Source organism: Streptomyces hiroshimensis, assembly GCF_014650335.1.
In the GTDB taxonomy this organism is placed as follows: domain Bacteria; phylum Actinomycetota; class Actinomycetes; order Streptomycetales; family Streptomycetaceae; genus Streptomyces; species Streptomyces hiroshimensis.
Genome location: NZ_BMUT01000008.1, coordinates 89,688 through 146,298 on the forward strand (window position 1 = coordinate 89,688; position 56,611 = coordinate 146,298).

Here is a 56,611-nt window from a genome sequence, read left to right on the forward strand (position 1 = left end):
GTCGTCCGGGGCCCACTCGTATGCGATGTGCGGATCAGGCGTTGTCCGCCAGGACCTGCTCGGCGTCCAGGGTGGCGCCGACGGCCTGCAGGACCGCCGCGATCTTGAACGCTTCCTGGATCGTCTCGCGCGAGACGCCCGCCTTGCGGAGGACCTGCTCGTGCGAGTCGAGGCACAGGCCGCAGCCGTTGATGGCCGAGACGGCCAGCGACCACAGCTCGAAGTCGACCTTCTCCACGCCCGGGTTGCCGATGACGTTCATCCGCAGACCCGCGCGCAGGTTGCCGTACTCCGGGTCCGACAGCAGGTGCCGGGTGCGGTAGTAGACGTTGTTCATCGCCATGATGGCGGCGGCCGACTTGGCGGCCGTGTACGCCTCGGGCGACAGGTTGGCCTTGGCCACCGGCTCCAGCTCGCGGAGCACGATCGGCGAGCGGGTCGCGATCGCGCAGGAGAGGACGGTGCCCCACAGCTGCTGCTGCGGCAGGTCGGAGTTGCCGATGACCGAGCCGAGGTTCAGCTTCAGGTCCTTGGCGTAGTCCGGTACTGCGGACTTCAGCTCATCGAGCGCCATGAGAGATCAGCTCACTCGCCGGAGAGGAGCTTGACGGCGTCGAGCGTCTCCTCGCCCTTGGTCCAGTTGCAGGGGCACAGCTCGTCCGTCTGCAGGGCGTCGAGGACCCGCAGGACCTCCTTGGGGTTACGGCCGACGGAGCCGGCGGTCACCATGACGAACTGGATCTCGTTGTTCGGGTCCACGATGAAGACGGCGCGCTGGGCGTAGCCGTCCTCGCCCTCGACGCCGCAGGCCTGCATCAGCTCGTGCTTGGCGTCGGCCAGCATCGGGAAGGGCAGGTCGCGCAGGTCCTTGTGGTCCTTGCGCCAGGCGTGGTGGACGAACTCGGAGTCGCCGGAGACGCCGAGGATCTGGGCGTCACGGTCGGCGAACTCGTCGTTCAGCTGGCCGAACGCGGCGATCTCGGTCGGGCAGACGAAGGTGAAGTCCTTGGGCCAGAAGAAGACGACCTTCCACTTGCCCTCGTGGGTCTTGTTGTCGATCTGCGCGAAAGCCTTGTCCGCGTCGAGGTCCACACAAGCGGTCAGGTCGAACTCGGGGAACTTGTCACCAACAGTGAGCACGCGCTCTCCTTGCAGCGAGCAGGAAGCTCCGTGACAGGAGTTTCCTTCGGGGTTGGACATGAGCAACCCTGCCACAGGAGTCATTGATAACGGAAATAGCTAGACTGGGTGATGTTGATCGGAGGTGCCTATCAAATGTCATCCGCACCGGCAGTAGCCACCAGCCCGGGGGGCAGCCGTCCCCGCCAGCCCAGCCTCGCCCAGCTGCGGGCCTTCGTCGCCGTCGCGGAGCACCTGCACTTCCGTGACGCCGCCACCGCTCTCGGGATGAGCCAGCCCGCGCTCTCGGGCGCCGTCTCCGCGCTGGAGGACATCCTCGACGTCCAGCTCCTCGAGCGTACGACGAGAAAGGTGCTGCTCAGTCCCGCGGGGGAGCGGCTGGCCGCCCGGGCCCGCACGGTCCTCGACGCCGTCGCCGCCCTGATGGAGGAGGCCGACGCCGCCCGCGCGCCCTTCACCGGCGTCCTGCGCCTCGGGGTGATCCCGACCGTCGCGCCCTACCTCCTGCCCACGGTCCTGCGCCTGGTCCACGACTGCTACCCCGACCTCGATCTGCAGGTCCACGAGGAGCAGACGTCCTCGCTGCTCGACGGGCTCACCCAGGGCCGGCTGGACCTGCTGCTGCTCGCCGTGCCGCTCGGCGCGCCCGGCGTCACCGAAATCCCCCTCTTCGACGAGGACTTCGTCCTGGTCACCCCGCGGGACCACTGGCTGGCCGAGCGTGGCGACATCCCGCGCGAGGCCCTGCGCGAGCTGGAGCTGCTCCTCCTCGACGAGGGCCACTGCCTGCGCGACCAGGCGCTGGACATCTGCCGCGAGGCCGGCCGGACGACCGGCGCGGCGGTGACCACCAGCGCGGCGGGCCTGTCCACGCTCGTCCAGCTGGTCGGCGGCGGCATGGGCGTCACCCTGCTGCCGCGCACGGCCCTGCGTGTCGAGACCGAGCGCAACGAACAGCTCGCCACCGGGCACTTCGCCGACCCGGTGCCCTCGCGCAGGATCGCCCTGGCGATGCGCACCGGGGCGGCGCGGCAGGGGGAGTTCGAGCAGTTCGCGGCGGCGCTGCGGACCGCGATGCGGAAGCTGCCCGTCCGGATCGTGAGCGGGTGACCGCCCGAACGGGCCTCGGCGGATGACCGGGGGCGGCCGGCCCGTACGTCGCGGTCGCCCGCCCCCGGTCGCCCGCGCCCGTCACTCCGTCCGCATGCTCTCCGGCCGTGTCAGGCGCCACAGGGTGGGCAGCGCCAGCAGCGTCACCGCGACGATCACGGCCGCACCGGCGCCGACCAGCGGGACGAAGGCGGACCAGTCCCGTACCGGCTCGCCGACCAGCGCCAGCATCAGCCGGCCCAGCCCGAGGCCGCCCGCCGTCGCCAGGGCGAGCCCCAGGACGACGGGGATCGCCGTCTGCCACAGCACCGACCAGGCGAGCGTCGACCGGTTCGTCCCGCAGGCGACCAGCACGGACAGCGCCCGCCTCCGCCCGCGCAGCTGCTCCACCGTGGCGACGAGGAGGCTCAGCCCGACGAGGACGAGGACACCGACCCCACCGGTCGTCAGCCCCTCCTCGACGGCCGCGAAGTGGTCCTCCTTCACGACGCCGCCCCTGCGCCACACCCGCATGCCGGGGTCGATGGCTGCGGCGGTGTTGCGGAACCGCTCGATGGCGTCGTCGCGGTCGGCGGGGTCGACCCGCGCCAGCACGGTGGTGCGCGCGTCCGGGATCGCCCGGGCGTCGATGGCCGACGGCGTGGCCAGGATGCCGTACGTGTCCTCCCCGGCGGGGGCGGTGCGGGTCTCCACGACGCGCGCGGTGCGCGGCACCGTCCACCGGTAGGCGGGCACGCCCTGGGCCTTCGCCTCCTCGAAGCCGTCCATCACCAGCTCGGTGCCGGGCGGGAACCACTTGGCCGTGTTCACGTCGCCGCCCTTCTCCTGCGCCACGAACACGTCGCCGTCGCGGCAGGAGTCCAGCTTCGCCAGGCGGCTCAGGGTCGCGCAGCCGGCGACGTGCACCGTGGTGACCTTGCGCCCCGGGCCCTTGCCGCTTTCGGCGTACTGCTCGACGAAGGCCACGGCGTCGCGGACGCCCGGCGTGGCCCGGAATGCCTCGGTGTGCGCACGGAGTTCGTCCGGTGTGCCCGGGCGGTACTGGGCCTGCAGCTGGGAATGGCTCGCGACCGTCCCCGGCGGCCCCTCGTAGCCGCCCCGCATGCCGGAGACCATCATCTGCACGGCGACGGCCCCGGCCACCGCCACGGTGATGCCGGCGACCGCCCGCGCGGCCGGGCCGCTGTTCGCCTGCAGCCGCCGCGTGGCCAGCTGCCAGGCCGGAGGCCCGCCCCGCAGCCGGGCCACGCACACCTGGACCAGCCACGGCAGGAGCGTGGCGATGCCGGTGAGCAGCAGCGCGGCACCGGCGGCCGCCAGGACCGTCTGCCCGGAGCCGGCGAAGGCGGGGCCGAAGACCAGGGCGCCGCGCGTCTGCAGCACGCCGGGCGCCAGCAGGGCCAGGCCCGCGGCCGGGATCAGCAGCCGCCACCACAGTCGCCGGCGCCGTACCGGGGCCTCGCGGACGGCCCCCAGCGGTTCGGCCGCGACGCCGCGCAGCGCGAACAGCGTCACGGCGACGGCCAGGGCGGGCACGGCGACGGCGATCAGCGCGGCCAGGACGGGGGCCGGGGTGACGTCCGCGGGGAAGACGCCGACGTCGCGGATCACGACGTGCGGGGCGAAGCCGCGGACGAAGAGGAAGATCCCCGCCCCGGCCAGCAGGCCGAGCAGGGCGCCGCACAGCGCCTCGCCGGCCGCGATCCGCCGCGTGGACGCGATGCCGGCGCCGACGAGCCGCAGCGCCGCGAGCCGGCGCTCGCGCCCCTCGCCGCCGAAGCGGACGGCCGTGCCGATGAGGACCGCGACCGGCAGCAGCAGCACGACGCACACCATGGCCGCCAGGACGACGATGCGCGGATCCACGGGCCCGTCCTGGCTGCTGCCGAAGCCGTCGATGCGGACGACGCCGCCGCCCTGCGTGATCCGGTCGCTGCCCAGGTAGAAGAAGAGCTCGTCGGGGCCTATGAGCCCCGCGTCGCCGATGGTGCCCACGGTCCGGTGACGGAACCGCTCGCTCAGCAGCTTGCCCTCGTCGGAGGCGAGGAGCCGGCCGAGGGCGGGGGAGACGACCATCTCGCCGGGGCCGGGGAGCGCGGCCACGCCGGGCGGCACCGGCGCCCCGGGACCCTCGGGGCGCAGGATCGCGCCGTCGACCAGCCGGTCGCGGAAGTCCGTGGCGGCGTGCTGGTAGAGGAGCGTTCCCGCGCCCTTGCGCGGCTGGTCGTCCGGCGGGATGTCCGCCCCCGCCGGGAACACGCTGCGGGACGTGGTGCGCTGGTCGCGCGCGTCCAGCAGCTGCGGCACGGACGCGGCGATCGCCAGGACGGCCACGCCCAGGCCTACGGCCAGTGCGGTGAGGGCGGCGCGCACCAGGCCCTCGCGGCCGCCGGTCGCGGTGAAGCGCGCGCCCATGAGCAGGTCGCGGAGCCAGGCGGCGGGGCCGGACGGCCCGGCGGGCCGGTCCGCCGGGCCGTGGCCGGGGCGCGGGGCCCTGCCCTCGCGCCCGCTGCCGTCGCTACGCGTGCCGTCGTTGCCTGCGCCGTTGTTGCCTGTGCTGTCGTTGCCTGTGCCGTCGTTGTGTGCGGTCACTACAGCCTCGCCCCCGCCATGTCGCGCGCCCGTCCGTCGCGTACGACGACCTCGCGGTCGGAGTACGCGGCGACGCGCGCCTCGTGGGTGACCAGGACGACGGCGGCGCGGGTGTCGCGGGCGGCCTCGGTCAGCAGTTCCATGACGCGCTCGCCGTTGAGGGAGTCCAGCGCGCCCGTCGGTTCGTCCGCGAAGATCACGCGCGGGGTCGTGACCAGGGCGCGCGCGACCGCGACGCGCTGACCCTGGCCGCCGGAGACCTCCCCGGGCCGCTTGCCGCGCACGCCGGCGACCTCCAGCCGCTCCAGCCACCGCATGGCCTGCTGCTCGGCCTCCTTGCGCCGCACGCCGCCCAGCCGCAGCGGCAGCGCCACGTTCTCCACGCACGTCAGCTCCGGGACGAGCTGCCCGAACTGGAACACGAAGCCGAACTCGCCGCGCCGCAGGGCGCTGCGCTCGGCGTCGGAGAGCTCCGAGAGCTTCCGCGCGCCGTAGCGGACGCTGCCGGCGTCCGGGCGAATGATTCCGGCCAGGCAGTGCAGCAGGGTCGACTTGCCGGAACCCGAGGGGCCCATGACGGCGACGATCTCGCCCGGGTGGACGGAGAAGTCCGCGCCGTCCAGTGCGGTCGTCGGCCCGTAGGCCTTGCGCAGGCCGGTCGCGGCGAGCAGGGAGCCCGACGGCGCCGGCGTCATGAGCGCACCGCCGTGGCGAGCTGGTCGAGCCGGGCGGCGGTCATTTCCAGCCAGCGCAGGTCGGCTTCCAGGTGGAAGAGGGCATGGTCGCAGATCAGCTGGTCGGCGAGATCGCCGCCGGTCTTGCGCCGGGTGAGCTCACGCATCAGCCGCAGGTGCTCGGCGCGCTGGGCGTCCAGCAGGCCGTCGGCGTCCCGGCCGGTCAGCAGGGCGACGACGACCTTGGTGTAGAGGACGGACTGGAGGTAGGGCTCGGGCTTCTCGGGCTGGGCGAGCCAGTGCGCCACGTCCGTGACGCCCGCGTCGGTGATCGCGTAGCGCTTGCGCTCGGGGCCGTCGCCCTGCTCGACCCCGTCCACCTCCACCAGGCCGTTCTTCAGCAGCCGCGACATGGTCGCGTAGACCTGCCCGTAGTGGAGCGGGCGGTCGTGGCCGAAGCGGGCGTCGAAGGCGCGCTTGAGGTCGTAGCCGTGGCGCGGTCCGGACTCCAGGAGCGCGAGCAGGGTGTGTCCGATTGACATGCGAGGGACTGTACATCGCGTGTATACACATGATGTATAGGTGGCTGAAAATCGCCCATGAATGACCGGTGAATGGCCGGTGGGCGGCCCCTGCGCTCGACGCCCGCCGGCCCCGACAACCCGCCCCGCGCCCGCCGTTCAGGCCGCCGTTCGGGCCGCCGTCAGGGCTGCCGGATCGGATCCGGAATCGGAGCCCTGTACGGTTTCCCGCACTGCGCCGCGCCCGGTTCCCGCCAGCCGGGGTGCTGTATGTCACGTGCCCCAAAGCCTTGATCAATGGGCGTTTGGTGACAGTTGCGGTGTTAGCTTCATGAGCTGGGTTGGGGGCGGAAAGACTGGAGCTACGGGAGAGATGGGCCGAGCGGAAGCGCGACGGGCGCAGAAAAGCACCCGCACAGCAAAGGGCAAGAAGAAGCCCAAGAAGTCCGGCATACGCCGCTTCTTCACCTGGAAGAAGCTGCTCGCCTACTTCGTGGTGCTCATCGCTCTCGGGGCGGGGGCCTGCGTGGCGCTCTACCTCTATGTGGACATCCCCAAGGGCAACAGTCAGGCCAAGCTGCAGAGCAACGTCTTCAAGGACGCCGACGGCAAGATCATCGCCCGCAGCGGTGACGTCAACCGTCAAGAGGTCGATCTCAACAAGATCCCGATCGACGTGCAGCACGCCGTCGTCGCCGCCGAGAACAAGAACTTCTACACGGACCCCGGCGTCGACATCGCGGGCACCGCGCGCGGCATCCTCAACACCGTGATGGGTCGCGGCAAGCAGGGCGGCTCCACCATCACCCAGCAGTACGTCAAGAACTACTACCTGGACCAGCGCCAGACCGTCACCCGCAAGGTGAAGGAACTGGTCATCTCCCTCAAGGTGCAGAAGGAGACGTCCAAGGACGAGATCCTCGCGGGCTACCTGAACACCAGCTTCTACGGCCGCGGCGCCTACGGCATCCAGGCCGCCTCCCGCGCGTACTACAACAAGGACGTCGACAAGCTCAGCCTTGAGGAAGGCGCCTACCTCGCCGCGCTGCTGCAGGCCCCCAGCCAGTACGACTGGACGGTGGCCACCCCCGCGGGCAAGGAGAACGCCAAGGCTCGCTGGAACTACGTCCTGGACAAGATGGTCGAGCAGAAGTGGCTCGACAAGGACAAGCGCGCCACCATGCAGTTCAAGGAGCCCGGCAAGCCGCCGGCCGCCAAGGGCCTCACCGGCCAGAACGGCTATCTGATCGAGGCCGCCAAGGCCGAGATGCGCAAGAAGCTGGTCAAGGACGGCCGTCCCGAGAGCGACCTCGACGCCGGTGGCTGGACGATCACCCTCAGCGTCGACAACAAGAAGCAGAAGGCCCTGGAGAAGGCCGTCAAGGACAAGCTCCTCGACGACCTCGACCCCAAGGCCCGCGCGGTCGACAAGAACGTCCAGGTCGGCGCCGCCTCCGTCGATCCCAAGACCGGCAAGGTCGTCGCCCTCTACGGCGGCACCGACGCCCTCCAGCACTGGACGAACAACGCCACCCGCGAGGACTACCAGGTCGCCTCGACCTTCAAGCCGCTGATCTTCGCCTCGGCGCTGGAGAACAAGTCCACCACCCAGGACAAGGTGCGCATCAACGCCGGCACGCTGTACGACTCGACCTCCGAGCGTCCCGTCACCGGCACGAGCGAGCACTTCGCCCCGGAGAACGAGGACGGCTACTCGCACGGCCTGATCCCCGTGCAGAAGGCCATGAACGACTCGGTCAACTCCGTCTTCGCGCAGATGGCCATCGACGTCGGCCTGGAGGACGTCAAGAAGACCGCCGTCGACATGGGCATGAACGGCAAGGTCCGCGACTTCGTGGAGAAGCCCGCCATGTCGCTGGGCTCCATGGGCAACAGCCCGCTGCACATGGCCGGCGTCTACGCGACCCTCGCCCACCACGGCAAGAAGGTCACGCCCTCGATCATCAAGTCGGCCTCCCAGAACGGCAAGGAGCTCTCGCTCGACAACCCGATCGGCGGCGACGCCATCTCGCGGAACACCGCCGACGGCGTCACCACCGTCCTCAAGGGCGTGGTCGACGACGGTACGGCCTCCGTCGTGCAGAGCGTCGGCCGCCAGGTCGCGGGCAAGACCGGCACCTCCGACGACAACAAGTCCGCCTGGTTCACCGGCTACACCCCCGACCTGGTCACCGCGATCGGCCTGTTCGGCGAGGGCGAGGGCGGCAAGCAGGTCACCCTCAAGGGCACCGGCGGCAACGGCCGCGTCAACGGTGGTACGTACCCGGCCAGGATCTGGGCGGCCTACACAGCCAACGCGCTCCAGGGTTCGGACGCCGAGGAGTTCGACCTCGAGACGAACATGAGCACGACGGTCCCGGCGATTCCCGGCCCGCCCGCCTCGGCCACCCCCTCGGCGCCCGCCTCGCACAGCCCGTCGCCGTCGCCCTCGCGGCCCTCGCAGTCGCCGTCGCCTTCGGCCTCGCGGCCCCCGTCCCGCGAGCCGTCGTCGCCGCCCCCGTCCTCGCGGCCGCCGGTCCCGCCGGTCACCCCGAGCAGCAAGCCGCCGAGCCTCCCGCCGTCCACCGGCGGCGGCGGGCTCCAGCCCAACGGCAGCCGCGCACCGATCCGCGACTGAGGAACCGTCAGCCCCGCGCCCCGGCCGCTCACCCTCTGTGTAGGGTGAGCGGCCGGGGTTTCTGGTACCTCGGTACCTGAGTTGTCCGGGGGGACTCGAAGCATGGCCGTGCTGGAACCGCTGCGGGAGACGACGCCGCCGCGGATCGGACCCTACGAGCTCCTCGCCCGGCTCGGCTCCGGCGGCATGGGCGAGGTCCACCTCGCCCGCGGCCCCGAGGGCACCGTCGCCCTCAAGACCGTCCGCGCCGCCCTCGCCGGCGAACCCGGCTTCCGCGCCCGGTTCCGGCGCGAGATCGCCGTCGCCCGCTCCGTCGACAGCCCCCACGTCGCCCGGCTGACCGGCGGCGACGCCGACGCCGACCCGCCGTGGCTCGCCACCGAGTACGTGCCCGGCCCCACGCTCGCCGAAGCCGTACGCCTCGCCGGGCCCCTCCCCGCCGCGACTGTCCAGGCCCTGGGCGCCCACCTCGTACGGGCCCTCCACGCCGTCCACGCCGCGCCCGCGCTCCACCGCGACCTCAAGCCCGGCAACGTCCTGCTGGCCGCCGACGGCCCCCGCCTCATCGACTTCGGCGTCGCCCGCGCCCCCGACGCCACGACGCTGACCGGCACCGGGCTGATGGTCGGCACGCCCGGCTTCATGTCCCCGGAGCACCTGGCCGGCGGCCGGCACGTCGTCGCCGCCTCCGACGTCTTCTGCCTCGCCTCCGTGCTGTGTTACGCCGCGACCGGCGAGAACCCCTTCGGCGACGGGCCGCTCGCCGCGGTCCTCCACCGCGTCTCGCAGGCGAAGACGGACCTGTCGTCCGTACCCGAGCCCCTGCGGGACGTCCTTGCGGACTGCCTGCACGTGGATCCGGCGGCCCGCCCGGGGACGCAGGCCCTGATGGAACGCTTCGGCGCCCCGCACACGGGCGATTTCGACTGGCCGGCCCCGGTACGGGAACGGATCGCCCGGGGCCGCTCGGAAGCGGAGTCCGCTGCGCGGAGCGCCGCGACGTCGGCGAGGCCGTCCGGGCCGGGGGCTTCGGCGCCGGCTTCTTTCGGCCGCGACGGCGCTCAGCTCGCTGCGAGCGGTTCGGCGGTGCCGGGCGGGCCTGAGGGCGGTGCGGCACCGCCGGTTGGCGCCGTTGGGGTTGAGCGCCGCGGCGACGGGAGTGGGGTGGCGGGACCTGCGGGTCCGGCGGGCGCGGCGGAGTGGCCGGGGGCTCCGGCGGACCCGTCGGCTGTGCCGGCAACCGGCTTCCGCCGCGACGGCGCTCAGCTCGCTGCGAGCGGTTCGGCGGTGCCGGGCGGGTCTGAGGGCGGTGCGGCACCGCCGGTTGGCGCCGTTGGGGTTGAGCGCCGCGGCGGCGGGGGTGAGGTGGCGGGCTCTGCTGGGTTGGAGGCTTCGGCGACCTCCATCCGCCGCGACGGTGATCAGCCCGCTGCGAGCGGTTCGGCGGTGCCGGGCGGGCCTGAGGGGCGTACGCCGCCGCCGGTCGCCGCTGTGGCGGCGTACGTGCATGACCTGCCGACCATGGGCGCGCCGCAGCCCGCGCAGGGCGCCGCCGCGCACCCCGCGCCGGGCCGGACGGCCGCCCCGCCGCGGGGTCGTTCCCCCCTCACGCTCGGGCTCGCCGCGCTCGCGGCGTTCGTCGTCGGGGCTGCAGGCGTGTTCGGCGTCTACCAGTTCACCCGTTCCGGCGGCGACGACGACCGTGCCGGGGCGGAGGCCGCCGCGAACGGCAAGCCCGGAGGCGCGGGCCGTCAGGAGGGGACCGACGGTGTCGACGAAGACGGTGGCCCCGACCGTGCGGGCGTCGTTCCCGGACAGGCCACCGCCCGCCCCGCCGGCTGGCACGCGTGGTCCGGCCGCCTGTCCAAGGGCCCCCTCGGCTGCGCGGCCGACAGCACGGCCGTCGTCTGCCAGCTCGTGGACGGCTCCTACGAGGCCGTCGGCGCCAAGGACGGCAAGCAGCTGTGGCGCTACGACCCGGTGGCGGGCTGGGAGACCGGTACCTCCGCCTCGGTCAGCCCGACCGGCCTGTTCATCGTCCCCGGCGGCGGCCTGCCTCCCGCGCTGCACGCCGGAACGGCCGTCCTCGCGGCCGCGGACCGGATCCAGGCCCGGGACGTCGCGAGCGGCAAGGTCCGCTGGGAGAAACGATTCGGCGCCGCGCCCGGCACGATGAGCTTCAAGGGCAAGCCCCTCGTCGTGGACGGCCGCGCCTTCGTGGGCGTCTCCACCACCGGCCAGGGCTACGACCTGCTCGCCTACGACCTCTCCGACGGCCGTGAACTGTGGCGCAAGCGCCTCGCCAGCGCCCAGCTCGCCCGCGCCTTCCGGCAGGACTTCGCGCCGGTCGCCGCCAAGGACGGCGTCGTCTACGCCCGCTCCGAGCGCGGCGTGAGCGCCTACGACGCCGCCACCGGCGCCGAACGCGGCGAGACCGAGCCCTTCGGGCGCGGCTGCGGGGAGATCCTCGTCCAGGGCGGCTCGGTGCTGTGCGGCGAGCACACCGGCAACCGCGACGGCAGTCGCCTGACGCTGCACAGGCTCGACGCCCGGAGCCTCGCCGCAGGCGAGGACGTGCCGATGGCGGACGGCACCGCCCGTCGCGACCTGCACATCACGGCCGCGAACGACAAGGTCGTCGTGGGCCTGGACGACAGCGCCTCGCGCGTGGTCGTCGTCGACCGCACCGGCCGCACGCCCGAGCTGGTCCGCACGGTCCCGAAGTCCGACGCCCCGTTCCCCCGGACCCTGGCGTCGGCGCCGCTGATCGTCGGCGACCGGCTGCTGTGGGCCACCAACACCGCCCTCGTCCAGGCGCCGCTGGACGCCGGGCAGGGACGGGCGATCCCCGTGGAGGGCGCTCCCGGCGACCGCCCGGAGCCCGAGTACGACAAGAAGAACGGCATCGACATCGCCAAGTCCGTACGGCCCCCCATCGCCCTCCCGGTCGGCGGCGTCGTGCACATCGTCTACGACCAGGGCGCCGTCCGCTCGGTCGAGCTGCCGCACTAGGGGAACACGTGCCGGAACCACTCACCGGGCCGCCGCGCACCGCCGGCCCGTACCGTCTGCTGGGTACGCTCGGTTCGGGCGGCATGGGCGAGGTCTACCTCGCGCGCCGCACAGGCACAGGCCCGGCGGACGCCGGACTCGTCGCGGTCAAGACGGTCCGTCAGGACCTCGACCTGACGCCCGAGTTCCGGACCCGCTTCCGCCGGGAGATCGACTCCGCGCGGGCCGTCCGCAGCCCCTACGCGGCCGCTCTCGTGGACGGCGACGCCGAGGCCGCCCTGCCCTGGCTCGCCACCGAGTACGTGGCGGGCCCCTCGCTGGCGGAGGCGGTCGCCCGTACGGGGCCGCTGCCCGCCGAGGCGGTGCGCGCCCTGGGCGCCGGTCTCGCGCAGGCCCTGGCGGACGTGCACGCCGCCCGCGTCCTGCACCGCGACCTCAAGCCCGGTAACGTCCTCCTCTCGGCCGACGGGCCCCGGCTCATCGACTTCGGCATCGCCCAGGCCTTCGACGCCACCGCCCTGACCACGACGGGCCTCGTCGTCGGCACGCCGGGCTTCATGGCGCCCGAGCACCTGGAGGGCAGCGGCGCGGTGGTCGCCGCGACCGACGTCTTCTGCCTCGGCGCCGTGCTCTGCTTCGCCGCGACGGGCCGCGGCCCGTTCGACGACGACGAGCTCGCCGCCGTCGTCTACCGCATCTCGCGCGCCGACGCCGACCCGGCCACGCTCGCGGCCCTCCCGGACGGTCTGCGCGAGACCGTCACCGACTGCCTCGCCCTGGACCCGGCCGACCGCCCCACCCCGCAGGACCTGATGGCGCGGCTGGCCGGCCCGCCGTGTGCCTGGCCGGACGGGGTGCGGGCCCTGCTCGCCGAGCACGAGGAGGCCGCCCGCCGGTGCGAGGCCGCCGCGGGCGCGCCCGTACCCGCCGCACCCCGGCGGCCCGCCCACCCGCCGGTCGTCCCGCACGTCCCCACCCAGCTGGGCCACGCATCCGGCATGCCCGTGCCCCTGCCCCTGCCGTCCGCCCCGCGCCGCTCGCGCCGTAAGGCCGTGCTCGCGGGCGCCGGGGCCTTCCTGGCGGCCGCGGCGATCGGCGCGGCCGTGGCCGTCCCGCAGTTCACCGGGGGGACGGACGGCAAGGACTCCGGCGACTCCGGCGCGAAGGCCGTCTCCGCCGCCTCCCCGGGGGCCGAGAGCGCACGCGTGGTCCTGCCGTACGGCAACAGCGATCACAGCGGCGAGTTCGGCCGGGCCGCGCGGGACCGGTCCACCCGGCCTGCCGGGTGGTCGCCGTGGAACGCCAAGCTGCCCGGGGGTGCGGGCGCCTGTGTCCTCGCCGGGGAGACCCTGGTGTGCGGCGGGCGGCAAGGCGGCGCGACGGCACTGAACGCCGCTACGGGCAAGCAGCTGTGGACCGTACCCGCTCACGAAGGCACGACACAGTCCGCGCTGCCCGCTCCCGCCGTCGACGACGGCACCGTCTACCTTCCCCAGCCCGACGGCATCGCCGCCGTCGACCTCGGCAGCGGACGCGAGAAGTGGTCCGTGAAGGCGCCGTCGGACCACTTCCTCAACGCCATGGAGCTCTCCGGGGGCGTCCTCTACGCCGTCTGGTTCCGCCAGGGCGAGGAGATCGGCTCCCTCATCACGGCCCACCGAGCCGACGCCGGCCACCGGCAGCTGTGGCAGACGACGGCGGGGGACCTCGGCGGCACCCTGCTCGTGCACGACGGCAGGCTCTACCTTTCGTCGACCACCACCACGTACGCCTTCGACATCCGCGACGGCCATGAGGCGGCCCGCCGGCCCGGCGTCATGTGCGGCTTCGCGCTCGCCTACAAGGACGCGCTGCTGTGCGCCCTGAACGGTGACCACGGCGTGAAGGTCCTGGACGCGCGCACCCTGGAGCCGCGGCGTGTCATCGCCCCGGAGGTCACGGTGTCCGCCCCGCCTGCCGTCGGCGAGCGCGGCGTCCTGCTCGTCCAGGGAGACCGGTCGCTCTCGGCTCACGACCCGGCCTCCGGCGAGGCGCTGTGGGACGAGGCGTACGACAGGGGCAGCAGGCCGCTGCTCACCGGAGACAAGGCGCTGATCGTCACGGATGACGGGGTCTACGCCCGCGGGCTCGCCCGCGGCTCGGAGCAGGGAGTCCGGAAGCGGTACCTCGGTCAGCCCTCGTACTCCGAGCGCGCGGGCGTGCCTCACACGCTGGTCGTGGGCGGCACGGTCTTCCTGTCCTACGGGGAGGGCACCGTCCTCTCCGGCTACGCCCCGTAGGGGAGACCGCTCAGCCGCCGTTGACCTTGGTCGCGATGCGGTCGCCGACCTCCTTGTCGACATTGCGCCAGTACTGCAGGGCGCGGTCCAGGACGGGCCTGCTGACGCCGTTGCTCAGGTGGCCGGCCACGTTGGAGACGAGGCGGTCGCGGGCGGCGTCGTCGAGGACCGTGCGGACCATCGTGCCCGCCTGGCCGAAGTCGTCGTCCTCGCGGTGCAGCTTGTACGCCTCGCGGACCATCTCGCCCGCCGCCTGCCAGCCCGCGATGTCCCCGAAGCGCCCGGTGTCGGCGGCGGGGCCGCCGTACGAATTGGGCGCGTAGGGGCGGGCCACGCGGTTGGGCTCGAAGCGCATGGGGCCGTCCTTGGCGTAGGAGCGGACGTCCGAGCGGGGGCGGTTGGGCGGCAGCTGGGCGTAGTTCGGGCCGATGCGGTACCGGTGGGTGTCCGGGTAGGAGAAGAGCCGGCCCAGCAGCATCTTGTCGGGCGACGGGCCGACGCCCGGCACGAGGTTCGACGGCTCGAAGGCGGCCTGCTCGATGTGGACGAAGAAGTCGTCGGGGTTGCGGTCGAGCGTCATCCGGCCGACCTCGATCAGCGGGTAGTCGCCGTGCGGCCACACCTTGGTGAGGTCGAAGGGGTTGAAGCGGTAGTCCGGGGCGTCGTCGAACGGCATCACCTGGACGTACATCGTCCACGACGGGGCGTTGCCGCCCTTGATCGCGTCGAAGAGGTCGCGCCGGTGGAAGTCGGTGTCCTCGCTCGCCATCCGGTCGGCTTCCGCCTGCGTGAAGAACTCGATGCCCTGGTCGGTCTTGATGTGGTACTTGATCCAGAATTTCTCGCCGCCCCGGTTGACCCACATGTAGGTGTGCGAGCCGTAGCCGTTCATGTGCCGCCAGGTGCGCGGGACGCCGCGGTCGCCCATCAGCCACGTGACCATGTGGGCGGACTCGGGCGACAGGGTCCAGAAGTCCCACTGCATGTCGTTGTCGCGCAGGCCGTTGTCGGCGCGGCGCTTCTGGGAGCGGATGAAGTCCTGGAACTTGATCGGGTCACGGACGAAGAAGACCGGGGTGTTGTTGCCGACCAGGTCGTAGTTGCCGTGGTCCGTGTAGAACTTCAGGGCGAAGCCGCGCGGGTCGCGCCAGGTGTCGGGGCTCCCCTGCTCGCCCGCGACCGTCGAGAAGCGGGCCAGCATCTGCGTGTTGCGACCGGGCTGGAAGAGATCCGCCTTCGTGAACCGGCTGACGTCGTTGGTCACGCGGAAGGTGCCGTACGCGCCGCCGCCCTTGGCGTGGACCACGCGCTCGGGGACCCGTTCCCGGTTGAACTGGGCCATCTTCTCGATCAGGTAGTGGTCCTGGAGCAGGATGGGCCCGGAATCGCCGATGGTGAGCGAGTGCTCGTCGCTCTCGACGGGGATTCCGGCGTTGTTCGTGGTGTACGGGTTCTGCTGCGCCGAGCCGGTCATGGGACGCCTCCCGGTACGGGGTGGTGAGGGCGCGCGGGCAGTGCCGCCCTCCACCTCGCCAGTGAACTCCGCCGACGCCGTGTCGGCAACGGGAGTCTGGACTCTGTCCAGAACTTCACTGCGTACGGGTGAATCCGTGTTCGACGGGGCCCGGCGCGGCTCTCACGGCTCTCCCGGCTCTCCCGGCTCTCACCGGGCGTGGGACGGCAGCGCCAGCTCGAACCACACCACCTTCCCCGTGCTCAGCCGGGTCGCCCCCCACCGCCTGGCCAGCCGGTTGACCAGGTACAGGCCGCGGCCGCCCTCGTCCGAGGGCCGGGCCTGGCGCAGCCGCGGCAGCTGCGGCACGTCGTCGCCCACCTCGCAGCGCAGCACGTCCGTACGCAGCAGGCGCAGCGTGATCGGCCGCTCGGCGTACCGCACGGCGTTGGTGATCACCTCGCTGACCAGCAGCTCCACGGAGTCCGTGAGCTCCTCCAGGCCCCAGCGGGTCAGGGCGCGACGGGCCAGCCGGCGCGCCTGACGGGCCGTCTGCGGGCGCGGGTCGAGGAACCAGTAGGCCACGTCGCTGGGCGCGATGCCCTCGAAGCGGGCGGCGAGCAGGGCGATGCCGTCGTCCCGGTCGCCCGGGCCGAGCATGCCGAGCACCTCGTCGCACAGGGGCTCCAGCGGCGGCGGGTTCGGGCCGGTCAGCCGGGCGGTCTCGATCAGCCGCTCGCGCAGCTGCTCTATGCCCGTCCAGACGTCCCTGATCCGCGACTCCACCAGGCCGTCGGTGTACAGCAGCAGCGTCGCCCCGGCGGGCGCGTCCAGCTCCACCGCCTCGAAGTCGACCCCGCCCACGCCGATCGGCGCGCCCGGCGGGACGCGCAGGACCTCCGCGCGGCCGCCGCGGTGCAGCAGTATGGGCGGCGGGTGGCCCGCGTTGGCGATCACGATGCGGTGCGCGACCGGGTCGTACACCGCGTACATGCACGTGGCCATGCGGTCCGAGCCGAGGCGCTGGGCCTGCTCGTCCAGGTGGTGCAGCACCTCGGCCGGGGGCAGGTCCAGGCCCGCCAGGGTCTGCGCGGTCGTGCGCAGCTGGCCCATGATCGCGGCGGAGGTCATGGAGTGGCCCATGACGTCGCCCACGACGAGGGCGACGCGGTTGCCCGGCAGCGGGATCGCGTCGTACCAGTCGCCGCCGACGCGGGCGGTCTCGGCGGCCGGCAGGTAGCGGCTGGCGAGGCGGACGCCGGTCGGCTGGGGGAGGGAGTCGGGCAGCATCGTGCGCTGCAGCTCGTCCGCGATGTACACCTCGCGGCCGTAGAGCACGGCCTTGTCCACGCCCAGGGCGGTGTGCGTCGCCAGCTGCGCGGCCACCAGGAGGTCGTCGTTCTCGAACGCGGCCCGGTCCGGGCGGCGGACGAACACCGCGGCGCCGATCACCCGGCGCCGCCCCCGCAGCGGCGCCAGGATCGTGCGGTGCCGGTCCGGGACCGGCCGCTCGTCGCCCAGCAGCTCGGGAAGGGCCGCCCGCGCGGCGGAGGAGTCCCCGAAGACCGGTCTGACACCCCGCAGCACCTCCGCGAGCGGCCCCCCTATGCGCACCTCGCAGCGCTCGGCGGCGCAGCCGGCGAGATCCGGGACGGGCTCGGGGCGCTCGGCCGGCGGGTCCGCGGCGTCGCCCTCGCCCAGCCCGCGTACGTGCTCGGGCAGCTGGTCGGTGCGGCGCAGCCGCAGCACGACGGGGCCCACGGGCCGCTCGTCGCCGACCGGCAGCGGGTCGCGCAGGTAGACGAGGATGGCGTCGGCGAACGTCGGGACGGTGGCCCGGCACAGGCCGAGCACGATCTCGTCGAGGTCGATGCCGCGGGCGATCCGGCGCGTGGCGGCGCCCACGAAGCGCAGACGCTCGCCGCCGGCGGGGAGCCCGCCGGCCGGGCCGGCGCCCTCCGGCACGGCCGGGGCCGGGTGGTTGCCGGGCTCGGCGGGCGGGTGGCCGGTGGTGCCGGCGGCGGTCGCGGCGGCGCTCTCCGGCCGCGGAGACGGGCTGTCCGCGGCGCCCGCCGGAGCGCCTGCGCCTGCGGGGCGCCCGGCGCCGGGGGCTGCGGACTCCCGGGCATCGTTGTCAGAGGTGGCGGCGGCCGGAGCGCGCTCGGCCGTCCCGGCAGCCAGCGCGGCGGAGGCCGCACCGGCGGCACGGGCCTTGGCGGCCCGTGATCCGGTGGCCCGGGTGCCCGCGGCGCGCGGCCCGTCGGCGCCGGGGCCGTCGGCGGGGGCTGCGGTGGTTCCGGGGGCGTCGGCCCGGGACCCGGAGGTCCGGGAGCCGGTGACCCCGAGACCGTCGGTCGGGGCTCCGGTGGTCCGGGACCGGGTGGTCCGGGACGCGCCTGCCCCGGAGGCTGTCGCCCCCGAGCCGGTCGTCCCGGATTCGTCGGTCCGGGGGCCGCCGGTCCGGGACCCGGAGGCCGGGGAGCCGGTGCCCCCGAGGCCGTCGGTCTGGGGCCCGCTGGTCCGGGGGCCGGTGGTCCCGGGGCCGTCGGCCGGGGCTCCGGTGGCCCGGGACGCGCCTGCCCCGGAGCCGGTCGCCCCGGAGCCGGTCGTCCCGGGCTCGTCGGCCCGGGTCCCCCCGGTTCGGGACGTGGAGGTCCGGGAGCCGGTGGTCCGGGAACCCCGGGAGCCGCCGCCCCGGCTGCCGGCGGGACGGGAGCCCGTCGTGGCCGGTGCGGGCGTCCCCGGCGTCGTGGTCGCGGGGGATTCCGGCGCACCGGTCGCGGGGAGATCGCCCGGTTCCGGGTGGGAGCTCGTGCGCGTCCGGGCGCGGGAAGGGTCGGCCCCGGCCGGGCGCGTGCCCGCGTGCGAGTCGTCGCGGCGCTGGGACGGCACGCCCTGTGCGCCCGGCCCGTCCGCGGCGCCGGGCAGGGCCGTGCCCGGATTCGGCCGGCCCGCCTCCTCCGGCTCGGGGGCCGGCCGTGGACGACCCGGTTCCGGATCCGGGGCAGAGGCAGCGGCGGGCGCGGCGGCCTGCCGCACCGCGGCGATCCGCTGGCTTCCGTGGGAGTCGGTGTGCTCCGTCACGCGTGGGGTTCCATCCGTCGGGGCCGTGCGCCCGCTCGCGCGGGTGCACCGTGGGTCAGGCGCGTCGCAGATTGAGGAAGAGCTGGATCTCGGGTGGTACGTCCGTACTCGCCGGGGCGTACGCCAGCGAGTTCTCCCCGGCGACTTCGAAACCCGCTTCGCGCACGACCTGGCGCAGTTCGTCCCGCAGGTATCCGGATACCCGGATCGTGTTGCCCAGGAACGGGATCGCGTAGTCGTCCACGTCGGCCTCGACCATCGACAGGGCGAGCAACCCGCCGGGTCTCAGCAGCCCGTGGAGCATCCGCAGGGCGTGCGGGATCTCCGTGCGGGGCAGCATCAGCAGCGAGAAGAACGCGGTGACGCCGTCGAAGACGCCCAGCCGGCCGTCCCGCAGGTCCGCCAGGTCCGCCAGGTGGAAGCCGGCCCCGGGGACGTTCTCCCGGGCCAGCTCCAGCATGCCGGCGGAGAGGTCGACGCCCACGACGCGATGCCCCGCGTCGGCCAGTTGCAGGGCGGTGGGCAGGCCGGTGCCGCAGCCGACGTCGAGGACGCGGGAGCCGGGCGGCAGGGCGGCCGCGAGCCAGGCGGCCGCGCCGAGCTGGCCCTCCTTGTGCGGGAAGGCCTCGTCGTAGCGGCGGCCTATCGCGTCGAACGCCTCGGCCTGACCGCTGCGGTCCAGCCCCGAACGGGCGTAGCCGTCGTAGTCCCGCTGGTTCTCGTCACCGCTCACGGCGCCCGCCCTCTCTGTGACCTATTTCCGTGAACAAGCGTCACATGCCGTGCTCTGCTCGTGCCGTGCTGCTGTGCAGTATCGCGGAGGCCGATCCTACGGTTGCCCGGCGGGCCGACGCCAAGCGGTTGGCCGGCTTCTGTCAGGCCTCATGCCCGGATCCGGGCCGGGAAACGGTCCCAGTCGTCCGGAAGGGCCGGTACGGGCCACGCCGGATCCGGCCGCCAGGCCTCCCAGCCGGAGGCGAACGGCGCGCCCCAGGACTCGATCCGCTCGACCGCGGCCCGCCCTGCGGCCCGCACCCGCTCGGCCTGCCCCGCGGACATCAGGCCCGCCTGCTGCGCCTGCGCGAACTCGTCCTCGTCCTTCCACTGCCAGCTGCGGTCCGGATAGACGGCGATGTCGAGGAAGTGGTCCTCGGAGTCCACGCCGCCCGCCCAGCGGGTCAGCGGCTCCTCAAGGTTCACGTACCAGTTCTTGAACCGCCAGTCGCGGTCCCAGAACAGCCAGACCGACCACGGCTCGCCGGACCGGGCGAGCTTCAGCACGCCGGTGCCGGACCACGGGGAGACGCCCGTGGTGCGGGGCTTGGTGTAGCGGGTGGCGAGCGGCTCCTGGTGGACGGGGGTGCCGTCGGCGAGCAGCGGGCGCACACAGGCCGTGCCCGGTGCGACCCAGACCGCGAGCAGGTCGGCGGTGTCCTGCACGACGGTGACGGGGCGGCAGATGTGGACGCGGTCGCTGGCATTGCCCCGGTAGCGCCAGAGGATCCGGTCCCCCGGCGCCCAGGAGGGCGTGCCGGCCGTGTTCGTGGAGTCCGCCTTGCCCGTGTCCTTGCCCGTGTCCGTGTCCGTGCCCGCGTCCGCTGTCATGCGGAGATCCTAGGCGCGGGGGGCGGATGTGCGCCGTGATGTGTGACGCACGGAGCCGGTTACCGGCGGGCGGAGGAACAGAAGGGGGGCCGCACGCCCCCGCCCACCGGATCGGAGCGGACCGGAGCGGACCGGAGCGGATCGAGCCGGATCGGCCCGGCCCGGCACCGGCCCCTAAGGGCGCGTCATGCGCAGCACGTCGAGCGCCTCGTCCAGCTGCTCCAGCGTCAGCAGCCCCCGCTCGACATAGCCCGATGCGAGGACGACCTCGCGGATCGTCTTCCGCTCCGCGAGCGACTTCTTGGCCACCTTCGCCGCCTCCTCGTACCCGATGTAGCGGTTGAGGGGCGTGACGACCGACGGGGAGGACTCGGCGTACTCGCGGGCCCGTTCCACGTTGGCCGTGATGCCGTCGACCGTGCGGTCGGCCAGCAGCCGGGAGGCGTTGGCGAGCAGCCGCACCGACTCCAGGACGTTCTTCGCCATCACCGGGAGCATCACGTTGAGCTCGAAGTTCCCGGCGGCGCCCGCGGCCGCGACCGTCGCGTCGTTCCCGGTGACCTGGGCGGCCACCATCAGGACGGCCTCGCAGATGACCGGGTTGACCTTGCCCGGCATGATCGAGGAGCCCGGCTGCAGGTCCGGCAGACTGATCTCGGCCAGACCGGCCCGCGGGCCCGAGCCCATCCAGCGCAGGTCGTTCGCGATCTTGGTGAGGCCGACGGCGACGGTGCGCAGCTGGCCGCTGGTCTCCACCAGGCCGTCGCGCGCGCCCTGCGCCTCGAAGTGGTCGCGGGCCTCCGTCAGCGGCAGCCCCGTGGCGCGGGCGACCTCGGCGATGACGGCGGCGGAGAACCCGGGCGGGGTGTTGATGCCCGTGCCCACGGCCGTGCCGCCCAGGGGGAGTTCGGCCAGGCGCGGCAGCGAGGACCGCAGCCGCTCGACGCCGTAGCGGATCTGCGCCGCGTACCCGCCGAACTCCTGGCCGAGCGTCACCGGGGTGGCGTCCATCAGGTGCGTACGCCCGGACTTGACGACCTCGGCGAACTCCTCGGCCTTGCGCTCCAGGGACTCCGCGAGGTGCCCGAGCGCGGGGACCAGGTCGCGGGTGACGGCGGCCGTCGCCGCGATGTGGATGCTGGACGGGAAGACGTCGTTGGAGCTCTGCGACGCGTTCACATGGTCGTTGGGGTGCACGGGGCGGCCCAGCCGCTCGCTCGCCAGGGTGGCGATGACCTCGTTCGCGTTCATGTTGGAGGACGTGCCGGAGCCCGTCTGGAAGACGTCCACGGGGAAGTGGCCGTCCCAGCGGCCCTCGGCGACCTCGGCGGCCGCGGCCTCGATCGCCTCCGCGACGTCCTTGTCCACCACGCCCAGCTCGGCGTTGACCTTGGCCGCGGCGGCCTTGATCCGGGCCAGCGCCTCGATGTGCGACCGCTCCAGCCGCTGCCCGCTGATGGGGAAGTTCTCCACCGCGCGCTGGGTCTGCGCCCGCCACTTGGCCTCCGCCGGGACCCGGACCTCGCCCATCGAGTCGTGCTCGATCCGGTACTGCTCACCATCGGTCATCGTCACTACCTCCTGACACACCAAGCGTTTGTCCGGTTCACGGTGTTCCCAAAAAGCACTACCGCCTAGTAAATACCGCGGGTAACAACTGAAATCGGGGAGGCACCATGACACGCAGACCCACCCTGCGCTGTTCACTCGCCGCCGTCGCCGCGTTCACCGCGGCGCTCGGCGGCCTCGCTGTCACCGGACCCACCGCCCACGCGGCCCCCGCGCCGCACACACCCGCCGCCGCCACGGCCCCGGCCCCGGCGCGCGCCGCCGCCACGACGCCCCTGTCGCCCGAACTGGAGAAGATCCGCGCCGCGGAAGCGGTCAGGCTCTACGGGGACGCCGCCGAGCGCCCCCTGGAGCAGCGCAAGACCTCGCTCCTCTCGCTCGGCGACAGCGAGATCTCCGGCGAGGGCGTCGGCACCTACGAACCGGGCACCAACGGGCCCTCCAACTGGTGCCACCGCTCGCCCGACGCCGCCATCCACCGCACCACGATCCCCGCCGACGTGACGTACAACGTCGCCTGCTCCGGCGCCTCCACCGCCAACATCCGCATCGGCGGCAGCAAGCAGTACGCCGACGAGCTCGTCCAGAGCGACAGCCTCGCGGTCAAGGCCCGCAACACCCGCGTGAAGATGGTCCTGCTGGTCGCCGGCGCCAACGACGACCTGCAGTTCGGCCCCGTCATGACCGACTGCGTCACCCGCTACCTGACCCTCCAGGGCACCTGCGAGCCCAAGTACGCCCCCGGCTGGCAGGCCCGCGTCGACGGCCTCGTGCCCAAGGTCGAGCAGACCGTACGGGACCTGCGCACCGTGATGAAGGACGCCGGCTACGCCGACGGCGACTACAAGCTCGTCCTCATGGGCTACCCGAGCCCCATAGGCCCCGACATCGAGGACAACCCGTCCTTCCCCGGCAAGCTCCCCGGCGGCTGCGTCGGCCACACCTCCGACGCCGCCTGGGGCCGCAACGCCGCCGTACCGGCCTTCGAGCGCGGCATGCGGAAGGCCGCGCGCGACACGGGCGCGGTCTACCTCGACAACTCGCGCCTCTTCCACGGGCACGAGGTGTGCATGGAGGACACCTGGGCGCGCGGCCTCTACGTCGACCTGAGCAACCCCTTCCCGCCCAACGAGAACTCCGTACGGCAGTCCTTCCACCCCAACACCCGGGGTCACGGCGCCTTCGCGTCCTGCCTGAGTCAGATCTACCAGGCCGGCTACCGCGAGGCGGGCTGCGCCGACCCGGCGAGCACGGGGAAGCCGGTGCTGCGGGAGGGCGCCTGGGACGACGTCTTCCGGCCGCTGAAGAACGAGGCCACGGGGACGTGCGTCGACGCCTACGGGGCGAGCAGCCGGAACGGGACGGCGGTCGGGGGATGGGACTGCACGGGGAACCGTAACCAGGAGTGGGGCTACGACGCCGGCACCAAGGCGGTGCGGACGGCTCTTTCGCACGACCGGTGCGTGGACGTTCCCGGGGGGAAGTACGCGGCGGGGACGGCCGTGGTGCTGTGGAACTGCCACGGGGGTGGCAACCAGCAGTTCAGCCGCTCCGGTGAGGGGCTCAGCCCGGTGGCCGCGCCCGGGCTGTGCCTGACGCTGGCGGGCGGTAAGGATGCGGTGCGCCTGCAGAAGTGCGACGGCTCGCCGAACCAGCGGTTCGCATAACGCTCTGCGCAGTTCCCCGCGCCCCTGAAGGGGCGCGGGGAACTGCGCGACCAGCCACAGACGGCCTGCAGCCGGGAACCGGTGTCAGGAGCTGCGGACCGGGATGGACGTGAACGTCGGCGCCGGGGACGGGTCCACGAAGAAGTCGTTGCCCTTGTCGTCGACGACGATGAACGCCGGGAAGTCCTCGACCTCGATCTTCCAGACCGCCTCCATGCCGAGCTCCTCGTACTCCAGGACCTCGACCTTCTTGATGCAGTCCTGGGCCAGGCGCGCCGCCGGGCCGCCGATCGAACCGAGGTAGAAGCCGCCGTGGCTGCCGCACGCGTCGGTGACCTGCTTGCTGCGGTTGCCCTTGGCGAGCATCACCTTGGAGCCGCCGGCGGCCTGGAACTGCTCGACGTAGGAGTCCATGCGGCCGGCCGTCGTCGGGCCGAAGGAGCCGGAGGCGTAGCCCTCGGGGGTCTTGGCCGGGCCGGCGTAGTAGACCGGGTGGTCCTTGAGGTACTGGGGCATCTCCTCGCCCGCGTCCAGCCGCTCCTTGATCTTCGCATGTGCGATGTCGCGGGCCACGACGAGCGGTCCGGTCAGCGAGAGGCGGGTCTTGACGGGGTACTTGGTCAGCTCGGCGAGGATCTCGTCCATGGGCCGGTTGAGGTCGATCTTGACGACCTCGTTGTCGTCCAGGTGCTCGTCCGTCGTCTCCGGCAGGAAGCGCGCCGGGTCGGTCTCCAGCTGCTCCAGGAAGACGCCCTCGGGCGTGATCTTCGCGAGCGCCTGGCGGTCGGCGGAGCAGGAGACGGCGATGGCCACCGGGCAGGACGCGCCGTGGCGCGGGAGGCGGACGACGCGCACGTCGTGGCAGAAGTACTTGCCGCCGAACTGGGCGCCGATGCCGATCTTCTGCGTCAGCTCGAAGACCTTGTCCTCCAGCTCCTTGTCGCGGAAGCCGTGGCCGAGCGCGGAGCCCTCCTCCGGCAGCTCGTCGAGGTAGTGCGCGGAGGCGTACTTCGCGGTCTTCAGCGCGTACTCGGCCGACGTGCCGCCGACGACGATCGCCAGGTGGTACGGCGGGCAGGCGGCCGTGCCGAGCGAGCGGATCTTCTCCTCCAGGAACTTCATCATGCTCGCCTCGTTGAGCACGGCCTTCGTCTCCTGGAAGAGGAAGGACTTGTTGGCCGAGCCGCCGCCCTTGGCCATGAAGAGGAACTTGTAGGCGCCGCCGTCGGTCGCGTACAGCTCGATCTGCGCGGGCAGGTTGGAGCCGGTGTTCTTCTCGTCCCACATGGTCAGCGGGGCCATCTGCGAGTAGCGCAGGTTGAGCTTCGTGTAGGCGTCGAAGATGCCGTGCGAGAGGGCCTTCTCGTCGCCGCCCTCGGTCAGCACGTTCTGGCCGCGCTTGCCCATGACGATCGCCGTGCCGGTGTCCTGGCACATCGGGAGCACGCCGGCGGCCGCGATGTTGGCGTTCTTCAGCAGGTCCAGGGCGACGAAGCGGTCGTTCGCGGAGGCCTCGGGGTCGTCGAGGATCTTCCTCAGCTGCGCGAGGTGGGCCGGGCGCAGGTAGTGCGAGATGTCGTGCATCGCCTCGGCGGCCAGCTTGCGCAGCGCCTCCGGCTCGACCTTGAGGAAGGTGCGGCCGTCGGCCTCGAAGGTCGACACGCCCTCGGAGGTGACCAGGCGGTACGGAGTGTTGTCCTCGCCCAGGGGCAGGAGGTCCGTATAGGCGAACTCAGAGGCAGACATTGCGGCGGATTCCTCACTCGGCAGGCAGCGGTGGCTGGCGTCCTCGACAGCGCATACCAGCCTAGGGCGCGCGCGGGGAAGTGTTCTTGTGAGGTAAGGCTCACCCGTCGGCTCACCCGCTCCGACCAGGCGGTTTTCCGGGGGTTTCGGGCCGGACGCCCGGCCCTCTATCGCGATCTATCGCGTTTGGCTACCCTGCTTGCCGTGGAAGAGCCATCGTTGCCATCGTTCGAGAAGCACCCCCGGCAGAGCCGTCCCGCCGTCCCGGAGCCCGGGCTGCGCGCCTCCGACGCCGACCGCGACCGGATCGCCGACGTCCTGCGCGACGCCCTGGGCGACGGCCGGATCACCGCCGAGGAGCACGCCGAGCGGATCGGAGCCGTCTACCGGGCCAGGACCCTGGGCGAGCTGGAACCGCTGGTCGGAGACCTGCCGGTGGACGGCGGGGCCCGGTCGCAGGGCCTCGCGCGCCCGTACGCCGCCCCGGCGCACACCGCGGGCGCGGGCCCCGCGGAGAACCTCGCCGCCGTCTTCGGTACCGCGAGCCGCAAGGGGCGCTGGCGGGTGAACCGGAGGACGAACGCGTTCGCGCTGTTCGGCGCCGTGGAGATCGATCTGACCGAGGCGTTCTTCGAGCAGCGGGAGATCGTCATCAATGCGGCCTCGGTCTTCGGCAGCATCGACATCACGGTCCCGGAGAACGTCACCCTGCGTTCCACCGGCACCGGCGTCTTCGGCGGTTTCGAGGTCAGGACCGTCGAGGCACCCGACCCGGACGCACCGGTCGTCTCCGTCACCGGCTTCTCGCTCTTCGGCAGCGTGGACGCCAAACCGAAGCGCGGCAAGCGGCTCAAGAACCTTCGCGCGGGCCGCTGATGGCGGGCCGCGCGCCCTATCACCGCGAACTTACTGCGGGTTACCGCGTTCCGCTCATGGCAACGGTGTGAATAAGCACGCGCACAGCGGGTAAAGCTTGGTGCATCGTCTCTCGTACGGCTGCCGGTGCGAATGGCCGTGCGCAGTGGAGGCGGGCAAGGGTGACTCAACCGGCCCAGCAAAAGCCGTCGTCAGGAGTAGACCGTGCTGCTACCGCATCAGCCCCTGCAGGAAGCCGCCGTACCGTCCCCGCGGATCTCGTCCGCGCGGGATCAGGCCGGCCCCTGGCATTCGGAGGCGGTGTGCCGCCGGGATGAAGCCGGGCTCTTCTTCGCACCATCAAAGGAACCGACGGCTGCCCGCCTCTCGCGCGAAGAGGCCGCCAAGCGCGTCTGCGCCCGTTGCCCGGTGATGGTCGAATGCCGTGAGCACGCCTTGCTGCAGCCGGAGCCTTACGGGGTGTGGGGCGGCCTCACCGCCGCCGAGCGCCGGGTGGTCCTGGCCCGCCGGCGGCGGCGCGAGGCCGAGCTGGCACGCACGACGCGGGTCGCCGCCGCGGGCTGACCGCAGGCGACGGCCCGACGCCGGACGGGGTTGATTGTGGCTGGGCTCAGCTCAGCCGGAATCAACCCGTCCGGCGTTTGAGGGCAAGTACGCCCGCAGGGAGCGGGGCGCAGGGCGCAGGGGAAGCCGCCCGCAGGGCTCAGGGCCTCAGCTGGGGCGCTCGAAGTCGACCGTGCTGTACGCGCGCAGCTTCGACAGCCGGTGCGTGGAGTCGATCTGCCGGATCGTGCCCGACTTGGAGCGCATGACCAGCGACTGCGTGGTCGCCGTCTCCGCGCGGTAGCGGACGCCGCGCAGCAGCTCCCCGTCGGTGATGCCGGTGGCCACGAAGAACACGTTGTCGCCGCTGACCAGGTCGTTCGTGTGCAGGACGCGGTCGAGGTCGTGGCCTGCGTCGAGGGCGCGCCGGCGCTCCTCGGCATCCTTGGGCCACAGCTTGGCCTGGATGGTGCCGCCCATGCACTTCATCGCGCAGGCCGCGATGATGCCCTCGGGCGTACCGCCGATGCCCAGCAGGAGGTCCACGCCGGTGCCCTCGCGGGCGGCCATGATGGCGCCGGCGACATCGCCGTCGGAGATGAACTTGATCCGGGCGCCGGCCTCGCGGATCTCCTTGACCAGCCCGTCGTGGCGGGGGCGGTCCAGGACGACGACGGTGACGTCCTCGGGGGAGGAGTGCTTGGCCTTGGCGATCCGGCGGATGTTGACCGCGACCGGGGCGTCGATGTCGACGAAGTCGGCGGCCTCCGGGCCGGTGACCAGCTTGTCCATGTAGAAGACCGCGGACGGGTCGAACATGGTGCCGCGGTCGGCGACGGCCATCACGGAGACGGCGTTGGCCATGCCCTTGGCGGTGAGGGTCGTGCCGTCGACGGGGTCGACGGCCACGTCGCACTCGGCGCCGGTGCCGTCGCCCACGCGCTCGCCGTTGTAGAGCATGGGGGCGTTGTCCTTCTCCCCCTCGCCGATGACGACGACACCGTTCATGGAAACGGTGCCGATCAGGGCGCGCATGGCCTTGACCGCGGCGCCGTCCGCGCCGTTCTTGTCACCCCGGCCGACCCAGCGGCCCGATGCCATGGCACCGGCCTCGGTGACCCGGACGAGCTCCAGGGCGAGGTTGCGGTCGGGAGCCTCGGGGCTGACCTCGAGCGGGGACGGCAGATGATGCTCGGTCATCGGAGCGCACCTTTCTGTACGGCGACGGCCGTGGGACCCCTCTCCCCCGAAAGGGGCAGAAGGTGAGGGTGCTGATGACTTTATCTGTTTACTGCGAGAGTGAGCAGAGGGCCCTACGCATGAGCGGTGTCAAGGTCTCCCGGACGGGCCACCGGCCCGGCTCCGGCGCGCCGCCGGGGCCGCCGTCAAGATCTCCCAGGTCATAGGGGACGATGGGGGTGTGGCAGGTAGGAATCCCAAGGCGCAGACCGTGCGCAACATGGTGCTCGCGATGGCGGTGATCATTCCCGTCGCTTTTGTCAGCTACGTGTTCATCCCGCACGGCGAGGGCAAGGGCATGGTGGCCGAAAGCGCGGTGCCCACCGTCGACTACCGCGTCGAGCTCGACACGGCGCGGCGCGCGGCTCCGTACCCCGTCGCGGCCCCGGCCGGGCTGGGCGGGGACTGGCGCGCCACCTCCGTCTCGTACCGGGCGGGCGGGACGGGCGGCAAGGAGGGCTCGGTCTGGCACCTGGGCTTCCTCGACCCGGAGACGCAGTACGTGGCCGTCGAGCAGAGCGACGGGCCGGCCGGTGCCTTCATCGACGGCGTGAGCCAGCGCGCGGTGAAGACCGGCAGGACGCAGCGCGTGGGCGATGCCACGTGGCGGCAGTACGAGGGCGAGAAGTACAACGCGCTCGTGCGGGAGGAGCGCGGGGTGACCACGGTGGTCACCGGCACGGCCTCCCCGGAGCGGCTTACGGAAATGGCCGCCGCGCTCAAGGCCCGCAAGGGCTGAGGGAGCGCGACGGCCGGTGCCGTGCGGGGACGGTCAGGGACCGTCCCCGCTGTTCGGCGTTTGAAGCGGTTCTGCGTTTGAAGCGCCCGGTCGGGCCGAAGCGGCCCGGTCGGGTCAGACCGTCGTGACGACCTGCTCGTAGGGCAGGCGCGGCGAGCGGGGGTACGAGGCGCCCTCGCCCGGCTTGCCGATGTTGACGATCATCAGCGGGGTGTGGTCGTCGTCCAGGAACTCCTTCTGGACGCCCGCGAAGTCGAAGCCCGTCATCGGGCCGGCGGCCAGGCCCGCGGCGCGGATGCCGAGGATGAAGTAACCGGCCTGCAGCGAGCCGTTGAGCGCGGCGGACTTCTCACGGACCGGGCGCTCGGTGAAGAAGACGTCCTTGGCCTGCGGGAAGTGCGGGAACAGCTCCGGCAGCTCCTCGTGGAACTCGTTGTCCGTGGCGAGGATCGCGACGAGCGGGGCGCTCACGGTCTTGTCGCGGTTGCCCTCGGCCATCAGCGGCGCGAGGCGCTCGCGGGCCTCCTCGGAGCGGATCAGCACGATGCGCAGGGGCGACTGGTTGAACGCCGTCGGGGCGTACTTGACCAGGTCGTAGACGGCCTGGATCTGCTCGTCGGTCACGGGCTCGCCGGAGAAGGTGTTGGCCGTGTGCGCCTCACGGAAGAGCAGGTCCTGGGCGGCGGGGTCGAGGGCGAGAGACATGGGGGCACCTTCTTGCGTACGGAAAATCCCGGGGGGAGGGCTTACGGGATCCACTGTACGACAAGTAGATGAAAGTTCAACTAAAGGGGTGGAGGTGTGGTCGGGTTCACCCGACCCCGGAGGCGTATCGCCTGGTCAGGACGGGTGGGGTCCGGTCGGTCACTCCTCCTCGGCGTCCGCCGCGGCACCCGCCGCCGCCCCGGCCTCCTCCTCGGAGGCCAGCGCCGCATCCAGCCGCGCCCGCGCGCCCTCCAGCCAGCGCCGGCACACCTTCGACAGCTCCTCGCCGCGCTCCCACAGGGCCAGCGACTCCTCCAGCGTCGTGCCGCCCGCCTCCAGGCGGCGCACGACCTCGATCAGCTCGTCGCGAGCCTGCTCGTACCCCAGCGCATTCGTCGCCGCATCCGTTGTCGTCGCCATGGCCACCAGCCTATGCGGGGGGTACGACAGCGGACCCGGCAACGGGCCGCACCGTGAACTCGCCCTCCGCGACCCGCGCCCGCAGCTCCTCCTCCGGCGCCACCTCGGCCGCCTCCCGCACCACCGAGCCGTCCGCGTGCTGCAGCACGGCATAGCCCCGGCGCAGCGTCGCCGCCGGGGACAGCGCGACCACGCGCGCGTGCGTGTGCGACAGCTCCGAATCCGCGCGGTCCAGCAGGTGGCCGAGGGTGCGGCGGGCCCGGGCGGTCAGCGCGTCGATACGGTCCTCGCGCTCCTCCACCATCCGCTGCGGATGCTGCATGCACGGGCGGGCCCGCACCGACGCCAGGCCGCGCTCCTCGCGGTCCAGATGCGCGGTGACGCAGCGCAGGGCGCGCTCACGCAGCTGCCGGACCCGGACCAGCTCCTCGCCGACATCGGGCACCACGCGCTTCGCCGCATCCGTCGGCGTGGACGCGCGCAGGTCCGCGACCAGGTCCAGCAGGGGGGAGTCGGGCTCGTGGCCGATCGCGGACACCACCGGCGTGCGGGCGGCCGCGACGGTCCGCACCAGGCGCTCGTCCGAGAACGGCAGCAGGTCCTCGACGCTGCCGCCGCCGCGCGCCACGATGATCACGTCCACGTCCGGGGCCTTGTCGAGCTCCTCGACGGCCTCGATGACGCGCGGCACCGCGTGGACGCCCTGGACGGGCACGTTGCGGACCTCGAAGCGCACGGCGGGCCAGCGGTGCCGGGCGTTCTCCAGGACATCGCGCTCGGCGGCCGAGGCGCGGCCGCAGACCAGGCCGATCAGCTGCGGCAGGAACGGCAGCGGCCGCTTGCGCTCCGCGGCGAACAAGCCCTCCGCCGCCAGCGACTTCTTCAGCTGCTCCAGCCGCGCCAGCAGCTCGCCCATACCCACCGGCCGGATCTCCGCCGCCCGCAGCGAGAGCTGGCCGCGCGGGGCGTACCACTCGGGCTTGGCGTGCACGACGACGCGCGCGCCCTCCGAGACGATGTCGGCGACCTTGTCGAAGACCGCGCGGTAACAGGTGACGGACAGCGAGACGTCGTGCGCGGGGTCGCGCAGCGTCAGGAATACGACGCCGGCGCCCGGGCGGCGGGAGAGCTGGGTGATCTGCCCCTCGACCCACACCGCGCCGAGACGGTCGATCCAGCCGCCGATGAGCCGGGACACCTGCCCCACCGGGATCGGGGCGTCGGGGGACGTATTGAGGGCCATGGGGGTGAGCGTAGTGGCCTCTCGCCGGCCGGGGCCCCGTATGCGGGACGGCTGCTCGGCCGGGCATTCCGCCGGACCCTCGCCGTGGTGGCGTGCCGCCGTTGCGGCGGCTGACTCTCCGCGGAGCTTGGCAGCGGAGTGCCTGCCGGCTCTCCGGCAGGTGCTTCCGCCGCTGCGGGTAGGCACACCCCGGGCAAATGACTCCGCCGCCGCGGCGAGCAACCCCGTGGGGCGGCCCGGCGGTGCCGGGATCTGCTCAGGCCCCGCGCCAGCGGCCCCCGCGGCGCAGCCCGGCGGTGCCGGAATCCTCCGCCGAGGTCCCGGGCAAATACTTCCGCCGCCGCGGCGAGCAACCCCCGTGGGGCAGCCCGGCGGTGCCGGGATCTGCTCAGGCCCCGCGCCAGCGGCCCCGCGGCGCAGCCCGGCGGTGCCGGAATCCTCCGCCGAGGTCCCGGGTAAATACTTCCGCCGCCGCGGCGAGCAACCCCGTGGGGCGGCCCGGCGGTGCCCGAATTCGCTCAGGCCCCGCGCCAGCGGCCCCCGCGGTGCCGGAATTCGCTTCGGCCCAGTGCCGGCGACCCCGCGCTAGCGGCCCCCGCGGAGCGTCTGCGCGCCCAGTACGCCCAGGCCTGCCGCCAGCCACAGGCCTCCCACGACCTGGGCCGTCGCCGACGCCTCGACGATCACCGCGATCACCACCGCGAGCCCCAGCAGGGGCGCCACCACATGCGGGACGGGCCGCAGCTCGCCGCCCCGTCTGCGGACCGCGAACCAGCCGATCACCGACAGGTGCAGCAGTGCGAAGGCCACCAGCGCCCCCACGTCCACCACCGACACCAGACGGTCCAGGCCGTCGTCCCGCCGCGCCGCCCAGACCGCCGCCACGAGGTTGACCACTGCCGCGCCCAGCACCGCGACGCGGGGCACGCCCGAGGCGCGGTCCACCTTCGACAGCAGCCCCGGCAGCCTCCTGTCCCGCGCCATCGCGAACAGCAGCCGCCCCGCCGCCGCCTGTCCCGCCAGCGCCGCGAACGCCGCCCCGACGGCCTTGCTGACCGCCACCAGGTCGTGCAGCCACGCGCCCGTCGCCGAGTCCACCGTGTCGTAGAACGCCGAGCCCTGCGCGGCCGGATTCGCCGCCAGGTCCGCGGAGGACACCGGAGCCAGCAGCGTCGCCAGATACGTCTGGACGACGAACAGCACGCCCGCCACCGCCAGGCACGTCATCACCGCCCGCGCCACCCGCTCCGACCCTCCCGCCGACTCCTCCGCGAACGCCGCGATCGCGTCGAAGCCCAGGTACGACAGCACCGCCACGGACACCGCGGCGACCACCGCCTCCGGGGCGAAGCCGCCCTCACCTGTCAGCGGCGACAGCCAGCCGCGCTGCGCCCCGTTCTCCGAGAGGGCGAACACCGCGCACACCACGAAGACCGCCAGGACGGCGATCTCCATGGCGAGCACCAGGAAGCCGACCAGGGCGGCCGTCCGCACGCCCGCCAGGTTCAGCGCGGTCGTCACCGCGACCGCGACGGCCGTCCACACCCACTGCGACACCGACGGCACCAGCGCGTGCAGGGCGATCCCCGAGAACAGGTAGGCCACCGCAGGGATCAGGAGGTAGTCCAGCAGCGCCATCCAGCCGGCGATGAACCCCGGACCCTCGCCGAGCCCCACGCGCGCGTACGTGTAGACCGAGCCGGCCTGCGGGGCGACCCGCACCATCTGCGCGTAGGAGAAGGCGGTGAAGGCCATCGCGACGGTCGCGACGACGTAGACGAGCGCCACCGCACCGTGCGACTTCGCGTCCAGCGTGCCGAAGATGCCCACCGGCGCCATGGGGGCGATGAACAGCATCCCGTAGACGACCAGGTCCCGGAAGGTGAGGGTGCGGCGGAGCTTTCCGTCGGTGCCGCCGGGTGCTGCGGTCACGGGTGCGGTCATGGGCTGCCCCTAGGGCTGACGGGATCCGGAGCCGATGGAGCCGACGGATCCGGAGATGCCGGAATCGCGGCTTCCGTCATCGTGCCCCACCCGGCCGCCCGCCGCCGGTCGGCACCGCGGGCCCTTACGATGGACGGCATGACTGCACCCACCGCCCGCAAGGTCCTCCTCGCCGCCCCCCGTGGCTACTGCGCGGGTGTGGACCGCGCCGTGATCGCCGTCGAGAAGGCCCTGGAGCAGTACGGCGCCCCCGTCTACGTGCGTCATGAGATCGTCCACAACAAATACGTGGTGAAGACCCTGGAGAAGAAGGGCGCGATCTTCGTCGACGAGACGGAGGAGGTGCCCGAGGGCAACATCGTCATCTTCTCCGCCCACGGCGTCGCCCCGGTCGTGCACGAGGAGGCCGAGCGCGGCAAGCTCGCCACGATCGACGCCACCTGCCCGCTGGTCACCAAGGTCCACAAGGAAGCCGTCCGCTTCGCCAAGGACGACTACGACATCCTCCTCATCGGCCACGAGGGCCACGAGGAGGTCATCGGCACCAGCGGCGAGGCGCCCGACCACATCACCCTGGTAGACGGCCCCGGCGACGTGGCGAACGTCGAGGTCCGCGACCCGGACCGGGTCGTCTGGCTCTCCCAGACCACCCTCTCGGTCGACGAGACGATGGAGACGGTCGACGCCCTCAAGGGCCGCTTCCCCAACCTCCTCTCCCCGCCGAGCGACGACATCTGCTACGCCACGCAGAACCGGCAGACCGCGGTCAAGCAGATGGGCGCCGACGCCGACCTGGTGATCGTCGTCGGCTCGAAGAACTCCTCCAACTCCGTCCGCCTGGTCGAGGTCGCCCTGGGCGCCGGAGCCAAGGACGCCCACCTGGTGGACTACGCCGACGAGATCGACGAGGCGTGGCTGGAAGGCGTCTCCACGGTCGGCGTGACCTCGGGCGCCTCGGTCCCGGAGATCCTCGTCGACGGCGTCCTGGAGTGGCTCGCCGAGCGCGGCTACACCGACGTCGAGACCATCACGGCCGCCGAGGAGCACATCGCCTTCTCGCTGCCGAAGGAGCTCCGCCGCGACCTGCGTGCGGAGGCGGCCGGGCTGGTCGGCGGCGAGTCCGCCTAAGGACCCCCGGGCCGCGTAAGGCCCACTGCATTCATGGCCGCCACGCCGTAGCGTGGTGGCCATGAACGTATTCGGCGTGGACATCGGCGGATCGGGCATCAAGGGCGCGCCGGTCGACGTGCTGCGGGGCGAGCTCACCCAGGAGCGCTTCAAGGTGCTCACCCCGCGCCCGGCGACCCCGGACGCCGTCGCGGACTGCGTCCGGGAGGTCATGGAGCACTTCGGCCCCGCGGCCGGGCCGGTCGGGGCCACGTTCCCCGGCGTGGTCGTCGGCGGTACGACGCGCACGGCCGCCAACGTCGACAAGGGCTGGATCGGCCGGGACGCCGCGGGGCTGCTCGGCGAGCGGCTCGGCGCGCCCGTGACCGTGCTCAACGACGCCGACGCCGCGGGCCTGGCCGAGATGCACTTCGGGGCGGGCCGCGGCCGGCGCGGCACCGTCATCATGCTCACGTTCGGCACGGGCATCGGCAGCGCCGTCTTCACCGACGGCAAGCTCGTCCCCAACACCGAGCTGGGCCATCTGGAGCTGCAGGGCCACGACGCGGAGACCCGCGCCTCGACCCGGGCCAAGGAGGAGGAGGGCCTGAAGTGGAACCACTGGGCCCGGCGCGTGGAGCGCTACCTGGCCCATGTGGAGATGCTGTTCTCGCCCGAGCTGTTCGTCATCGGCGGCGGCGTGAGCCGCAAGGCGGCCAAGTTCCTGCCGCTGATCGAGGGCGTCAGCGCCGAGATCGTGCCTGCGGAGCTGGAGAACAACGCGGGGATCGTGGGGGCCGCGATGGCTGCTGCCGTTGCGTCCGGCGCAGCCGTGCCCGTCTCCGCCGCCTGATCAGCACGATCCTGCGCGCCAGCGTGATCAGGGCCGTCAGCAGGGTGCCCGCGTAGAGCCAGCCCGCGTTCAGCGACAGCAGTGTGACCAGGCCCATGACCTTGCCGCCCACCCCGTCGGCCCCGCCGGCCAGGGGCACGGCGCCCACGGCGAAGGCGATGGGCGCGGTGACGGGGGCGGTGGCCAGGTCGGCCGGCCGCACCCACAGCGCACACACCGTGCCCGCCAGCAGGAAGAAGACCCCGTAGAAGGCGGAGGAGCCGCCCGCCAGGGAGTCCAGCCAGCCGATGCCGAGCATCCACGCGGTGGTCAGCAGGCCGCTGCCGAGCCCGGTCAGCCGCGGCCCCGGCAGCCTGCCCAGGGCCCGCAGCTGCTGCGTGGAGGCCCCGCTGCGGGGCCGGCGGAGTGATGCGGCCGCGCCCTGCCCCACGGGCGCCGCGGGCCGCGGCACGGGAGGGACGCGGCGGGCCTTGCCCTGGGGCGTACGCGTGCTGGGTTGCTCCACCCGACCAAACTAGGTCGACAAGCGGGAGGAATCCGGCGTTGGACACGCGGTTTGGGCCACCTTGGCCGTACGTTCGACTGATAGTCCGTACGGGTCGGCCGGACGAGTGGACCCGTAGACTGGATGACCGGCCCGGCAGTGGGCCATGACCGGCCCGCCACGGGCCGCGGACCCTTTGGAACCTACGGGAAGTCGCCACGTGTCGCTCACGATCGGAATCGTCGGTCTGCCCAATGTCGGCAAGTCGACCCTGTTCAACGCCCTGACCAAGAACGACGTGCTGGCGGCCAACTACCCGTTCGCCACCATCGAGCCCAACGTGGGCGTGGTCGGCGTCCCCGACCCCCGGCTGCAGCAGCTGGCGGAGATCTTCGGCTCGCAGAAGATCCTGCCCGCCACGGTCGACTTCGTCGACATCGCGGGCATCGTCCGCGGCGCCTCCGAGGGCGAGGGCCTGGGCAACAAGTTCCTCGCGAACATCCGTGAGTCCGACGCGATCTGCCAGGTCATCCGCGCCTTCAAGGACGAGAACGTCGTCCACGTCGACGGCAAGGTCTCGCCCAAGGACGACATCGAGACGATCAACACCGAGCTGATCCTCGCCGACCTGCAGTCGGTGGAGAAGGCGGTCCCGCGCCTGACCAAGGAGTCGCGCCTCCAGAAGGAGAAGGTGGCCGTCCTCGCCGCCGTCGAGGAGGCCAAGACCATCCTCGAGTCCGGCCAGACCCTGTTCTCGGCGGGCATCACCAAGGGCACCGAGCGCGGTGACCTCCTGCACGAGCTGCACCTGCTCACCACCAAGCCCTTCCTCTACGTCTTCAACGTGGACGAGGACGAGCTGGTCGACGAGGACTTCAAGAACGAGCAGCGCGCGCTGGTCGCCCCGGCCGAGGCCATCTTCCTCAACGCCAAGATCGAGTCCGAGCTGATCGAGCTGGACGACGACGAGGCGCTGGAGCTGCTGCAGTCCATGGGCCAGGACGAGCCCGGTCTCGCCACCCTGGGCCGCGTCGGCTTCGACACCCTGGGCCTGCAGACCTACCTCACCGCCGGTCCCAAGGAGACCCGCGCCTGGACGATCAAGAAGGGCGCCACGGCCCCCGAGGCGGCCGGTGTGATCCACACCGACTTCCAGAAGGGCTTCATCAAGGCCGAGGTCATCTCCTTCGACGACCTGGTCGCCACCGGCTCCGTCGCCGAGGCCCGCGCCGCCGGCAAGGCCCGCATGGAGGGCAAGGAGTACGTGATGGCCGACGGCGACGTGGTGGAGTTCCGCTTCAACGTCTGACGGTTTCAGCGTTCTGACGACCACACCGAAGGGCCGCACTCGCCGAGTGCGGCCCTTTCGCGTTCCTCAGCCCCTGCCGCCCGGCGTCAGGCCGTCCAAGTCGATCTCGATCTCGAACGGAACCGGCCGGCTGAGCTTTCCGCGGCAGATGTCGACCGGGACGTAGGTCGCGGTCGGCCCGTCCAGTTCGTAGACATGGACGACGGCGGCGCCGTCCTCGTCCTCGACGCACCAGTAGTGGGGGATGCGTGCCTCGGCGTACTTGCGCAGCTTGACGTTGCGGGCGCGGTGGGCGGACTCGGGGGAGACGACTTCGATGACCAGCTGGACGTCATCGGGTGCGAACCAGGTGAGGTTGCGGTCGAAGGGGGCCGTGGTCACGAGGATGTCGGGTTCCGGGCGATTGCGCTCGTCGAGCCGGATGGTCATCTCTCGCCCGACCCTGAAGCCGGCGGGGGCCAGTTCCTTGAGCGCCGAGGTGAGCGAGTGGACGAGCTCGCCGTGCCACCATCGCTGCGGGGACATCACGAAAATCAGCGCTCCGTCGATCAGCTCGGTGTGACGAGGGGCTTCCGGGAGGCGGTCCAGGTCCTCTGCGAGCCAGCCTTCCGCGCGCGGCGGGCGCATCCAGTCGGGCAGTGCGGTCATGGCTTCACGGTAGCGGCCCGCAGCTCAAGCCGAGGAGCCAGAAGCCTGGGGGCGGTCGTCACCCTTATTCGTCACGCAGAGTGTTTTCGGCGGCCGGCTGGGTATGCATCGCTCGGTGCATATTTGCGGATGTGCCGGGGGGTGGTGCTCGCTGCATGTGCGGGTGTCGCCGCCAACTAAGCGTCCCTGAGCTGCAATTCACTACATCTAGTGAATCAATGGCCTTGAGTTGCGGATCGCAACCGAGGGTTGCCAAGCTGTTGCGGACTGTCAACCTGTTGGGAGTGGCCGTGGCCTTCGGTGACCAGCCCGCGTACCTTCGAGTGGCCGGCGATCTGCGTCAGAAGATCGTCGCCGGCGAGTTGCCGCCGCATACACGGCTGCCGTCACAGGCGCGCATCCGCGAGCAGTACGGCGTCTCGGACACCGTGGCTCTGGAGGCCCGCAAAGTCCTGATGGCGGAGGGCCTGGTGGAGGGCCGCTCCGGTTCGGGGACGTATGTGCGCGAGCAGCCCGTCCCGCGCACCCTCGTCCGCACGGGGTACCGCCCGGCCGGCGAGTCGACGCCCTTCCGCCAGGAGCAGGCGGACAGCCGCGTCAAGGGCACCTGGGAGTCGCGCAGCGAGCAGGTCCCGGCCGACGTCGCCGTGGCCCGCCGCCTGCGCATCGCCACGGGCGACCGCACCATGCGCACCGACTACGTCTTCCGGGCGCAGGGCGAGCCCGTCATGCTCTCCACCTCCTGGGAGCCCCTGTCCGTCACCGGGCGCACGCCGGTGATGCTCCCCGAGGAGGGCCCGCTGGCGGGCCGCGGCGTGGTCGAGCGGATGGCCGCCATCGACCTCGTCGTGGACAACGTCGCCGAGGAGGTCGGCGCCCGGCCCGGGCTCGCGGAGGAGGTCCTGGCGCTCGGCGGCGTCCCCGGCCACTGCGTCGTGGTCGTCACGCGCACGTACTTCGCGGGCGGCTGCCCGGTGGAGACGGCCGAGATCGTCGTCCTGGCCGATCGCTACCGCGTCGCGTACCACCTGCCCGTGAAGTAGCCGTGAAGTAGCCGCGACATCCGGATGGCGCCGGGGTGAACTCCTTGCCCCGGCGCCGTCTTCGGCGTGCCCGGGCGGGGCCGGCCGTTCTTTACTCGCGGGTAAGTAGTGCACGATCTGTCCCACTTTGACCCGATGTAATCGGGTCATTTTTTCTGTTGCAAAACTCACATACGCCCAGGTCAGCGGCTTTTCGCGGAATCCGGTCGTCCAAAACGCTCGTACGATGGCGCGGTTTGTGTCCTGCGTGGGGGAGTAGAGAGAAAAGGAGATCCGGAGCTTGAGTACCGAACAGGGTTCCCACTCGAATTACCGCCGGACCCTGGGCACGACGGCCCTCACGGCCGTCGGTCTCGGGTCGATCATCGGCTCCGGCTGGCTTTTCGGCGCCGAGCGTGCCGCCGTACTGGCCGGCCCGGCTGCCATCTTCGCCTGGGTCATCGGCGCCGTCGTGGCGCTGACCATCGCCCTCACCTACACCGAGCTCGGCTCGATGTTCCCGAAGGCCGGCGGCATGGTGCGCTACGGCCAGTACTCGCACGGCTCGCTGGCCGGCTACATGGCCGCCTGGGCGAACTGGATCGCCATCGTCTCGGTGATCCCGGGTGAGGCGACCGCCTCGATCCAGTACATGAGCTCGTGGAAGTTCGACTGGGCGGGCAAGCTCTTCGACGGCAAGGAGCTCACCGGTACCGGCCTCGCCGCCGCCAGCGTCCTGGTCGTCTTCTACTTCTTCCTGAACTGGTTCGCGATCACCCTGTTCGCCAAGACGAACAACGCGATCACCGTGTTCAAGGTCGTCGTACCGGCGCTGACCGCGGGCGCGCTGATCTTCGCGCACTTCGACACCAGCAACGTCGGCTCCGCCCACGGCGGCTTCGCCCCCAACGGCTGGAGCGCCGTCTTCAGCGCCGTCGCCGTCGCGGGCATCGTCTGGGCCTTCAACGGCTTCCAGTCGCCGCTCAACATGGCCGCCGAGGCCCGTAACCCCGGCAAGTCGCTGCCGAAGGCCGTCGTCGGCTCCATCCTGATCGCGCTGGTCATCTACATCGCGCTGCAGGTCGCCTTCCTGATGGCCGTCCCGGCCGCGGACCTCTCCGGCGGCTGGAACACCCTGGCCTACAAGTCCCCGCTCGCGGACCTCTCCATCACCTGGGGCCTGAACTGGCTCGCGCTGCTGCTCTACGCGGACGCCTTCATCTCCCCGTCGGGCACCGGCATGATCTACGCGGCCACCACCTCCCGCATGATCAACGGCGTCCAGGAGAACGGCCACCTGCCGAAGGTCTTCGGCAAGGTCGACCCCAAGACCGGCGTCCCGAAGCCGGCCCTGCTGCTCAACCTGGTGATCTCCTTCGTCTTCCTGGCCGTCTTCCGCGGCTGGGGCTCGATCGCCGAGATCGTCGGTGTCGCCACCGTCATCTCGTACATCACCGGCCCCGTCGCCGTGATGTCGCTGCGCCGCCTCTCGCCGGACATGAAGCGCCCGGTCAAGCTGAAGGCCATGCCGGTCATCGCCCCCATCGCGATGATCTTCGGCTCGCTGGTCATGTACTGGGCCCGCTGGCCGCTGACGGGCAAGGTCATCTTCATCATGGCCATCGGTCTGCCGATCTGGGCCTGGTACGAGCTGCGCAAGCCGTGGGCCGAGCTCAAGCCGCACCTGGTGGCCGGCGCCTGGATGGTCACCTACCTGCTGGTCATGGCCTTCGTCTCGTGGGCCGGCGGCACCGAGTTCGGTGGCAAGGGCTACCTGGCCCAGGGCTGGGACATCGTGGTCGTCGTCCTGATCGCGCTGGTGTTCTACTTCTGGGGTGTCCGTAGCGCCTGGCGCAACCCGACCCTCGTCCAGACCGAGAAGGAGCTGGCCGCCGCCGAGGCCGCCGAGGCCGCCGAGGCCTCCGGCGACGCGGAGGAGCGCTCCGAGCCCTCTCTGGCGAAGCCGTAGCGACCAGATCTCCAGTGCCGCGCAGGGGCGGCCGAGGGCCCGCGAGGGCCGTCGGCCGCCCCTTCTCGCATCCGTGCTCCCGGGGCCCGGTGGCCGAATGCGTGCCTCTTCGTAAAAAACCGTATCCGCTGCGTAAAGGTCGGGCGTACGCTCGGGCATATGCGTACTGCGGTTTCTCCGGGAAAGGCCGAGGGGCGTGCGCCGGCGCTCATCGCGGCGGAAGGGCAGGGGCGATGACAGACAGCGGACCGGTCCTGCCATGGCTGGTGATCCGCCAGGACGAGAACGGCAACCGCTACCGCGTCGGGCGCTACGCCACGCGGACCGAGGCCGAGAAGGTCGTCGGCCGGCTGGACGGCGACGGCGGCCGCCGCCGGCTCTACATAGTCGAACGGGTGGGGCGGGCGGCGTCCTGAAAGGGCCCACCCGGGCCCATAGGCCATAGCCGGCCGCACGGCCCGTACGCTGAGCGTCCATGACGACCGTACGCGTAGTGGTGGGCGCAGCCCTGTTCGACGAAGGCAAGCTGCTCGCCGCGAGGCGGAGCGCGCCGCCCGAGCTCGCCGGCCGCTGGGAGCTGCCCGGCGGCAAGCTGGAGCCCGGCGAGAGCGCCGAGCAGGCGCTCGTCCGTGAGCTGCGCGAGGAGCTCGGCGTGGAGGCCGAGCCGCTGGAGCGCGTCGTGGGGGAGTGGCCGCTGCGCCCGCCGTACGTGCTGCACGTCTGGACGGCCAGGCTGCTCGCGGGCGAGGCCCGCCCCCTCCAGGATCACGACGAGCTGCGCTGGCTCACCCCGGACCAGGTGGACGACGTCGACTGGCTGGACCAGGACCGCCCCGCCGTGGCGCTCGCCGCGGGGCTGCTGCGGCGCACGGCCCCGTGAGCGGGCCTCTTCGCGCCGGCTCCCCGCGCGCCCGCTCACCGCGTGCCCGTACGCGCCGCGCACAGCCTGCTACGCCATCTGCCGCACGCACGACGGCCTCGGACCGCTGAAGAAGAGCAGAAGAAGGGCCTGAGAAGGCCGAAGAAGCGCGGAAGAAGATAGGCGGACCCTCATACCGGGTATGTGCTGATTATTCACCCTGAACCGGGTAAACCCGGCGGGGCCGCAGCGGTCTGGGAAGTGGTCGGCGTGAACGACAGCGCGGGGACCTTGGCGTCGACACCCGGCTTCGCCGAATGGAGCTTCCCTGCCGAGCCCGGCGCCGTCCGCAAGGCGCGCACCCTCGTCCGCGACACCCTGCACGACTGGGGCATGGAAGGCGTCACCGATGTGACGGTGCTGCTGGTCAGCGAGCTCGTCACGAACTCCCTGCGGTACGCGAGCGGACCGATCGGAGTACGGATGTACTCCCACGCGGGGCCCACCCTTCTGGTGGAGGTCTCCGACCCCCTCCCCGACCCGCCCCGCGAGCGCGTGGCCGAGCCCGACGACGAGGGCGGGCGCGGCCTGCAGCTCGTGGCATGCGCCTCCCGCCGCTGGGGAACGCGACGGGGGAACACGGGCAAGACCGTGTGGTTCGAACTGAGCCTGCCCGGCCACTGACCGGGGAAGGACTCGTAGCGGGTTGAGACCGTGCTGTGATCGTGAAGTCCGTGTTCCGAAGGGCCCCTGTGCTGGATACTCGGCCTTCTGATGCCGGTGCGAGCACATGAGCCGGAGGGGACGGGCACGTGAGCGAAAAGCCAGCGGGTGCGGCGGGTGGTGCGGCGCAAGGATCGCGCGCCACGGAGATGTGGCAGAACAACCCGCCCGGATCCCTCTACGACTACATCCGCGTCGCCTCCTTCTCCCTCGGGCCCGACGGGCGGATCGAGCAGTGGAGCGAGCGCGCGGCCGAGCTCTTCGGGATAGCGGCACGGCACGCCGTCGGCAAGGACCCGCTGGAGGTGCTGGCCCCGGCCGACGGGCACGACCGCTCGCACCCGCCCGCCCCCTTCCTCGGCGAGGGCGGGCTCGACGGGCGCGAGTGGACGGGCCTGATCCCGTATCAGCGCGGCGGCCGGCAGCCCGGAGCGGGCGGCGGAGCGGGCGCCGGGCCGGGGGCGGTTGACGGGGCGTCCGCTGCAGGGCAGCCCGGAGCCGAGCAGTCCGGGCTCGCCGAGATCTACGTGATGCCCACGCAGAACGAGCGCGGGGAGCGCGCCGCGCTCTGCGTCGCCGTCGACGTCCGGGCCCTGCGCGGAATAGAGACCGACATCGCGGCCTCCGAAGCCGTTTTCGGCCAATCTCCGCTGGGATTCTTCTTCTTCGGCACCGATCTCACGCTGCTGCGCGTCAACGAGAGCTTCGCGCAGGCCTTCGGCCGCCCCGCCGACTGGCACCGCGGCCGGACCCCGCACGACTTCCTGCCGCGCGGCGAGGCCGAGCGGCTCACCGCCGCCTTGCGCCAAGTCCTCGACACCGGAAAGCCGGTGTCGGACATCCAGCTCGTCGGGCCCGTCCCCGGGCACAGCGAGCGCCGCCGCTGGTCGGTCTCGCTCTACCGGCTGCACAGCGGCAGCGGGCGGCCCATCGGCGTCGCCGCGCTCGCCACCGACGTCACCCGGCGCCGCCGCGCCGAGCGCGAAGCGGCCGGCGTCCGCCGCAACCTGGCCCTGCTCAACGAGGCCGGGGCCCGCATCGGCAACTCCCTGGACCTGGAGACCACCGCCCGCGAGCTGCTGGACGTCGCCGTCCCCCAGTTCTGCGACCTCGCCTCCGTGGACCTCTACCAGGGCCTGCTCGCCGGCGACGAGGCCCCGCCCGGGCTCGCCGACGGCAGCGCCGAGCTGCGCCGCGTCGCCTACGCCAGCGCGGTCTCCGGCGCGCCCGTCGTCGGCGGCGAGAAGCCCGTCCAGGTCGGCGAGGTGCACCGCTATCCCTTCCACTCGCCGTGCGCCGCCGCGCTGCGCACCGCGCAGGTGCAGGTCATCCCGCGCCGGGAGGGCGAGGACGGCCCCGAGCTCGGCGCCGTCGTGCAGTCCACGCTCGCCGTGCCGATGGTCGCCCGCGACACCGTGGTGGGGCTCGCGCAGTTCTCCCGTACGAAGGGCAGCGAGCCGTTCGGCGAGCGGGACACCGCCCTCGCCGTCGAGCTGGCCGCCCGCGCCGCCGTCTGCATCGACAACGCCCGCCTCTACCGGCGCGAGCACGAGCGCGCCGTCATCCTCCAGCGCAGCCTGCTGCCCCCCGGCGACCCCGAGGCCGCCGGTCTGGAGATCGCCTGCCGCTACCTGCCCGCCAACGCGGCCACCGAGGTCGGCGGCGACTGGTTCGACGTCATCGAGCTGCCCGGGCACCGCACGGCCCTCGTCGTCGGCGACGTCATGGGCCGCGGGCTGCGCGCGGCGGTCGCCATGGGCGAGCTGCGCACGGCCGTGCGCACCCTGGCCATGCTCGACCTGGAGCCGGCCGAGGTGCTCTCCGCCCTCGACGAGATCGCCCACGGGCTCGGCCGCCCGGGCGGCAAGCAGTCCTCCACGCGCGGGGTACGGGGCGGGGTGCGCGCCGCCGACCTCTCCGAGGTCTACCTCGCCACCTGCGTCTACGCCGTCTACGACCCCGTCACCCGGCGCTGCACCATCGCCAACGCCGGCCACCTGCCGCCCGTCCTCGTCCAGTCCGGGTGCCCCGCCGAGCTGCTCGACGTCCCGCCCGGCATGCCGCTGGGCGTCGGCGGCGAGCTCTTCGAGGAGACGGTGGTCGACCTGCCGGACGGCGCGCTGCTGGCCCTCTACACCGACGGCCTCGTCGAATCCCGCGACCACGCCCTGGACGAGGGCCTGGAGGCCTTCCAGGAGGCCCTGACCGGCCCCGCCCGGCCCCTGGAAGAGGTCTGCGAGCACGTCCTCGGCGCCCTCGACACCCACCACGGCGAGGACGACATCGCCCTCCTCATGGCCCGCCTGCGGGGCCTGCCGGCCGACCACGTAGGCGACTGGACGCTGCCGGCGGAACCGCGCTCGGTCGCCCGCGCCCGCGAACTGGCCCGGGAACAGCTCCCGCAGTGGGGCCTGGAAAGCCTGGTCGACACGACCGAGCTGCTGGTCAGCGAGCTCGTCACCAACGCCCTGCGCTACGGCGAGGGCGAGATCCGGCTACGGCTGCTGCTGGACCGGACGCTGGTCTGCGAGGTCTGGGACGGCGGCCTGGTCCAGCCGCGGCGGCGGCGCGCCCGCGATACGGACGAGGGCGGGCGGGGCCTGCAGCTCGTGGGGCTGCTGAGCGCGGCGTGGGGCAGCCGCCGCACCCCCCACGGCAAGACGGTCTGGTTCGAGCTGGCCCTGCCGGACGGGGAGTTCCCGGCGCCGGATGCGGTGGAGGCGTTGCTGAGCCTGTACTGACGGAGTCTGTGTTGACGGGTGAGTCTGCACTGACCGGGGCCGTCACGGTCGGAGTCGGCCGTGGTGTGATGGCCCCGTGAACCGCACCGCAGCCGAAGACAGCAACCGCCGCATGCTGCGGGCCCGGGACGCGATGGACCGCGCGTACGCGCAGCCGCTGGACGTCCCGGCCCTGGCCCGCATCGCCCACGTCTCGGAGGCGCACTTCACCCGCACCTTCCGGGCCACGTTCGGCGAGACGCCGCACCGGTACCTGCAGCGCCGCCGCGTCGAGCGGGCCATGTTCCTGCTGCGCGAGACCGACCGCAGCGTGACGGACATCTGCTTCGAGGTCGGCTTCGGCAGCCCGGGGACCTTCAGCCGCACGTTCCGCGACATCGTCGGCCGGTCGCCGAGGACGTACCGCAAGGAGGCGGTGACCGCGGCCGTACCGACGTGCTTCGCGATGGCGTGGACGCGGCCGAGTACCTGAGCGGCTGCCGGTACCTGAGCAGTTTCGGATAAGTTTCCGGCCGGCCGGGTCGGTAGCGTGATGCCCATGTTCAACGCCATCACGCAATCGCAGATATACGTCCTCGACCAGGACGAGGCCCTCGACTTCTACGTCGGCAAGCTCGGCCTGGAGGTCACCGCCGACGTCGACATGGGCTTCATGCGCTGGCTGACCGTCAGCGTCCCCGGTCACCCGGAGCGCCAGATCCTGCTGGAGAAGCCGGGAGCTCCGGCGATGTCCGAGGAGACGGCGCAGCAGGTCCGCGAGCTGGTGACCAAGGGCGCGATGGGCGGCTGGCTCATCCTCACCACGGACGACTGCCGCAAGACGTACGAGACGCTGCTGGCCCGGGGCGTCGAGTTCACCGAGGAGCCCACGGACCGCCCCTACGGGACGGACTGCGGCCTCCGTGACCCGTTCGGCAACCGGATCCGCTTCACGCAGCCGCGGGCGTAGCCGAGGGGCGTAGGAGAGGGCGCGTGGGGCGCGCGGATAAGATCCCCGCTGGCTGACACGTAATCAGACGGGTCGGACGGGTCAGATGGGGGAGCGGTCACCATGGTGGACGAGAACAAGAAGACGATCCTGGGCTTCTTCGAGGCGGTCAGCGACCGCCGGCTGGAGGACCTTCCGCGGTACATGGCGCAGGACGTCGTGGACCACAACAAGATCATCCACGGTGAGGCCGACGAGCCGGGCGCCGCGTTCGAGGGCCTGCGCATGCAGGTGGCGGCGTTCGACCCGCTGACGGTGCGGGTGGACGAACTGATCGGCGAGGGCGACAGGGTGGTCGCCCGGGTCACCCAGCGGGGCGTCCACGGCGGCACGCATGTCCGTATGCCCGAACCGACGGGCCGGAGCTTCGAGAACGAGGCGATCTGGATCTTCACCCTGGCCGAGGGCAAGATCACCGAGATCAGGGCGGTCAGCGACCGCCTCGGCCTGTTCTTCCAGCTGGGCTGGGAGTGGCCGCAGGTCGACTAGGCCCTGTCCGGCGGATCATGCTCGGGCCGGGCCCAGTAGGTTGGCCGTATGTCTTCTGCACTTGTGATTGGTTACGACCCGCGAGCGATACCTGGCGTCGACGGAGAGGCGCTTCGTGCGGCGCTCGATGCGGAGCTGGCCCGGTTCGGTGAGCACGGCATCGACGCGGCCATGACTCTGATCGTGTTCGACGAATCGGCCGAGTCCACCCTCGTCGCATCGTTGACCAAGCAGCCGTGGGATGTCGTGGTTGTCGGCGGCGGGATCCGCAAGACCGAGCAGTTGCTCCCCCTCTTCGAACAGATCGTGAATCTGATCCATCGCCATGCGCCCCAGGCTGCCATTGCGTTCAACACCAGTGGCGGGGACAGCGTCGAGGCGGCACAGCGGTGGCTCTGAACCTCGGCCGCCCGATCACGTCCTGAGCCACAGCCGGATCGCAGCAACGGTGACGGTGCCGTGGAAGACATACGCCCGCTTGTCGAAGCGGGTCGCCACGGCCCGTGAGCCCTTCAGCGCGTTGATCGTCCGTTCCACTTCGTTTCTGCGCTTGTAGACCGTCTTGTCGAAACCGGCGGGACGGCCGCCCTTGCTCCCACGGCGCTTGCGGTTGGCCCGCTGATTACTGGGCTCGGGGATGGTGTGCTTGATCTGGCGTCGCCGCAGGTAGCGACGGTTGCGCCGGGAGGAATACGCTTTGTCGCCGCTGAGGTGGTCCGGTCGGGTGCGAGGGCGTCCACCGCCGAGCCGGCCGACGCGGATACGTTCCATGACCGGGATGAGCTGCGGGGCGTCGCCCCACTGGCCCGGGGTGACCAGGAGGGCCAGCGGGCGGCGTCCACCCTCACCGGCGAGGTGAATCTTGCACGTGAGGCCGCCCCGGGAGCGTCCGAGTCCCTCGTCAGGGCGGTGCTGCCAGGGCGTGCGTCTTTCCCCTGGCACCCGCGGGGGTTTCTTGCGTGCTCCGGCGGCGTGTTGGTGGGCCCGACAGGAGGTGGAGTCCACGCTCACCATGGACCAGTCGATACGGCCTTCCACATCGGCGTCGGCCAGGACGGCCGCGAAGATCTTGTCCCACGTGCCGTCCGCCGACCAGCGTCTGTGCCGTTCGTACACGGTCTTCCACTTGCCGAATCGCGCAGGCAGATCCCGCCACGGCACCCCGGTGCGCTGCCGAAAGAGGATCCCGTCTATCACCCTGCGATGGCTCTTCCAACGCCCGCCCCGCTGACCGGACTCCGGTAGATGCGGCCGCAGCCGCACCCATTCATCGTTCGTGAGATCTCCCCGCCCCATGGGCATGCCAACGACTCGAACCCGAGGCGGTCACAAGATCCGCCGGACAGGGCTTAGCCAGGTGTGCCGTCCGGCCGGTCTGCCGAAGCCGCCGCGTCGACCTGCTCCCACGGCACTCCGCCATGCGGTGGATCTCCACGGCGGCTTGCCTCCGCCGCATGGGGGAGGCGGCTCATACGCCGGCCCGATCCCTGCGCGCTGCGGATTCGGAACAGTGATCCCATGGCGATCAGCGAGACGAGTCCGACGACGGCGGCCGAGGGGCCTGTGCGAGCGGGCTGCGCGACGGGCCGGCCGTGACGGTATGGCTCATGTCGTTCCCGGCGTTCGCGTGTCTGCTGGTCTTGTTCGCCCTGGTGGAGAGCGCGTGGCGATGGCTCACGGGGCTGGGCTTGATCCCGTGGCTACGCAGGCGCACGGGCCGGTCGTTGTCGAACACGGCCTTCGATGAATTCACGGCGGTCGTGAACGGAAACAAGACGGTAGAGCTGGTGCAGCGGCGGGTGGAGCTGCTGCGGCGGGACGACGAGACCGACGGTGCGCCGCCTCGCTCCAGCATCGACCTGGCCAAGGGCACCGCGTTCATCGTGCTGCCGCAGGAAGCGGACAGCGTGTGCGCCGGCAGGCGCGATGCCCGTGGGGGCCTGCGGTGAGACGCCGACCGGAGGGAACGGGCGCAGGACCGTCCACACTGTGGGGGCGCATCGCATGCTTGTGGGCGGCCGCGTTCGCCGGGTTGCACTTCTACTGGGCCGTCGGCGGTGATGTCGGGCTGAGCATCTCCGCCGGTCCGCCGGCCACCGAGCGCCCGCTGTGGTTCGTCGTAGCCGGTTTGTGGGGTGTGGGCGCACTCTGCCTCCTCGGCGCCCTGCTGGCATGGCTGCTTGCCCGGTCCGCGCTCCGGGGCGTTCCCGCTCTGCCGGCAAGGTGGCTGGGATGGGGCGTCAGTGCGCTGCTGCTGGCACGTGGCATCGGTATCGAGGTGCTGCTGCTGACCGACGCGACGCACCTGGACACCGCCGTGAGCGCGCGGCAGCGGGCCTGGACGCTGGCACTCTGGAACCCTTGGTTCATCGCCGGAGGACTGTCCTTCGGCCTCGCCACGCTCGCCGCTGCGAGGACGGCGGACCCGCGGGGTTTCGACCAGGCACGGCAGACTCGCTGACCTATCGGACGCGCCTTGGCAGGGCCCGCGGCTCGTACTGCCCTTGCGCTCCGGCAGCGGCTGGCGGGGGAGCGGGCTGCTGCCGCGATGTGGCGCCCCCCTCCCCTCCCCTCCCCTTGCTGCCAGCCTGTCTTGACGCTCGCCCCCACGGCCCGCGAGCCGACCCGAGAGCCAAGCCCGTCAGAGCAGGTGGTCGGCCTTGCCCGCCTTGATGTCGCGGATCAGCGCGCGCAGGGCGTCGCGGCTGTCGGTTACGTAGTGATCCTCGGCCCCGGATACGGCTATGTAGGCGTTCCCGACGGCGTCGGTGCCTATGCGGAAGCAATTCGCTCCCTCACCGCAGAAGGCCTCTTCCCAAGTGATCATTGACATGCAGCGTTCCCTAGAGCTGGTGGACGATATCGCGGATGAAGTCCTGTGACGGCCCTGGTGCGAGCGTCACCGTCTCCAACTGCTCCAGCTGGGTACGGTACTTCTTGAGCTGCATCTCCGAATCGAGGAAATCCGGACCGTGAGAGCAGTCGAGTTCGGCTACGTCGAGTTGAGGGACCACGGCCTCGGCGTAGACGACCGAGTGGCCTGCTCCGGGGAATCCGCCGTTTCGGAACGGGATGGCCCGCAGCGTCACGTTGTCGTGGCAGCTCGCGTCGAGGAGGTGGGTGAGCTGTCGGCGGGACACGTCTCGGCCGCCGAACTCCATACGCAGCGCCGCTTCATGGACGATCACGTCTACCTGAGGCGGGTTTGCCTTGCCGAGGACCTGTGCGCGGTCCATGCGGTGGGCTACGCGGGCTTCGATCTCAGCCTTGGGCAGGCGAGGCACGACGTGCTCGAAGAGTGCACGAGCATGGTCTTCGATCTGTAGCAGCCCCGGAAGGTGCACAGTCAATGCGATCCGCAGCCGCGTGGCGTGCCATTCCATCTCCGCGATATCCAGAAAGCTGACCGGCAGCGCCCCGCGGTAGGACTCCCACCAGCCCTTCCCGCGCTCCGCGGCCATCGCGGCCAATGCCTCGACCAACTCTGCGTCGGTGCACCCGTAGTTACTGGCGAGAATGCGTACCCGGTCAGCACTGATCCCTGAGCGTCCCGACTCCATGTTCGGCACGTTCGTGCGAGGGACTCCCAGCAGGCCGGCCGCGAACTCTGTGGTCATGCCCGCGGCAGTGCGCATCTTCCGCAGCTCGATGCCGAGCCGCTTCTGACGCGCTGTTGGCGTGCTTCTAGGGGGCATGCGTTCTCCCTGCTCCGGGCTGGCCGACGTCGGGAGCAGTCTGCCCGCGTCGCGATCGCCCGGTCCACCGAAGGGTGATGACTTCACGAGACCGTAGTACATGTACTCCGTCATGTCCTACAGTCGGTATCGCATCGCACACGCAACGGCGTCCTGGCCGGAAGCGCATCGCGCGAGCATGCCCGCGTCCTCCTGCCCTGGGAGGGGCCTGCCCGCGTCAGGGAGACAGGCCACCGGCCCGGCGCCGCACCGCAGGGTCTACACCACACCCCACCCCGGGAGCCGCCCCATGCTGCCCTCCACCGAAGCCGACCGTCCCCTCTGCCCCCTCGTCACTCCCGCCCCACTCAACCCTTCCACCCTCGCCACCACCCACCGCCCCGCCTACATCCCCCGTTCCTCCGACCCCTCCGCCCTCGCCTACAGCTTCACCGTTCCCGGTGACCCCCGGTCCGCCGCCGTCGTCCGGGCCACCGTCCGCAGCGTCCTGCGCACCCACGGGCTCACTGCCATCGAAGAGGCCGCCCTTTCCGTGGCCGGGGAACTCGTCGCCTGCGCGACGCGATTCGCGCCCGGGCAGGACATCTACCACTCCCTCCGCTGGTGCGACGGCGCCCTCCGTATCGTCAACTGGGACGCCCACCACGCCCACTCCGACACCCGCCAGGCCGCTCGCTGCACCGCCTGCCGCAAGCGCACCCTCCTGCTCCTCGCCGCCGTCGTCCACGAGTGCCGCGGCACCTGGGGCATCAGCAAGGCCGGCTCCACCGCCGAGGGCACCCGGGTCTGGGCCCGGCTCCCCCTCCCCGGCGCCTGAATGGAAACGGAACGGCCCGCCCCGGGACCTGGCTCGGCAGCCGCACCGCGAAAATGCGTGATGCGCTCGCCCGTGCCAGGGTGATTGAGGACCCGCCCCGCTCACCCAGGAAGAGTGATCCTCATGGGCATCAAGGACGAGATGCAAGGCAAGGCGCAACAGGCCAGGGAGAAGCTGCAGGGCAAGCAGGACGAGGCGTCGCAGCGCGGCCAGAGCGAGCAGGAGCGCCTGCGCCAGAGGGCCGAAGAGGCCAGGCAGCAGGGCCAGCGGTCCTTCGACGACATCCAGGACGAGATGGACGACCGGCGCTGACATCCCCGTCCCACACCTTGGCCTGCACCACCAGCACAGAGGTGGTGCAGGCCGCTGGCCTCAGGGCACGGGCCAGGAAGGCCCGTCCGGCTCGTGGGCCCAGACGCGGTCGCCGCCGGCGTCCACGGTGAGCCCGAGGGCTGTAAGGCCGGGCGCCCCGGCCGCCTTCCAGGCCGTCAGGGCCTCCGCGGCTTCGGTCAAGAGCCTTCGCGTTCCCCACTGGCGTCCGCGCCCGTCGGGCTTCCACGCGGCCCAGGAGGACCCGTCGCGTGCCTCCAGCCACCACGTCTCCTCGCCGAAGACGAGGCGGGTGCCCGGCACGAGGACGTGGTAGAGGAATTCGGCGCCCAGCTCGGTCTTGACGGGCGACAGGTCGGCATCGGTGCGGACGCGTTCCGACTCGGACAGGGTGGCCTTGACGACGGGCCGGAGGTCGGCCGCCTCGGTGCCGCGCTGACCGCGCAGGACCATGAAGGACATCGCGTCCACGATCGGGCCGGACGCGGTCTTGCCGTCGTCGGCGACGACCAGGCGCGGCAGGGCCAGGCCCCGGTAGGGAGTGAGGATGACGCCCCCCGGGCGGGTCTGCTCGATCCAGGCCCGGGGGACGCGGTTGGCGGAGGCGGTGCACAGGACACGGTCGTACGGGGCGCCGGCGGGCCACCCCTGCTCGCCGTCCCCGGCGACCGCCTGGACGTCCGGATATCCGGCCGTGTCGAGGTTGCGGCGGGCGGTGGCGGCGAGACGGTCGTCCACTTCGAGGGTGAAGAGGTTGCGGGCCCCGGTGCGTTCGGCGATCAGCGCGGAGTCGTAGCCGGAGCCGGTGCCGATGTGCAGGACCCGGTGACGGGGGCGCAGGTCGAGGTGGCAGAGCTGACGGACGACGACGCGGGGCGCGGACAGGGACGAGGTGAACCGTCCTGGCGCCCCGGGCTCCAGCAGGGTGGCGCCGTCGTCGAGCTGGGTGATCAGTGACCGGTCGGGGGCGTAGACCGCGTTCGCCCACGCGCGGGCGTCGGTGGCGTAGTCGATGACCTCCTGGCCGCCGTTGCCCCCGGGGTCCGAGACCCGGATACGGGCGGGTGCGAACCTCTCCCGCTCGACCTTCTCGAAGACCTCACGGACCCACGGGGCCCCGAACTGGTCCTCCGCCTGGAGGGCGTCGGCGCAGCGTCGGCGCAGCGCCGTGTAGTCGGGGCCGGTCACCGGCGGAAGGGGGCGCCGCCGAGGCCCTCTCGCTGCTGGTCGTCCTGGCGGCCCATCACAGCCTCCCCGGGTCATGTGGCGGGTCCAGTGTGCCGGGGTCCGAGGGGGGCCGGGAAGAGGGCACGGGAACGGCCCGCCCCGGTAGATCCCCGGGGCGGGCCGTATAAGCCGAGGCCGCCGTTCGTCCGGCGGTCTCGTTCGTTACTCCTGTCGGGCCAGGCGCGCCACGAACACCGTGCCCAGCAGCGCCGCGCCCGCCACCACCAGGCCGAGCAGGGAGGCGCTGAAGCCGATGCCCTTCGCGTCGCTGAGGTAGCCGGTGCCGACCGGGAGGATGCCGGCGAAGAGGTAGCCCCACGCGCTCAGGGCCGCGTTGGACTCGGCCAGCCGGGGCGCCGGGACGCGCGCGTTCAGCAGGGAGAAGCCGCCGAGCTGGCCCATGCCCTGGCCGGTGCCGGCCAGTACGGCGGCGGCGAGCAGCAGCCAGATCGACTCGGCGTGCACGGCGAGGATCACCAGCAGCATGCCCGCGGCGGTCGCGACCGTCGCCACGGCGAGGAGCCGGTGGGGGCGCCACCGGCTCACGAAGAACTGCACGCCGGTCGACGCGCCGAACATGACGAACGCCGAACCGCCCGCCACGATCCGGTTCGTCGTGCCGAGGAGGTCGGCCAGCATGGACGGTCCGAGGGCCAGCAGGAACGAGGTGCCGGTCATGCCGGGCATGTAGGCGGCCAGGCCGGCCAGCAGGTCCCGCCGGTTGGGGCGGGGCACGGAAGGCATCCGCAGCCACGAGCCGCCGGCGCCGTTGCGGCGCACCTGCGGCAGGGTGCGGATGACCAGCAGGGCCGACAGCAGCAGGACGGCCTCGGCGACGAACACCGTCACCGTCGGGGCCGGGAGCAGCTGGGCGGCGCAGCCGGCCAGGAGCGGACCCGACGCCAGGCCGGCGCCCATGGCCACCGATCCGGCCAGCGAGGCCTGCCGGCGCCGGTCGGGGCCGCCGACGTCCGACACCGCCGCCATGCCCGCCGCGACCACGCCGCCCACCGCGAGGCCGGTCAGCAGCCGCGCCGCGATCAGGGCGGCGACGCTCCCGGCCGTCGCGTACAGCAGGCAGGCGAGGAGGGCGGAGAGCACGGCCGGGACGAGGACGGTCCGTCGTCCGTAGCGGTCCGAGAGCACGCCGGCGACCGGCAGGGCCACCAGCAGCCCGCCGATGTACGAGGCGAAGACGACGGTCAGGGTGCCGGTCCCGAAGCCGATCCGGTGCTGCCACAGGACGAACATCGGGGTCGGCGCGTTCGAGAGCATGAAGACGGCCGTCAGGGGCCAGGCGGCGAGCCAGACGCTGCGCTGCCCGGACCGTGAGTGCCGTGCGGTGCCGGTCTGCTGGACGGCGCTCATGCGAGGCCGCGCAGCAGCGGCAGCAGCTCCTCCGCGGTGCGCTCCAGCGCGGCTCTGTAGCTCGGCTCGTGGAGGTCGGGGGTGGGCAGGCGCAGGATGATGTGACGGGCGCCCGCGGCGACGTACCCGCCGAGCCACTCGGCGACCTGCTCGGGGGTGCCGCCGAAGATGCCCTGGGTGGTGCGCATGGTGGGCAGGTCGAGGCGGTAGTAGGCGCCGAAGTAGGCCTTCAGCGTCTCCTCGGCCTTCTCCATGCTCCGGTCCACGGCGACCGAGAGGTAGACGGCGCCGGTGACGTCGGAGGCGGGGCGCCCCGCGGCCTCGCGGGCCTCCTGCACCCGCAGCCAGCCCTTCTCGTAGTTGGCGGCCGTGGTGCTGGTGGGCATCCAGCCGTCGTAGATCCGCCCGGTGCGCTCCAGCATCTTCTCGCCGCCGTGCGCCATCCACAGCGGGGGTCCGGCCGGCCGGTCCGTGACGGGCAGCAGCGCCACGTCCTTCAGCTGGTAGTACTTCCCGTCGAACGAGACCGGCTCGCCCTCGGCGCGCCACAGGGCGCGGCAGATCTCCAGGGTCTCCCGCATGCGGCCGACCCGCTCGTTGAACGGGATGCCGTACGCCGCGAACTCGGCCTGGGTGGCGGGCGAGGAGAACCCGGAGCCCAGGCCCGTGATCAGGCGGCCGCCGGAGATCCGGTCCAGGCAGGCCAGTTCGTGGGCCAGGTGGACCGGCGGGCGCAGCGGCAGCAGCACCGCCGTGCCCAGCTGGACCCGCTCCGTGGTGGTGGCCGCCGCCGTCAGGGCGAGCACCGGGTTCATCCGGGAGCGGGCCAGCGGGGACTCGCCCGCCCATATCGAGTCGTACCCCAGTTGTTCGATCTTCCGGCTCAGTTCGCCGAGGTGGCGGGGGTAGTCGTTGCGTTCGACGACGGATTCGCGTCCGGGGAGGACGACACCGATACGGAGGTCGGTGGGCGTCTGGGGCACGGTGTTCCTATCTGAGAGGTCCGGCGGGGGTGAGCGTCCGGCAAGGAGCTTGCCGGAGGTCCGGGGGTCAGGAGAAGACGGCGTCGGTCAGGAGGAGAAGGCGTCGGTCGGGAGAAGGCGGGCGTCGGTCAGGAGAAGACGGCGTCGATCAGTTCGCGAGCCTGGGCCGGGTTGAGCCGTGGGTCGCAGAGCGACTCGTAGCGCCCGGACAGCGCACGCTCGTCGGCGACGGGGCCGCCCAGGCACTCGGTCACGTCGGCCGCCGCGGTCTCCAGGTGGAGGCCGCCGGGGTGCAGGCCCTGCTGTTCGAGGGCCTTCCGGAAGGCCACGGCCTCGTCGACGGCGTCGGAGAGGCGGCGGGTCTTGATGCCGGAGGCGGTCTGCACGGTGTTGCCGTGCAGCGGGTCGCTGAGCCAGACGACGGGGTGTCCCTCGCGCTGTACGGCCTCGGCGATCGGGGCGATGGCCAGGCCGGGCGCCCGCACGCCCATGCGCAGGATCAGCGTGAGCCGGCCGGGCAGCCGGTTGGGGTCCAGGACGCGGCAGAGCCGGACGACCTCCTCGGCGGTCGCGGACGGGCCGACCTTGCAGGCGACCGGGTTGGCCACGGAGGCGAGGAGCTCCACGTGCGCGAGGCCCCGCTGGCGGGTCCGCTCCCCGATCCACGGGAGGTGGGTCGAGGCCAGGTAGGGGGTGCCGGTCTCCGGGTCGCGGCGCACCTGCGGGCTCTCGTAGTCCATCACCAGGGCCTCGTGGGACGCCCACGGCCCGTACGCGTCGGTGCGCTCCTCGTCGAGTGCACGCAGTACGGCCGAGCTCGCCTCGTACGCCTGGAGCATCCGGTTGGGGTCGTGGCGGCGCGCCTGCCCGTTCGGTTCGGGGGAGTTGACGAGATGGCCGCGGAAGACGGGCAGGTCCAGCCCGTCGTGGGTCGTCTCGGTGGGGCGGCTGCGCGGCTTGGCGAACTGGCCGCCCATCCGGCCGATACGGACGACCGGCTGCCCGGTGTGGGCGGCCATCCGGCCGGCGAGATCGGCCAGCAGCTCCGCCTTGGCGGCGGTATCGGCGGCTCCGCATACGCGGATGTCCTCCGCGCAGTCACCGGCCTGCAGCAGGCGCGCGCGGCCGAGCGCCACCTCGGCGAGCTGCCGCCGCAGGGTCCGTACGTCCTCGGCCGAGGTGAGCGCGGGGGCCTCGCGCAGGGTGCGGCGCACCTGCGGGAGGTCGGGGTGCGCGCCCCACTGCGGCTGCTGCTCAGCGGGGAGCAGGTCCCAGACCGCGGGGGCCTGGGCCCCCGCGACGGTGAGAGACTCGTTCACCTGGTCCACTCCCGGCCCGGGACGAGTCCTTCGATTTCGACCAGCAGATCGTCGCGGCACACGGCCACGTTCATGTACATGACCTCGGTGTCGGGGCCGAAGGCCGCCTGGCAGCGCTCGCGCACGACCGGCAGGTCCGCCTCGTGGCGCACGTACACCTTGACCAGGCGCAGGTCCTTGAGCTCGTGGCCGCCGTCGAGGCCCGCCGCGGCCAGGTTGGGGCCGCTGATCAGCTCGGCGATGTTCTCGAGCACCACGTCGGTCTGCGCGGCGATGTCGCCGCGGTGGACGGTCTCGTGGCCGAGGATGCTGGCCGTTCCGGAGACGAACAGCGCGCCGTCGCCCTGCTCGCCGCCGGCCGGGTGGAGCCGGGTGGCGCGGGCGAAGCTCGGCGGCTTCGGGCCGTACTGCTCGGGATAGTGGTACGCGGGCGTCTGCCGCTGGTTCTCCACGTGCCGGGGGCTGCCCTCGCGGCAGGCGAGCAGGGTGAAGGAGATGCCCTCGCCCCGGGTGCCGATGCCGGTGGCGGCCGGCATGTGGCCGGTGCCGTCGCCGTAGGACGCGAAGGCCTCGGCCCGGCCTGCGACGAAGTCCTGGTAGATCTCCATGCCTTCGGCGTTGGGGCTGATGATGCCGCCGACGAAGTTCCACATCCGGAAGATGTGGGGATAGCCGAGCTCGCCCACGAGCGCGAAGGCCTCCTCGTACACCTCGCGCACCGTCGGCCCGTACACGGGCAGCGGCTCGATGGCGCCGGATATGAAGAGGTATTCGCCGTCGTGGGCGAAGGCCAGACCGCCGCGCGTGCCGGTGACCGGCTCGGCGCCGGTGGTCCACACCTCGCGGAAGGAGTCGAAGCCGGGAGAGGCCATGGGAATGGC

51 protein-coding genes (1 of these 51 running past the window's edge) are annotated in these 56,611 nt (G+C 72.3%); 25 read left to right on the forward strand and 26 right to left on the reverse strand.

Annotated elements, in window-relative coordinates; genetic code table 11:
* Positions 1-34: 34 nt before the first annotated feature.
* Both IE241_RS19095 and IE241_RS19100 read right to left on the reverse strand, forming a co-directional pair.
* On the reverse strand, positions 35-574 hold the full coding sequence (locus IE241_RS19095) for an alkyl hydroperoxide reductase (RefSeq protein WP_190023003.1): 540 nt from the start codon (positions 572-574) through the stop codon (positions 35-37).
* A gap of 11 nt (positions 575-585) precedes the next feature.
* On the reverse strand, positions 586-1,140 hold the full coding sequence (locus tag IE241_RS19100; RefSeq protein ID WP_190023004.1) for a peroxiredoxin: 555 nt from the start codon (positions 1,138-1,140) through the stop codon (positions 586-588).
* A 135-nt stretch (positions 1,141-1,275) separates the two neighbouring features.
* Here IE241_RS19100 and IE241_RS19105 point away from each other — a divergent pair, with 135 nt between their 5' ends.
* The gene (locus tag IE241_RS19105; RefSeq protein ID WP_190023005.1) at positions 1,276-2,250 is read left to right on the forward strand and encodes a LysR substrate-binding domain-containing protein; all 975 of its coding nucleotides are present in this window, start codon (positions 1,276-1,278) and stop codon (positions 2,248-2,250) included.
* Positions 2,251-2,331: 81 nt separating this feature from the next.
* Here IE241_RS19105 and IE241_RS19110 read toward each other — a convergent pair whose 3' ends face one another.
* From IE241_RS19110 to IE241_RS19120, 3 genes are read right to left on the reverse strand one after another with little or no spacing between them, the layout of a single operon-like run.
* Entirely contained in the window at positions 2,332-4,842 is a 2,511-nt protein-coding gene (locus IE241_RS19110) for an FtsX-like permease family protein (RefSeq protein WP_308433720.1), read from the reverse strand.
* Positions 4,842-5,537, reverse strand: coding sequence for an ABC transporter ATP-binding protein (locus IE241_RS19115; RefSeq protein WP_190023006.1), 696 nt, complete (start codon positions 5,535-5,537; stop codon positions 4,842-4,844). The genes IE241_RS19110 and IE241_RS19115 overlap by 1 nt, the downstream gene beginning before the upstream one ends.
* Positions 5,534-6,058: a PadR family transcriptional regulator gene (locus IE241_RS19120; protein ID WP_190023007.1), complete on the reverse strand. Its 525-nt coding sequence runs from the start codon at positions 6,056-6,058 to the stop codon at positions 5,534-5,536. Before IE241_RS19120 ends, IE241_RS19115 begins: the two co-directional genes overlap by 4 nt.
* A gap of 352 nt (positions 6,059-6,410) precedes the next feature.
* Between IE241_RS19120 and IE241_RS19125 the strand changes: the two genes are divergently transcribed.
* The 3 genes from IE241_RS19125 (at position 6,411) to IE241_RS19135 (ending at position 13,966) form a co-directional block, all read left to right on the forward strand.
* Complete coding sequence (locus tag IE241_RS19125) at positions 6,411-8,675, forward strand: transglycosylase domain-containing protein (RefSeq protein ID WP_190023008.1); 2,265 nt, start codon at positions 6,411-6,413, stop codon at positions 8,673-8,675.
* A 102-nt stretch (positions 8,676-8,777) separates the two neighbouring features.
* The gene (locus IE241_RS34650; RefSeq protein ID WP_190023009.1) at positions 8,778-11,687 is read left to right on the forward strand and encodes a serine/threonine-protein kinase; all 2,910 of its coding nucleotides are present in this window, start codon (positions 8,778-8,780) and stop codon (positions 11,685-11,687) included.
* Positions 11,688-11,695: 8 nt separating this feature from the next.
* Entirely contained in the window at positions 11,696-13,966 is a 2,271-nt protein-coding gene (locus IE241_RS19135) for a serine/threonine-protein kinase (RefSeq protein ID WP_190023010.1), read from the forward strand.
* Between the two features lie 10 nt (positions 13,967-13,976).
* Here IE241_RS19135 and IE241_RS19140 read toward each other — a convergent pair whose 3' ends face one another.
* The 5 genes from IE241_RS19140 to IE241_RS19160 form a co-directional block, all read right to left on the reverse strand.
* Complete coding sequence (locus IE241_RS19140) at positions 13,977-15,440, reverse strand: catalase (RefSeq protein ID WP_190023011.1); 1,464 nt, start codon at positions 15,438-15,440, stop codon at positions 13,977-13,979.
* A 189-nt stretch (positions 15,441-15,629) separates the two neighbouring features.
* Complete coding sequence (locus IE241_RS19145) at positions 15,630-17,600, reverse strand: ATP-binding SpoIIE family protein phosphatase (RefSeq protein ID WP_229899542.1); 1,971 nt, start codon at positions 17,598-17,600, stop codon at positions 15,630-15,632.
* 958 nt (positions 17,601-18,558) lie between these two features.
* Positions 18,559-19,236 (reverse strand): class I SAM-dependent DNA methyltransferase, encoded by a 678-nt coding sequence (locus tag IE241_RS19150; RefSeq protein WP_190023012.1) that lies wholly within the window; start codon positions 19,234-19,236, stop codon positions 18,559-18,561.
* A gap of 149 nt (positions 19,237-19,385) precedes the next feature.
* Positions 19,386-20,108 (reverse strand): cytidylyl-2-hydroxypropylphosphonate hydrolase, encoded by a 723-nt coding sequence (gene fomD, locus IE241_RS19155; RefSeq protein WP_190023013.1) that lies wholly within the window; start codon positions 20,106-20,108, stop codon positions 19,386-19,388.
* A gap of 174 nt (positions 20,109-20,282) precedes the next feature.
* Entirely contained in the window at positions 20,283-21,677 is a 1,395-nt protein-coding gene (locus IE241_RS19160; RefSeq protein ID WP_190023014.1) for a class II fumarate hydratase, read from the reverse strand.
* Between the two features lie 107 nt (positions 21,678-21,784).
* Here IE241_RS19160 and IE241_RS19165 point away from each other — a divergent pair, with 107 nt between their 5' ends.
* Positions 21,785-23,344: a ricin-type beta-trefoil lectin domain protein gene (locus tag IE241_RS19165; protein WP_190023015.1), complete on the forward strand. Its 1,560-nt coding sequence runs from the start codon at positions 21,785-21,787 to the stop codon at positions 23,342-23,344.
* 84 nt (positions 23,345-23,428) lie between these two features.
* Here the strand turns inward: IE241_RS19165 and IE241_RS19170 are convergent, their stop codons facing one another.
* Positions 23,429-25,090, reverse strand: coding sequence for a fumarate hydratase (locus IE241_RS19170; protein WP_190023016.1), 1,662 nt, complete (start codon positions 25,088-25,090; stop codon positions 23,429-23,431).
* Between the two features lie 204 nt (positions 25,091-25,294).
* Here IE241_RS19170 and IE241_RS19175 point away from each other — a divergent pair, with 204 nt between their 5' ends.
* Positions 25,295-25,966: a DUF1707 SHOCT-like domain-containing protein gene (locus IE241_RS19175; protein WP_373300714.1), complete on the forward strand. Its 672-nt coding sequence runs from the start codon at positions 25,295-25,297 to the stop codon at positions 25,964-25,966.
* A 204-nt stretch (positions 25,967-26,170) separates the two neighbouring features.
* Positions 26,171-26,530, forward strand: coding sequence for a WhiB family transcriptional regulator (locus IE241_RS19180; RefSeq protein ID WP_190023017.1), 360 nt, complete (start codon positions 26,171-26,173; stop codon positions 26,528-26,530).
* Positions 26,531-26,677: 147 nt separating this feature from the next.
* On the opposite strand, the gene glpX is transcribed toward IE241_RS19180, so the two are convergent.
* Entirely contained in the window at positions 26,678-27,709 is a 1,032-nt protein-coding gene (glpX, locus tag IE241_RS19185) for a class II fructose-bisphosphatase (protein ID WP_190023018.1), read from the reverse strand.
* Between the two features lie 220 nt (positions 27,710-27,929).
* Between glpX and IE241_RS19190 the strand changes: the two genes are divergently transcribed.
* Positions 27,930-28,487, forward strand: a complete 558-nt coding sequence (locus tag IE241_RS19190; RefSeq protein ID WP_229899501.1) for a DUF4245 domain-containing protein — start codon at positions 27,930-27,932, stop codon at positions 28,485-28,487.
* Between the two features lie 114 nt (positions 28,488-28,601).
* Here the strand turns inward: IE241_RS19190 and IE241_RS19195 are convergent, their stop codons facing one another.
* From IE241_RS19195 to IE241_RS19210, 4 genes are all read right to left on the reverse strand, one after another.
* Positions 28,602-29,192, reverse strand: coding sequence for a malonic semialdehyde reductase (locus tag IE241_RS19195; protein ID WP_190023019.1), 591 nt, complete (start codon positions 29,190-29,192; stop codon positions 28,602-28,604).
* 159 nt (positions 29,193-29,351) lie between these two features.
* A complete protein-coding gene (locus tag IE241_RS19200; protein WP_190023020.1) occupies positions 29,352-29,612 on the reverse strand; it encodes an exodeoxyribonuclease VII small subunit in 261 nt (86 codons plus the stop codon).
* A gap of 10 nt (positions 29,613-29,622) precedes the next feature.
* Entirely contained in the window at positions 29,623-30,855 is a 1,233-nt protein-coding gene (gene xseA / locus IE241_RS19205) for an exodeoxyribonuclease VII large subunit (RefSeq protein ID WP_190023021.1), read from the reverse strand.
* 585 nt (positions 30,856-31,440) lie between these two features.
* The gene (locus tag IE241_RS19210) at positions 31,441-32,799 is read right to left on the reverse strand and encodes an APC family permease (protein ID WP_190023022.1); all 1,359 of its coding nucleotides are present in this window, start codon (positions 32,797-32,799) and stop codon (positions 31,441-31,443) included.
* Between the two features lie 129 nt (positions 32,800-32,928).
* On the opposite strand from IE241_RS19210, the gene IE241_RS19215 reads away from it, so the two are divergent.
* Complete coding sequence (locus tag IE241_RS19215; protein ID WP_190023023.1) at positions 32,929-33,927, forward strand: 4-hydroxy-3-methylbut-2-enyl diphosphate reductase; 999 nt, start codon at positions 32,929-32,931, stop codon at positions 33,925-33,927.
* Positions 33,928-33,988: 61 nt separating this feature from the next.
* A complete protein-coding gene (gene ppgK, locus IE241_RS19220) occupies positions 33,989-34,759 on the forward strand; it encodes a polyphosphate--glucose phosphotransferase (RefSeq protein ID WP_190023024.1) in 771 nt (256 codons plus the stop codon).
* Here the strand turns inward: ppgK and IE241_RS19225 are convergent.
* Positions 34,650-35,264: a DUF6542 domain-containing protein gene (locus IE241_RS19225; protein ID WP_190023025.1), complete on the reverse strand. Its 615-nt coding sequence runs from the start codon at positions 35,262-35,264 to the stop codon at positions 34,650-34,652. The genes ppgK and IE241_RS19225 overlap by 110 nt on opposite strands.
* 199 nt (positions 35,265-35,463) lie before the next feature.
* Here IE241_RS19225 and ychF point away from each other — a divergent pair, with 199 nt between their 5' ends.
* Positions 35,464-36,552, forward strand: a complete 1,089-nt coding sequence (gene ychF, locus IE241_RS19230; protein WP_190023026.1) for a redox-regulated ATPase YchF — start codon at positions 35,464-35,466, stop codon at positions 36,550-36,552.
* A 66-nt stretch (positions 36,553-36,618) separates the two neighbouring features.
* On the opposite strand, the gene IE241_RS19235 is transcribed toward ychF, so the two are convergent.
* Complete coding sequence (locus IE241_RS19235; RefSeq protein WP_190023027.1) at positions 36,619-37,200, reverse strand: Uma2 family endonuclease; 582 nt, start codon at positions 37,198-37,200, stop codon at positions 36,619-36,621.
* Positions 37,201-37,490: 290 nt separating this feature from the next.
* Here IE241_RS19235 and IE241_RS19240 point away from each other — a divergent pair, with 290 nt between their 5' ends.
* The 10 genes from IE241_RS19240 to IE241_RS19285 all read left to right on the forward strand — a co-directional run bounded on the left by IE241_RS19240 (position 37,491) and on the right by IE241_RS19285 (position 46,390).
* Complete coding sequence (locus IE241_RS19240) at positions 37,491-38,243, forward strand: GntR family transcriptional regulator (protein WP_190023028.1); 753 nt, start codon at positions 37,491-37,493, stop codon at positions 38,241-38,243.
* 280 nt (positions 38,244-38,523) lie between these two features.
* Positions 38,524-40,191, forward strand: coding sequence for an APC family permease (locus IE241_RS19245; RefSeq protein ID WP_190023029.1), 1,668 nt, complete (start codon positions 38,524-38,526; stop codon positions 40,189-40,191).
* A 233-nt stretch (positions 40,192-40,424) separates the two neighbouring features.
* Positions 40,425-40,607: a hypothetical protein gene (locus IE241_RS19250; RefSeq protein WP_058046052.1), complete on the forward strand. Its 183-nt coding sequence runs from the start codon at positions 40,425-40,427 to the stop codon at positions 40,605-40,607.
* A gap of 59 nt (positions 40,608-40,666) precedes the next feature.
* Positions 40,667-41,071 carry a (deoxy)nucleoside triphosphate pyrophosphohydrolase gene (locus tag IE241_RS19255; protein WP_190023030.1) on the forward strand — a complete coding sequence of 135 codons (405 nt, stop codon included), beginning with the start codon at positions 40,667-40,669 and terminating at the stop codon, positions 41,069-41,071.
* A gap of 240 nt (positions 41,072-41,311) precedes the next feature.
* On the forward strand, positions 41,312-41,734 hold the full coding sequence (locus IE241_RS19260; protein ID WP_190023031.1) for an ATP-binding protein: 423 nt from the start codon (positions 41,312-41,314) through the stop codon (positions 41,732-41,734).
* Positions 41,735-41,922: 188 nt separating this feature from the next.
* The gene (locus IE241_RS19265) at positions 41,923-44,514 is read left to right on the forward strand and encodes a SpoIIE family protein phosphatase (protein ID WP_190023214.1); all 2,592 of its coding nucleotides are present in this window, start codon (positions 41,923-41,925) and stop codon (positions 44,512-44,514) included.
* 112 nt (positions 44,515-44,626) lie between these two features.
* Positions 44,627-44,986: a helix-turn-helix domain-containing protein gene (locus IE241_RS19270; protein ID WP_190023215.1), complete on the forward strand. Its 360-nt coding sequence runs from the start codon at positions 44,627-44,629 to the stop codon at positions 44,984-44,986.
* Positions 44,987-45,052: 66 nt separating this feature from the next.
* Positions 45,053-45,463, forward strand: coding sequence for a VOC family protein (locus IE241_RS19275; RefSeq protein ID WP_190023032.1), 411 nt, complete (start codon positions 45,053-45,055; stop codon positions 45,461-45,463).
* 102 nt (positions 45,464-45,565) lie between these two features.
* The gene (locus IE241_RS19280) at positions 45,566-45,991 is read left to right on the forward strand and encodes an ester cyclase (RefSeq protein ID WP_190023033.1); all 426 of its coding nucleotides are present in this window, start codon (positions 45,566-45,568) and stop codon (positions 45,989-45,991) included.
* 48 nt (positions 45,992-46,039) lie between these two features.
* Positions 46,040-46,390, forward strand: coding sequence for a hypothetical protein (locus IE241_RS19285; protein WP_190023034.1), 351 nt, complete (start codon positions 46,040-46,042; stop codon positions 46,388-46,390).
* A 15-nt stretch (positions 46,391-46,405) separates the two neighbouring features.
* Here IE241_RS19285 and IE241_RS19290 read toward each other — a convergent pair whose 3' ends face one another.
* Positions 46,406-47,287 (reverse strand): IS5 family transposase, encoded by an 882-nt coding sequence (locus IE241_RS19290; RefSeq protein WP_190023216.1) that lies wholly within the window; start codon positions 47,285-47,287, stop codon positions 46,406-46,408.
* Between the two features lie 311 nt (positions 47,288-47,598).
* Between IE241_RS19290 and IE241_RS19295 the strand changes: the two genes are divergently transcribed.
* A complete protein-coding gene (locus tag IE241_RS19295; RefSeq protein WP_190023035.1) occupies positions 47,599-47,940 on the forward strand; it encodes a DUF6191 domain-containing protein in 342 nt (113 codons plus the stop codon).
* Positions 47,937-48,452, forward strand: a complete 516-nt coding sequence (locus IE241_RS19300) for a DUF3995 domain-containing protein (RefSeq protein WP_190023036.1) — start codon at positions 47,937-47,939, stop codon at positions 48,450-48,452. Before IE241_RS19295 ends, IE241_RS19300 begins: the two co-directional genes overlap by 4 nt.
* A gap of 180 nt (positions 48,453-48,632) precedes the next feature.
* Here the strand turns inward: IE241_RS19300 and IE241_RS19305 are convergent, their stop codons facing one another.
* Both IE241_RS19305 and IE241_RS19310 read right to left on the reverse strand, forming a co-directional pair.
* On the reverse strand, positions 48,633-48,824 hold the full coding sequence (locus tag IE241_RS19305) for a hypothetical protein (protein ID WP_190023037.1): 192 nt from the start codon (positions 48,822-48,824) through the stop codon (positions 48,633-48,635).
* Positions 48,825-48,834: 10 nt separating this feature from the next.
* Positions 48,835-49,800, reverse strand: a complete 966-nt coding sequence (locus IE241_RS19310) for a helix-turn-helix domain-containing protein (RefSeq protein ID WP_308433721.1) — start codon at positions 49,798-49,800, stop codon at positions 48,835-48,837.
* Between the two features lie 175 nt (positions 49,801-49,975).
* Between IE241_RS19310 and IE241_RS19315 the strand changes: the two genes are divergently transcribed.
* Positions 49,976-50,503: an ATP-binding protein gene (locus IE241_RS19315; protein ID WP_190023038.1), complete on the forward strand. Its 528-nt coding sequence runs from the start codon at positions 49,976-49,978 to the stop codon at positions 50,501-50,503.
* 123 nt (positions 50,504-50,626) lie between these two features.
* Positions 50,627-50,815 (forward strand): hypothetical protein, encoded by a 189-nt coding sequence (locus IE241_RS19320; protein WP_190023039.1) that lies wholly within the window; start codon positions 50,627-50,629, stop codon positions 50,813-50,815.
* 60 nt (positions 50,816-50,875) lie between these two features.
* Here IE241_RS19320 and IE241_RS19325 read toward each other — a convergent pair whose 3' ends face one another.
* From IE241_RS19325 to IE241_RS19345, 5 genes are all read right to left on the reverse strand, one after another.
* A complete protein-coding gene (locus IE241_RS19325) occupies positions 50,876-52,021 on the reverse strand; it encodes a methyltransferase domain-containing protein (RefSeq protein ID WP_190023040.1) in 1,146 nt (381 codons plus the stop codon).
* A 201-nt stretch (positions 52,022-52,222) separates the two neighbouring features.
* Positions 52,223-53,428: an MFS transporter gene (locus IE241_RS19330; RefSeq protein ID WP_190023041.1), complete on the reverse strand. Its 1,206-nt coding sequence runs from the start codon at positions 53,426-53,428 to the stop codon at positions 52,223-52,225.
* On the reverse strand, positions 53,425-54,411 hold the full coding sequence (locus tag IE241_RS19335; RefSeq protein ID WP_190023042.1) for an LLM class flavin-dependent oxidoreductase: 987 nt from the start codon (positions 54,409-54,411) through the stop codon (positions 53,425-53,427). The genes IE241_RS19330 and IE241_RS19335 overlap by 4 nt, the downstream gene beginning before the upstream one ends.
* 128 nt (positions 54,412-54,539) lie before the next feature.
* Entirely contained in the window at positions 54,540-55,730 is a 1,191-nt protein-coding gene (locus tag IE241_RS19340) for a 3-deoxy-7-phosphoheptulonate synthase (RefSeq protein ID WP_190023043.1), read from the reverse strand.
* Positions 55,727-56,611 carry the 3' portion of an FkbO/Hyg5 family chorismatase gene (locus tag IE241_RS19345; RefSeq protein ID WP_190023044.1) on the reverse strand. The gene runs 147 nt beyond the window's last position, so 885 of the gene's 1,032 nt are visible here — the last part of the coding sequence; its start codon lies off the right edge, out of view; it ends in the stop codon at positions 55,727-55,729. Before IE241_RS19345 ends, IE241_RS19340 begins: the two co-directional genes overlap by 4 nt.

What these genes read in the sequence shown, in the direction of transcription:
- IE241_RS19095 (WP_190023003.1), bottom strand. Translation starts at nt 574, where the DNA reads ATGGCGCTCGATGAGCTGAAGTCCGCAGTACCGGACTACGCCAAGGAC.
- IE241_RS19105 (WP_190023005.1), top strand. Translation starts at nt 1,276, where the DNA reads ATGTCATCCGCACCGGCAGTAGCCACCAGCCCGGGGGGCAGCCGTCCC.
- IE241_RS19115 (WP_190023006.1), bottom strand. Translation starts at nt 5,537, where the DNA reads ATGACGCCGGCGCCGTCGGGCTCCCTGCTCGCCGCGACCGGCCTGCGC.
- IE241_RS19120 (WP_190023007.1), bottom strand. Translation starts at nt 6,058, where the DNA reads ATGTCAATCGGACACACCCTGCTCGCGCTCCTGGAGTCCGGACCGCGC.
- IE241_RS19125 (WP_190023008.1), top strand. Translation starts at nt 6,411, where the DNA reads ATGGGCCGAGCGGAAGCGCGACGGGCGCAGAAAAGCACCCGCACAGCA.
- IE241_RS34650 (WP_190023009.1), top strand. Translation starts at nt 8,778, where the DNA reads ATGGCCGTGCTGGAACCGCTGCGGGAGACGACGCCGCCGCGGATCGGA.
- IE241_RS19140 (WP_190023011.1), bottom strand. Translation starts at nt 15,440, where the DNA reads ATGACCGGCTCGGCGCAGCAGAACCCGTACACCACGAACAACGCCGGA.
- fomD (WP_190023013.1), bottom strand. Translation starts at nt 20,108, where the DNA reads ATGACAGCGGACGCGGGCACGGACACGGACACGGGCAAGGACACGGGC.
- IE241_RS19160 (WP_190023014.1), bottom strand. Translation starts at nt 21,677, where the DNA reads ATGACCGATGGTGAGCAGTACCGGATCGAGCACGACTCGATGGGCGAG.
- IE241_RS19165 (WP_190023015.1), top strand. Translation starts at nt 21,785, where the DNA reads ATGACACGCAGACCCACCCTGCGCTGTTCACTCGCCGCCGTCGCCGCG.
- IE241_RS19170 (WP_190023016.1), bottom strand. Translation starts at nt 25,090, where the DNA reads ATGTCTGCCTCTGAGTTCGCCTATACGGACCTCCTGCCCCTGGGCGAG.
- glpX (WP_190023018.1), bottom strand. Translation starts at nt 27,709, where the DNA reads ATGACCGAGCATCATCTGCCGTCCCCGCTCGAGGTCAGCCCCGAGGCT.
- IE241_RS19195 (WP_190023019.1), bottom strand. Translation starts at nt 29,192, where the DNA reads ATGTCTCTCGCCCTCGACCCCGCCGCCCAGGACCTGCTCTTCCGTGAG.
- IE241_RS19200 (WP_190023020.1), bottom strand. Translation starts at nt 29,612, where the DNA reads ATGGCGACGACAACGGATGCGGCGACGAATGCGCTGGGGTACGAGCAG.
- xseA (WP_190023021.1), bottom strand. Translation starts at nt 30,855, where the DNA reads ATGGCCCTCAATACGTCCCCCGACGCCCCGATCCCGGTGGGGCAGGTG.
- IE241_RS19210 (WP_190023022.1), bottom strand. Translation starts at nt 32,799, where the DNA reads ATGACCGCACCCGTGACCGCAGCACCCGGCGGCACCGACGGAAAGCTC.
- IE241_RS19215 (WP_190023023.1), top strand. Translation starts at nt 32,929, where the DNA reads ATGGACGGCATGACTGCACCCACCGCCCGCAAGGTCCTCCTCGCCGCC.
- ppgK (WP_190023024.1), top strand. Translation starts at nt 33,989, where the DNA reads ATGAACGTATTCGGCGTGGACATCGGCGGATCGGGCATCAAGGGCGCG.
- IE241_RS19235 (WP_190023027.1), bottom strand. Translation starts at nt 37,200, where the DNA reads ATGACCGCACTGCCCGACTGGATGCGCCCGCCGCGCGCGGAAGGCTGG.
- IE241_RS19250 (WP_058046052.1), top strand. Translation starts at nt 40,425, where the DNA reads ATGACAGACAGCGGACCGGTCCTGCCATGGCTGGTGATCCGCCAGGAC.
- IE241_RS19255 (WP_190023030.1), top strand. Translation starts at nt 40,667, where the DNA reads ATGACGACCGTACGCGTAGTGGTGGGCGCAGCCCTGTTCGACGAAGGC.
- IE241_RS19265 (WP_190023214.1), top strand. Translation starts at nt 41,923, where the DNA reads ATGTGGCAGAACAACCCGCCCGGATCCCTCTACGACTACATCCGCGTC.
- IE241_RS19270 (WP_190023215.1), top strand. Translation starts at nt 44,627, where the DNA reads ATGCTGCGGGCCCGGGACGCGATGGACCGCGCGTACGCGCAGCCGCTG.
- IE241_RS19275 (WP_190023032.1), top strand. Translation starts at nt 45,053, where the DNA reads ATGTTCAACGCCATCACGCAATCGCAGATATACGTCCTCGACCAGGAC.
- IE241_RS19280 (WP_190023033.1), top strand. Translation starts at nt 45,566, where the DNA reads ATGGTGGACGAGAACAAGAAGACGATCCTGGGCTTCTTCGAGGCGGTC.
- IE241_RS19285 (WP_190023034.1), top strand. Translation starts at nt 46,040, where the DNA reads ATGTCTTCTGCACTTGTGATTGGTTACGACCCGCGAGCGATACCTGGC.
- IE241_RS19290 (WP_190023216.1), bottom strand. Translation starts at nt 47,287, where the DNA reads ATGGGGCGGGGAGATCTCACGAACGATGAATGGGTGCGGCTGCGGCCG.
- IE241_RS19295 (WP_190023035.1), top strand. Translation starts at nt 47,599, where the DNA reads ATGTCGTTCCCGGCGTTCGCGTGTCTGCTGGTCTTGTTCGCCCTGGTG.
- IE241_RS19305 (WP_190023037.1), bottom strand. Translation starts at nt 48,824, where the DNA reads ATGTCAATGATCACTTGGGAAGAGGCCTTCTGCGGTGAGGGAGCGAAT.
- IE241_RS19310 (WP_308433721.1), bottom strand. Translation starts at nt 49,800, where the DNA reads ATGACGGAGTACATGTACTACGGTCTCGTGAAGTCATCACCCTTCGGT.
- IE241_RS19315 (WP_190023038.1), top strand. Translation starts at nt 49,976, where the DNA reads ATGCTGCCCTCCACCGAAGCCGACCGTCCCCTCTGCCCCCTCGTCACT.
- IE241_RS19320 (WP_190023039.1), top strand. Translation starts at nt 50,627, where the DNA reads ATGGGCATCAAGGACGAGATGCAAGGCAAGGCGCAACAGGCCAGGGAG.
- IE241_RS19330 (WP_190023041.1), bottom strand. Translation starts at nt 53,428, where the DNA reads ATGAGCGCCGTCCAGCAGACCGGCACCGCACGGCACTCACGGTCCGGG.